This window comes from Microbacterium meiriae (assembly GCF_025143875.1).
Lineage (GTDB): Bacteria > Actinomycetota > Actinomycetes > Actinomycetales > Microbacteriaceae > Microbacterium > Microbacterium meiriae.
Window position 1 is genome coordinate 1 of sequence record NZ_JAMBDU010000016.1, and the last position, 53856, is coordinate 53856.

59 protein-coding genes and 1 tRNA gene (1 of these 60 only partly in view) are annotated in these 53856 nt (G+C 70.8%); 29 read left to right on the forward strand and 31 right to left on the reverse strand.

The features are described 5' to 3' along the window. Positions 1 to 81: 81 nt before the first annotated feature. Positions 82 to 246, reverse strand: a complete 165-nt coding sequence (locus M4D53_RS10860) for a hypothetical protein (protein ID WP_164498167.1) — start codon at positions 244 to 246, stop codon at positions 82 to 84. A gap of 121 nt (positions 247 to 367) precedes the next feature. Here M4D53_RS10860 and M4D53_RS10865 point away from each other — a divergent pair, with 121 nt between their 5' ends. The 6 genes from M4D53_RS10865 to M4D53_RS10890 all read left to right on the forward strand — a co-directional run bounded on the left by M4D53_RS10865 (position 368) and on the right by M4D53_RS10890 (position 5386). Beyond that, positions 368 to 634, forward strand: a complete 267-nt coding sequence (locus tag M4D53_RS10865) for a DUF7218 family protein (RefSeq protein ID WP_187662351.1) — start codon at positions 368 to 370, stop codon at positions 632 to 634. 5 nt (positions 635 to 639) lie between these two features. After that, positions 640 to 1716 carry a carboxylate-amine ligase gene (locus M4D53_RS10870; protein ID WP_259953997.1) on the forward strand — a complete coding sequence of 359 codons (1077 nt, stop codon included), beginning with the start codon at positions 640 to 642 and terminating at the stop codon, positions 1714 to 1716. A 39-nt stretch (positions 1717 to 1755) separates the two neighbouring features. Further along, a complete protein-coding gene (locus tag M4D53_RS10875) occupies positions 1756 to 3162 on the forward strand; it encodes an MFS transporter (protein ID WP_259953998.1) in 1407 nt (468 codons plus the stop codon). Positions 3163 to 3200: 38 nt separating this feature from the next. Further along, the gene (locus M4D53_RS10880) at positions 3201 to 4028 is read left to right on the forward strand and encodes an endo alpha-1,4 polygalactosaminidase (RefSeq protein ID WP_259954000.1); all 828 of its coding nucleotides are present in this window, start codon (positions 3201 to 3203) and stop codon (positions 4026 to 4028) included. 108 nt (positions 4029 to 4136) lie between these two features. Further along, positions 4137 to 5183: an iron-containing redox enzyme family protein gene (locus M4D53_RS10885; RefSeq protein ID WP_259954001.1), complete on the forward strand. Its 1047-nt coding sequence runs from the start codon at positions 4137 to 4139 to the stop codon at positions 5181 to 5183. Beyond that, positions 5180 to 5386, forward strand: coding sequence for a CDGSH iron-sulfur domain-containing protein (locus M4D53_RS10890; protein ID WP_187662356.1), 207 nt, complete (start codon positions 5180 to 5182; stop codon positions 5384 to 5386). Before M4D53_RS10885 ends, M4D53_RS10890 begins: the two co-directional genes overlap by 4 nt. Before the next feature lie 7 nt (positions 5387 to 5393). Here M4D53_RS10890 and M4D53_RS10895 read toward each other — a convergent pair whose 3' ends face one another. Further along, a complete protein-coding gene (locus tag M4D53_RS10895) occupies positions 5394 to 6173 on the reverse strand; it encodes a YggS family pyridoxal phosphate-dependent enzyme (protein WP_259954004.1) in 780 nt (259 codons plus the stop codon). Between the two features lie 73 nt (positions 6174 to 6246). Between M4D53_RS10895 and gabT the strand changes: the two genes are divergently transcribed. Then, entirely contained in the window at positions 6247 to 7590 is a 1344-nt protein-coding gene (gene gabT, locus M4D53_RS10900) for a 4-aminobutyrate--2-oxoglutarate transaminase (protein WP_259954005.1), read from the forward strand. Here the strand turns inward: gabT and M4D53_RS10905 are convergent. Beyond that, entirely contained in the window at positions 7574 to 8254 is a 681-nt protein-coding gene (locus tag M4D53_RS10905; protein WP_259954008.1) for an HAD-IA family hydrolase, read from the reverse strand. The genes gabT and M4D53_RS10905 overlap by 17 nt on opposite strands. Positions 8255 to 8280: 26 nt before the next feature. Between M4D53_RS10905 and M4D53_RS10910 the strand changes: the two genes are divergently transcribed. Continuing rightward, on the forward strand, positions 8281 to 8994 hold the full coding sequence (locus M4D53_RS10910; protein WP_259954010.1) for a glutamine amidotransferase: 714 nt from the start codon (positions 8281 to 8283) through the stop codon (positions 8992 to 8994). A gap of 59 nt (positions 8995 to 9053) precedes the next feature. On the opposite strand, the gene M4D53_RS10915 is transcribed toward M4D53_RS10910, so the two are convergent. Next, positions 9054 to 9599 carry a carboxymuconolactone decarboxylase family protein gene (locus M4D53_RS10915; RefSeq protein ID WP_259954012.1) on the reverse strand — a complete coding sequence of 182 codons (546 nt, stop codon included), beginning with the start codon at positions 9597 to 9599 and terminating at the stop codon, positions 9054 to 9056. 123 nt (positions 9600 to 9722) lie between these two features. On the opposite strand from M4D53_RS10915, the gene M4D53_RS10920 reads away from it, so the two are divergent. Then, positions 9723 to 10574 carry an AraC family transcriptional regulator gene (locus M4D53_RS10920; protein ID WP_187662362.1) on the forward strand — a complete coding sequence of 284 codons (852 nt, stop codon included), beginning with the start codon at positions 9723 to 9725 and terminating at the stop codon, positions 10572 to 10574. Between the two features lie 2 nt (positions 10575 to 10576). Here the strand turns inward: M4D53_RS10920 and M4D53_RS10925 are convergent, their stop codons facing one another. From M4D53_RS10925 to M4D53_RS10945, 5 genes are all read right to left on the reverse strand, one after another. Further along, entirely contained in the window at positions 10577 to 11689 is a 1113-nt protein-coding gene (locus M4D53_RS10925) for a DegT/DnrJ/EryC1/StrS family aminotransferase (RefSeq protein WP_259954014.1), read from the reverse strand. Positions 11690 to 11733: 44 nt separating this feature from the next. Beyond that, positions 11734 to 11804 (reverse strand) — tRNA-Cys (locus M4D53_RS10930). A gap of 13 nt (positions 11805 to 11817) precedes the next feature. Next, positions 11818 to 13056: a pyridoxal phosphate-dependent aminotransferase gene (locus M4D53_RS10935; RefSeq protein ID WP_259954016.1), complete on the reverse strand. Its 1239-nt coding sequence runs from the start codon at positions 13054 to 13056 to the stop codon at positions 11818 to 11820. Further along, positions 13053 to 14408, reverse strand: coding sequence for an aminotransferase class I/II-fold pyridoxal phosphate-dependent enzyme (locus M4D53_RS10940; protein WP_259954017.1), 1356 nt, complete (start codon positions 14406 to 14408; stop codon positions 13053 to 13055). Before M4D53_RS10940 ends, M4D53_RS10935 begins: the two co-directional genes overlap by 4 nt. A 49-nt stretch (positions 14409 to 14457) precedes the next feature. Then, the gene (locus M4D53_RS10945; protein ID WP_187662366.1) at positions 14458 to 14607 is read right to left on the reverse strand and encodes a hypothetical protein; all 150 of its coding nucleotides are present in this window, start codon (positions 14605 to 14607) and stop codon (positions 14458 to 14460) included. Between the two features lie 204 nt (positions 14608 to 14811). Here M4D53_RS10945 and M4D53_RS10950 point away from each other — a divergent pair, with 204 nt between their 5' ends. Then, positions 14812 to 15501, forward strand: a complete 690-nt coding sequence (locus M4D53_RS10950) for a DedA family protein (RefSeq protein ID WP_187662367.1) — start codon at positions 14812 to 14814, stop codon at positions 15499 to 15501. Positions 15502 to 15536: 35 nt separating this feature from the next. Here M4D53_RS10950 and M4D53_RS10955 read toward each other — a convergent pair whose 3' ends face one another. Continuing rightward, a complete protein-coding gene (locus M4D53_RS10955; RefSeq protein ID WP_259954019.1) occupies positions 15537 to 16973 on the reverse strand; it encodes a DUF1254 domain-containing protein in 1437 nt (478 codons plus the stop codon). Between the two features lie 126 nt (positions 16974 to 17099). On the opposite strand from M4D53_RS10955, the gene M4D53_RS10960 reads away from it, so the two are divergent. Further along, positions 17100 to 17885, forward strand: coding sequence for a DNA/RNA non-specific endonuclease (locus M4D53_RS10960; protein WP_187662369.1), 786 nt, complete (start codon positions 17100 to 17102; stop codon positions 17883 to 17885). Between the two features lie 16 nt (positions 17886 to 17901). Here M4D53_RS10960 and M4D53_RS10965 read toward each other — a convergent pair whose 3' ends face one another. From M4D53_RS10965 to M4D53_RS10980, 4 genes are all read right to left on the reverse strand, one after another. After that, positions 17902 to 18990, reverse strand: coding sequence for an alkene reductase (locus tag M4D53_RS10965; RefSeq protein ID WP_259954020.1), 1089 nt, complete (start codon positions 18988 to 18990; stop codon positions 17902 to 17904). A 62-nt stretch (positions 18991 to 19052) separates the two neighbouring features. Further along, positions 19053 to 19520 (reverse strand): MarR family winged helix-turn-helix transcriptional regulator, encoded by a 468-nt coding sequence (locus M4D53_RS10970; RefSeq protein WP_187662371.1) that lies wholly within the window; start codon positions 19518 to 19520, stop codon positions 19053 to 19055. Between the two features lie 52 nt (positions 19521 to 19572). After that, the gene (locus M4D53_RS10975; RefSeq protein WP_187662372.1) at positions 19573 to 20028 is read right to left on the reverse strand and encodes a MarR family winged helix-turn-helix transcriptional regulator; all 456 of its coding nucleotides are present in this window, start codon (positions 20026 to 20028) and stop codon (positions 19573 to 19575) included. Between the two features lies 1 nt (position 20029). Further along, on the reverse strand, positions 20030 to 21757 hold the full coding sequence (locus M4D53_RS10980; RefSeq protein WP_396817480.1) for an MDR family MFS transporter: 1728 nt from the start codon (positions 21755 to 21757) through the stop codon (positions 20030 to 20032). A gap of 124 nt (positions 21758 to 21881) precedes the next feature. Here M4D53_RS10980 and M4D53_RS10985 point away from each other — a divergent pair, with 124 nt between their 5' ends. After that, the gene (locus tag M4D53_RS10985; protein WP_259954022.1) at positions 21882 to 22343 is read left to right on the forward strand and encodes a DUF2243 domain-containing protein; all 462 of its coding nucleotides are present in this window, start codon (positions 21882 to 21884) and stop codon (positions 22341 to 22343) included. After that, on the forward strand, positions 22313 to 23230 hold the full coding sequence (locus tag M4D53_RS10990; protein WP_259954023.1) for a cytochrome c oxidase assembly protein: 918 nt from the start codon (positions 22313 to 22315) through the stop codon (positions 23228 to 23230). Before M4D53_RS10985 ends, M4D53_RS10990 begins: the two co-directional genes overlap by 31 nt. Here M4D53_RS10990 and M4D53_RS10995 read toward each other — a convergent pair. From M4D53_RS10995 to M4D53_RS11010, 4 genes are all read right to left on the reverse strand, one after another. Further along, a complete protein-coding gene (locus M4D53_RS10995; protein WP_259954024.1) occupies positions 23164 to 23532 on the reverse strand; it encodes a hypothetical protein in 369 nt (122 codons plus the stop codon). The two genes, M4D53_RS10990 and M4D53_RS10995, sit on opposite strands and share 67 nt — an antisense overlap. Before the next feature lie 56 nt (positions 23533 to 23588). Next, positions 23589 to 23753: a hypothetical protein gene (locus M4D53_RS11000; protein ID WP_164498166.1), complete on the reverse strand. Its 165-nt coding sequence runs from the start codon at positions 23751 to 23753 to the stop codon at positions 23589 to 23591. 106 nt (positions 23754 to 23859) lie between these two features. Next, entirely contained in the window at positions 23860 to 25185 is a 1326-nt protein-coding gene (locus tag M4D53_RS11005; RefSeq protein WP_259954025.1) for a flavin monoamine oxidase family protein, read from the reverse strand. A gap of 89 nt (positions 25186 to 25274) precedes the next feature. Continuing rightward, the gene (locus M4D53_RS11010) at positions 25275 to 25649 is read right to left on the reverse strand and encodes a VOC family protein (protein ID WP_259954026.1); all 375 of its coding nucleotides are present in this window, start codon (positions 25647 to 25649) and stop codon (positions 25275 to 25277) included. 113 nt (positions 25650 to 25762) lie between these two features. On the opposite strand from M4D53_RS11010, the gene M4D53_RS11015 reads away from it, so the two are divergent. From M4D53_RS11015 to M4D53_RS11025, 3 genes are all read left to right on the forward strand, one after another. After that, positions 25763 to 25969, forward strand: coding sequence for a hypothetical protein (locus M4D53_RS11015; RefSeq protein WP_025102541.1), 207 nt, complete (start codon positions 25763 to 25765; stop codon positions 25967 to 25969). Positions 25970 to 26020: 51 nt separating this feature from the next. Beyond that, positions 26021 to 26455: a redox-sensitive transcriptional activator SoxR gene (soxR, locus tag M4D53_RS11020; protein ID WP_060922707.1), complete on the forward strand. Its 435-nt coding sequence runs from the start codon at positions 26021 to 26023 to the stop codon at positions 26453 to 26455. 150 nt (positions 26456 to 26605) lie between these two features. Further along, a complete protein-coding gene (locus tag M4D53_RS11025; protein WP_187662378.1) occupies positions 26606 to 26944 on the forward strand; it encodes a DUF7882 family protein in 339 nt (112 codons plus the stop codon). 39 nt (positions 26945 to 26983) lie between these two features. Here the strand turns inward: M4D53_RS11025 and M4D53_RS11030 are convergent, their stop codons facing one another. After that, entirely contained in the window at positions 26984 to 28468 is a 1485-nt protein-coding gene (locus tag M4D53_RS11030) for a serine/threonine-protein kinase (RefSeq protein WP_259954027.1), read from the reverse strand. A gap of 96 nt (positions 28469 to 28564) precedes the next feature. On the opposite strand from M4D53_RS11030, the gene M4D53_RS11035 reads away from it, so the two are divergent. Next, a complete protein-coding gene (locus tag M4D53_RS11035; RefSeq protein WP_187662380.1) occupies positions 28565 to 29965 on the forward strand; it encodes a threonine/serine exporter family protein in 1401 nt (466 codons plus the stop codon). A 10-nt stretch (positions 29966 to 29975) separates the two neighbouring features. Here M4D53_RS11035 and M4D53_RS11040 read toward each other — a convergent pair whose 3' ends face one another. Beyond that, positions 29976 to 30491, reverse strand: a complete 516-nt coding sequence (locus M4D53_RS11040; protein ID WP_259954028.1) for a GNAT family N-acetyltransferase — start codon at positions 30489 to 30491, stop codon at positions 29976 to 29978. Positions 30492 to 30577: 86 nt separating this feature from the next. Then, entirely contained in the window at positions 30578 to 31069 is a 492-nt protein-coding gene (locus M4D53_RS11045) for a DUF1269 domain-containing protein (protein ID WP_187662382.1), read from the reverse strand. Between the two features lie 167 nt (positions 31070 to 31236). Here M4D53_RS11045 and M4D53_RS11050 point away from each other — a divergent pair, with 167 nt between their 5' ends. Both M4D53_RS11050 and M4D53_RS11055 read left to right on the forward strand, forming a co-directional pair. Next, complete coding sequence (locus tag M4D53_RS11050; protein ID WP_232089099.1) at positions 31237 to 32067, forward strand: putative endonuclease domain-containing protein; 831 nt, start codon at positions 31237 to 31239, stop codon at positions 32065 to 32067. 72 nt (positions 32068 to 32139) lie between these two features. Then, positions 32140 to 32484, forward strand: coding sequence for a hypothetical protein (locus M4D53_RS11055; protein ID WP_187662384.1), 345 nt, complete (start codon positions 32140 to 32142; stop codon positions 32482 to 32484). On the opposite strand, the gene M4D53_RS11060 is transcribed toward M4D53_RS11055, so the two are convergent. Further along, the gene (locus M4D53_RS11060) at positions 32422 to 33165 is read right to left on the reverse strand and encodes a metal ABC transporter ATP-binding protein (RefSeq protein ID WP_259954030.1); all 744 of its coding nucleotides are present in this window, start codon (positions 33163 to 33165) and stop codon (positions 32422 to 32424) included. The genes M4D53_RS11055 and M4D53_RS11060 overlap by 63 nt on opposite strands. A 55-nt stretch (positions 33166 to 33220) precedes the next feature. Here M4D53_RS11060 and aztB point away from each other — a divergent pair, with 55 nt between their 5' ends. From aztB to aztD, 4 genes are read left to right on the forward strand one after another with little or no spacing between them, the layout of a single operon-like run. Then, positions 33221 to 34099, forward strand: a complete 879-nt coding sequence (gene aztB, locus M4D53_RS11065) for a zinc ABC transporter permease AztB (protein WP_187662386.1) — start codon at positions 33221 to 33223, stop codon at positions 34097 to 34099. A 20-nt stretch (positions 34100 to 34119) separates the two neighbouring features. Next, positions 34120 to 35346, forward strand: coding sequence for an ABC transporter (locus M4D53_RS11070; RefSeq protein ID WP_259954032.1), 1227 nt, complete (start codon positions 34120 to 34122; stop codon positions 35344 to 35346). 1 nt (position 35347) lies between these two features. Next, complete coding sequence (gene aztC / locus M4D53_RS11075; RefSeq protein WP_259954033.1) at positions 35348 to 36265, forward strand: zinc ABC transporter substrate-binding protein AztC; 918 nt, start codon at positions 35348 to 35350, stop codon at positions 36263 to 36265. Positions 36266 to 36293: 28 nt separating this feature from the next. Beyond that, entirely contained in the window at positions 36294 to 37493 is a 1200-nt protein-coding gene (aztD, locus tag M4D53_RS11080; protein WP_259954034.1) for a zinc metallochaperone AztD, read from the forward strand. An 89-nt stretch (positions 37494 to 37582) separates the two neighbouring features. Here the strand turns inward: aztD and M4D53_RS11085 are convergent, their stop codons facing one another. The 3 genes from M4D53_RS11085 to M4D53_RS11095 are packed head-to-tail and all read right to left on the reverse strand — an operon-like array spanning position 37583 to position 40837. Continuing rightward, on the reverse strand, positions 37583 to 38203 hold the full coding sequence (locus M4D53_RS11085; protein WP_187662390.1) for an NADPH-dependent F420 reductase: 621 nt from the start codon (positions 38201 to 38203) through the stop codon (positions 37583 to 37585). Then, positions 38200 to 39420 (reverse strand): FAD-dependent monooxygenase, encoded by a 1221-nt coding sequence (locus M4D53_RS11090; RefSeq protein ID WP_187662391.1) that lies wholly within the window; start codon positions 39418 to 39420, stop codon positions 38200 to 38202. Before M4D53_RS11090 ends, M4D53_RS11085 begins: the two co-directional genes overlap by 4 nt. Positions 39421 to 39460: 40 nt before the next feature. After that, positions 39461 to 40837: an MFS transporter gene (locus M4D53_RS11095; protein ID WP_187662392.1), complete on the reverse strand. Its 1377-nt coding sequence runs from the start codon at positions 40835 to 40837 to the stop codon at positions 39461 to 39463. A gap of 147 nt (positions 40838 to 40984) precedes the next feature. Here M4D53_RS11095 and M4D53_RS11100 point away from each other — a divergent pair, with 147 nt between their 5' ends. After that, the gene (locus M4D53_RS11100; RefSeq protein WP_259954035.1) at positions 40985 to 41917 is read left to right on the forward strand and encodes a LysR family transcriptional regulator; all 933 of its coding nucleotides are present in this window, start codon (positions 40985 to 40987) and stop codon (positions 41915 to 41917) included. Here the strand turns inward: M4D53_RS11100 and M4D53_RS11105 are convergent. After that, a complete protein-coding gene (locus M4D53_RS11105; protein WP_259954036.1) occupies positions 41881 to 44676 on the reverse strand; it encodes a hypothetical protein in 2796 nt (931 codons plus the stop codon). The genes M4D53_RS11100 and M4D53_RS11105 overlap by 37 nt on opposite strands. Positions 44677 to 44792: 116 nt before the next feature. Between M4D53_RS11105 and M4D53_RS11110 the strand changes: the two genes are divergently transcribed. Beyond that, the gene (locus M4D53_RS11110) at positions 44793 to 45188 is read left to right on the forward strand and encodes a DUF488 domain-containing protein (protein WP_311198657.1); all 396 of its coding nucleotides are present in this window, start codon (positions 44793 to 44795) and stop codon (positions 45186 to 45188) included. A 258-nt stretch (positions 45189 to 45446) separates the two neighbouring features. Beyond that, a complete protein-coding gene (locus tag M4D53_RS11115; protein WP_259954037.1) occupies positions 45447 to 46544 on the forward strand; it encodes a YihY/virulence factor BrkB family protein in 1098 nt (365 codons plus the stop codon). A gap of 19 nt (positions 46545 to 46563) precedes the next feature. On the opposite strand, the gene M4D53_RS11120 is transcribed toward M4D53_RS11115, so the two are convergent. The 4 genes from M4D53_RS11120 to M4D53_RS11135 all read right to left on the reverse strand — a co-directional run bounded on the left by M4D53_RS11120 (position 46564) and on the right by M4D53_RS11135 (position 50758). Further along, complete coding sequence (locus M4D53_RS11120; protein ID WP_259954039.1) at positions 46564 to 47430, reverse strand: CPBP family intramembrane glutamic endopeptidase; 867 nt, start codon at positions 47428 to 47430, stop codon at positions 46564 to 46566. 137 nt (positions 47431 to 47567) lie between these two features. Then, the gene (locus tag M4D53_RS11125; RefSeq protein WP_259954041.1) at positions 47568 to 48245 is read right to left on the reverse strand and encodes a response regulator; all 678 of its coding nucleotides are present in this window, start codon (positions 48243 to 48245) and stop codon (positions 47568 to 47570) included. Further along, positions 48242 to 49348 (reverse strand): sensor histidine kinase, encoded by a 1107-nt coding sequence (locus M4D53_RS11130; RefSeq protein ID WP_259954043.1) that lies wholly within the window; start codon positions 49346 to 49348, stop codon positions 48242 to 48244. The genes M4D53_RS11125 and M4D53_RS11130 overlap by 4 nt, the downstream gene beginning before the upstream one ends. Positions 49349 to 49357: 9 nt before the next feature. Next, a complete protein-coding gene (locus tag M4D53_RS11135) occupies positions 49358 to 50758 on the reverse strand; it encodes an MFS transporter (protein WP_259954045.1) in 1401 nt (466 codons plus the stop codon). A 136-nt stretch (positions 50759 to 50894) separates the two neighbouring features. On the opposite strand from M4D53_RS11135, the gene M4D53_RS11140 reads away from it, so the two are divergent. The 3 genes from M4D53_RS11140 to M4D53_RS11150 all read left to right on the forward strand — a co-directional run bounded on the left by M4D53_RS11140 (position 50895) and on the right by M4D53_RS11150 (position 53228). Beyond that, positions 50895 to 51611: a helix-turn-helix transcriptional regulator gene (locus M4D53_RS11140; RefSeq protein ID WP_259954047.1), complete on the forward strand. Its 717-nt coding sequence runs from the start codon at positions 50895 to 50897 to the stop codon at positions 51609 to 51611. A gap of 124 nt (positions 51612 to 51735) precedes the next feature. Then, positions 51736 to 52221 carry a transporter substrate-binding domain-containing protein gene (locus M4D53_RS11145; protein WP_259954049.1) on the forward strand — a complete coding sequence of 162 codons (486 nt, stop codon included), beginning with the start codon at positions 51736 to 51738 and terminating at the stop codon, positions 52219 to 52221. Beyond that, positions 52218 to 53228, forward strand: coding sequence for a cation efflux transmembrane domain-containing protein (locus M4D53_RS11150; RefSeq protein ID WP_259954052.1), 1011 nt, complete (start codon positions 52218 to 52220; stop codon positions 53226 to 53228). Before M4D53_RS11145 ends, M4D53_RS11150 begins: the two co-directional genes overlap by 4 nt. On the opposite strand, the gene M4D53_RS11155 is transcribed toward M4D53_RS11150, so the two are convergent. Continuing rightward, a protein-coding gene (locus tag M4D53_RS11155; RefSeq protein ID WP_259954053.1) for a thioester domain-containing protein crosses the window boundary here: on the reverse strand, positions 53196 to 53856 show its final stretch. Its footprint extends 830 nt past the window's final position; the window shows 661 of its 1491 coding nt (coding positions 831-1491); its start codon lies off the right edge, out of view; its stop codon occupies positions 53196 to 53198. The genes M4D53_RS11150 and M4D53_RS11155 overlap by 33 nt on opposite strands.

Consider the following 53856-nt stretch of genomic DNA (forward strand, 5'->3'; position numbering starts at 1 on the left):
GCGCCCCCCCCCCCGCCGCCCCCCCCCCCCCCGGGGGGGGGGCGGCCGCCCCGCCCCCCCCCCCCCCCCTCCGCACTCGGGTCAGACCTTGCGGCTGCCGGTGATCGCTCGGATCAGCCAGGCGATCACGGCGATGGCCAGGAGCACCAGACCGACCCACAGCAGGAACTGGAGCGACTGCACCAGTCCTCCGGTGATCGCGAGGATCACGGCGATGACGATGACGATGATCAGGAGGATGTTCATCGGTCTTTCCCTTCTCTGGGGGCGCGGGCGCCCGACTGCGGTGACACCACGCTAGACCCGAACCACACCCTCCCTGGAGGGGGTTGACTTCGACCCTCCCGATGCGCGAAGGAGCAGAGCAATGCCAGGACGACGCAACAATTCCCTGAAGGATCCGGAACTGTACGAGGAGCTCCGCGACGACGGCGCCTCGAAGGAGAAGGCCGCCCGCATCTCGAACGCCGCCGCACGAGACGGCCGCAGCTCGGTCGGCCGGCGCGGCGGGGAGCACGGGGACTACGAGGACTGGACCGTCCCCGAGCTGCGGAAGCGCGCGAAGGAACTGGGCCTCACGGGCTACAGCGGCAAGCGCAAGGCCGAGCTCATCTCCGAACTGCGAAACCACTGACCCGGATGACGCGCTTCGGGATCGAGGAGGAGTTCCTCCTGCTCGATGAGGATTCGCTCGTCCCCGTCGCCCTCAGCGGTGACATCCTGGAGCGCATCGGCGGCGAGGTCGCCGCCGGACGCGTGACCACCGAGTACCTGGCCTCGCAGCTCGAGGCCCTCACCGATCCGGTGCGGACCGGAGCCGAGGCCCTGCAGCAACTGACGACGCTGCGGGCTGCCATCGGCGCGGAGGCCCGCGCGCGGCGCGCGATCGCGGCGCCGACCGGCTCGCCGTTCACCACTCTCCGCTCTCCCCGGCTCTCGCCGTCGGCGCACTACGACGACGTCGCCCGGCGCCTGGCGCACCTCACCCGCGAACACGAGGTGAACGGGCTGCACGTGCACGTCGAGGTCCCGGACGAGGAGGAGCGGGTCCGTGCGCTGAATCGACTCCGCGCGTGGCTGCCCCTGCTGCTCGCCCTCAGCACGAACAGTCCGTTCGGCAACGGCATCGACACCGGCTTCGCGAGCTGGCGGAGCATGCTCATCCGCCGGCTCCCCTCGTCGTGGTGCCCGCCCCGGTTCGCCGATGTCGACGACTACCGCACGCGCGTGGACCAGCTCCTCGAACTCGGGACCATAGGGGAGGCGACCTCCCTCTCCTGGGCGGTGCGCCTGTCCGAGCGCTACCCGACGGTCGAGGCGCGCGTCGCGGACACGCAGCTCACCGCGGAGGACGCCGTTCTCTCCGCGCTGCTGACCCGCGGGATCGCCCTGTCGTCCGCGCAGCGGATCGTCGCCGACGAGACGGAGACGATCGACGCGTCGATCTGGATGGCGTCGAGAGCGGGGATGACGGCCCGCATCCTGGATCCGCTCACCGGCGAGGTCGCCCCGGCCTGGACCGTGGCCGAGCACCTGCTCGACGAGATCGGCCCGGTGCTGGACGAGCAGGGCGATGCGGACACCGTGCGAGCGGGACTCGCCCGGATGCGGGCGGACGGCACCGGCGCGGCGCGGCAGCGCGCGGCGCACGGACGGGACGGCCTCCCCGCACTCCGACGGCTGCTGGCGGAAGGTACCGGGACATCGGCTGACTGACCGGCCCCTCGCGTCCGACCCCGGGAGTAGGGTCGGCCTGTGTCATCCTTCGCCCCGCTCCAGCGGCTCGTCATCGCGATCGCCGTGCTGGCCTCGTTCGTCACGTTCCTCGACGGAACGGTGGTGAACGTCGCGCTTCCCGCCATCAGTGAAGAGCTGGGCGGCGGGATCACCACGCAGCAGTGGGTGGTCGACGCGTACCTCATCACCCTCAGCGCGCTGATCCTGCTCGCCGGGTCTCTGTCCGACGCCTACGGCCGGGTCCTGGTGATGCGGATCGGGCTCATCGCCTTCGGCATCGCGTCGGTCGCGGTCGCCGCAGCGATCGATCCGCTCATGCTCATCGTGGCCCGCGGAGCGCAGGGAGCGGCCGGCGCCCTCCTCGTCCCGAGCTCCCTCGCCCTCATCACCGCGACCATGCGCGGCGACCTGCAGGCGAGGGCCATCGGCGTCTGGACCGCCTTCACCACGGCGGCCCAACTGGTCGGCCCCCTCCTCGGCGGGCTCTTCGTCGACTTCCTCTCCTGGCGCTTCGTGTTCCTCATCAACGTCCTCCCCATCGGAGTGACGCTGGTGCTGCTCGCCCGCCTGCACCTGCCGGAGCACCCTCGGGGCGTCCGGGTGGACTGGTGGAGCGGAGCACTGTGCGCGCTGGGCCTGGGCGCCATCGTGTTCGCCCTCATCGAGCAGCCGAACCTCGGGTGGGCCTCCCCCGCGATCTGGATCCCCGCCGTGGTCGGGGCCGCGCTCTTCGCCGTCTTCCTGTGGCGGCAGGGCCGCTCGGCCACGCCGCTCATGCCGCTCTGGCTGTTCCGGGTGCGCGACTTCGGGTGGGGCAACCTCGCCACGCTCTTCGTCTACGCCGCGCTCTCGCTCAACGGCTTCGTCGTCGGCGTCTACCTCCAGCAGGGGGCGGGACTCAGCGCGACGGCGGCGGGACTCGCGAGCCTGCCGATGACGATCCTGATGATCCTGCTGAGCTCCCGCGCCGGCGGGTGGGCGGGACGCTGGGGCCCGCGCATCTTCATGACCGTCGGACCGCTGATCATGGCCGTCGGAGCGCTCATGCTGCTGACCGTGAACACCGCCTTCGACTACTGGGCGCAGGTGCTCCCGGCCATGATCGTGATGGGGCTGGGCCTGTCGCTCACCGTCGCCCCACTGACGGCCGCGATCCTCGGGGCCATCGACGAGAACCACTCCGGCATCGCCTCCGCCGTGAACAACGCCGTCTCCCGCGTCGCGGGGCTGCTGGTCGTCGCGATGCTGTCGACCATCGTCGGCGGCTCCCTGGACCTCGACGGGTTCCACAACGCCGCCTGGGTCACCGCGGCGCTCCTCGTGCTCGGCGGCGTCGTGTCGTGGATCGGCATCCGCCGGAACCCCTCGGAGGCGGCGGCGCCGCCGGTCGACGCCCCCGCGCAGCCGACGCCTCAGCCGCGATGACCGCGCCGCGCTCTCGACGCGGTCGAAGAACGGCACGCGTGTCTCTGACGCCGGCGGCGTGCGTCGCGGTGGGGATCCTCGCTCTCGCCGGCTGCGCCGCCCCGACCGCCCTCCCTACGGAGGGAACGGGGTCATCGGGCGGCGTCGTGCTTCCTCCGGCCGGAGCCCTTCCGGATTACCAGCTCGGCGGCGCGTACGATCCGGCCGAGGGCGTGGGCATCGTCGGGCGAGACCGCAGCGCGGAGCCGGTCGCGGGACTCTACTCCGTCTGCTACGTCAACGGATTCCAGACCCAGCCGGGCGAGCTCGCCGAGTGGCCCGACGACCTCCTCCTGCATGACGGTGACGATGTGGTCTTCGACCCGGACTGGCCCGACGAGGCCCTTCTGGATACCGGCAGCGCAGCGCAGCGGTCCCGCATCGCGGAGATCGTGATCCCCTGGATCGAGGGCTGCGCGGACTCCGGCTTCCAGGCGGTCGAGTTCGACAACCTCGACTCCTTCTCACGCTCGCTCGGCCTCCTGACTCTGGACCACAACCTCGCGCTCGCAGAGCTCCTCGTCGACGCGGCGCACGGCGTCGGGCTCGCCGCCGGACAGAAGAACGCTGCCGAGCATGCGGAGGCCCTGAAGGAACGCGCGGGCTTCGACTTCGCCGTGACGGAGGAGTGCGCCGCGTACGCCGAGTGCGGCGCATACACCGCGGCCTACGGGCCGCACGTGATCGACATCGAGTACACCGACCAGCTCCCGCGGTCGTTCGCGGAGCTGTGCGCCGACCCGGACGCCCCGGCATCCCTCGTGCTCCGCGATCGCGACCTCGTCACGCCGGACGACGAGGACCACGTCTTCGCCGGGTGCCCCTGACGATCGACGGAGGCGCTTGCCTGCCGAGCGCCTCGGCGTCAAGTCCCTGGTGGCCCCCGTTCGCGCGGACGAGGATATCGGTGATCGACTCGATGGGAGCCCCTCCTCATGACCGTTTCCACCCTCGACCCCGATACCGCCGTCGCCTTCTCGCCGCGCGGTCCTCTGTCGGGCGCCGTCCTCGACGTCCTCACCGGTCGCGGCGAGGATGCCGCCGCCCTGCCCGACCTCGCCACCACAGCCGTCGCTGAGAGCAGCGATGTGGTCCGGGACGACGACATCCAGCTCGCCCTCTTCGTCCTCTATGCGTCCTCGTACGGCTCGCTGCCGCAGCTCGATGCGGCGCTGGAGTGGGAGGCCGGGGTGGTCACCGCGCGCCGGATCCTCGAGGACGCCTTCGAGGCCGCACTGCGCGAGACCGTGCCCGTGCCCGAGCTTCCGGAGCCGACAGTCGACGCCGTGGGGCGCGCCCTGTTCGCCCTCGCCGCTGCGGACACGGGCCCCAGCCTGTCGCGGCACATCGCCAGGAAGGCCACCCGCGAGCAGGCCGAGGAGTCGCTGATCCTCCGCTCCGTGTACACGCTGCGGGAGGCCGATCCGCACTCCTGGGCGATCCCACGGCTGACCGGACGCCCCAAGGCAGCGCTGGTGGAGATCCAGTCGGACGAGTACGGCGGCGGCCGACCGCAGCGGGTCCACGCGGAGCTTTACGCCCGCGCCCTTCGCGCCGCCGGACTCGACGACACATACGGCGCCTACGTCGACGACGCCCCCGCGATCACGCTCGCCTCGCACAACATGATGGGCCTGTTCGGCCTCAACCGCCGCCTCGTGGGCGCGATCGTGGGTCACCTCGCCGCCTACGAGATGACCTCGTCGATCCCATGCCGCTTCTACGCCGACGGCCTGCACCGGCTGGGGTTCGCCGACGATGTCGCCGCGTACTTCGAGGAGCACGTGGAGGCCGACGCGGTGCACGAGCAGATCGCCGCCCGCGACCTCGCGGGCAGCCTCGCCGAGGACCGTCCGGAGCTGCTCGCGGACATCCTGTTCGGCGCGGCCGCGTGCCTCACGGTCGACGGCTGGGCGGGTGCGCACACCCTCGACGCGTGGACCGAGGGCCGCTCGGCGCTGCGGGAGAGGACGACGGCATGACCGCCCGGGACGAGCCGGTCACCGTCACGGCGTACCCGGACGGCCCCCTCCTGGTGCGCGGAGAGATCGAGTTGCACGCGAGCGACGGCACGGTGATCGACCCGCGTCGACGCACGGTGGCCCTGTGCCGCTGCGGGCTCTCCGCGCTGAAGCCGTTCTGCGACGGCACACACAAGGCGGCCGGTTTCCGCACCGAGGACTGAGCGGGCGTCAGCCCTCCGGCCAGTAGTGACTATCCGGGACGGCGCGCGCACCGAAGATCGCCTGCCCGACCCGCACGCACGTCGCGCCCTCCTCGACGGCGATCTCGTAGTCCCCGGACATACCCATCGACAGGGCGCCGTCGCCGATGAGTTCGGGGTTCTCCTCACGTGCTCTGTCACGGAGGGTCCGCAGCATCGCGAAGCATTCCCGCACCCGGGCATCGTCCGGTGCGAGCAGCGCCAGCGTCATCAGGCCGCGCACACGGAGAGCACCGTACGAGGGCAACGCCTTCAGGAAGTCGAGAAGCTCCTCCGGCGGCATCCCGAACTTCGAATCCTCGGCCGAGGTGTTCACCTGCACGTACACATCGAGGCTGCGCCCCGCGGCCTGCAGGCGCCGGTCGAGAGCCTCGGCGACCCGCAGCCGGTCGAGCGCCTGGAACTCGGCGGCGAAGGAGGCGACATCCCTGGCCTTGTTCGTCTGCAGGTGGCCGATGACCACCCAGTCCACATCGAGGTCGGCCGTCTCCCGGTGCTTGCGCACGGCTTCCTGCACCTTGTTCTCGCCGAGTCGGCGCAGCCCGGCGTCGATGGCCACCCGCACCCGATCGGTCGGCACCGTCTTGCTCACCGGGAGCAGGTGCACCTCACCGGGGTCGCGTCCTGCGCGCTCCGCGGCGGCGTCGATGCGGGCGCGGACGTCGGCGACGTTGGCGCGGAAGTCCGCGGCGGTGAAGGCCGTCGGGTAGCGCTCGGCGCTCTCCCCCACACGCTCGATCTTTGACATAGGTCAAAATCTAACATAGCTTCGACACCACGTCGCGTACCCGCCGACACCCCCTTCACGAAGGAGCCCGCCCATGTCCGCACCCGGCCTGTTCTCGGACACCGCCCTGTCGACCCCGCGCCTGCGCACCGAGGTGCCAGGGCCGCAGAGCCGGGCGCTGCACGAGCGCCGGCAACGGATCGTCCCGCGCGGCGTCGGCAGCGTGCTCCCCGTCTACATCGAGCACGCCGACGGCCCCTGGGTCACCGACGTCGACGGCAACCGCTTCCTCGACCTCGGCAGCGGGATCGGCGTGACGACCATCGGCCACACCAATCTCGCAGCCGTCACCGCCGCGGCGGAGCAGCTCGACCGGGTCACGCACACGCTCTTCACCGTCACCCCCTACGAGGGCTACGTGCGCCTCGCCGAACTGCTCGCGGAAAAGGTCCCCGGCACCCACGAGACCCGCACAGCCTTCGCGAACTCCGGCGCCGAAGCCGTCGAGAACGCGGTCAAGATCGCCCGGAGGCACACGGGACGGCGCGCCGTCGCCGCCCTGGATCACGCGTTCCACGGGCGCACCAACCTCGCACTCGCGATGAACCACAAGGCGGCGCCGTACGGCACCGGGTTCGGTCCGTTCGCGCCCGATGTCCACCGCGTCCCCAACTCGTACCCCTACCGCGACGGCCTCGACGGCGAGGAAGCCGCCGCGCGCACGATCGCCCATCTCGAACAGCGGATCGGCGTCCACGACCTCGCGGCCGTCATCGCCGAGCCCATCCAGGGCGAGGGCGGCTTCGTCGTCCCGGCCGAGGGCTACCTCCCCGCCCTGCAGGAGTGGTGCACGGAGAACGGCGTGGTGTTCATCGCCGATGAGATCCAGACGGGCCTCGGGCGCACCGGGACGTGGTTCGCGAGCACACACTTCGACCTCGTGCCGGACCTCGTGCTCACGGCGAAGGGCATCGCCGGCGGGCTGCCCCTGGCCGGGGTGACCGGCCGCGCCGAGATCATGGACGCGCCCGACCCTGGCGGCCTCGGCGGCACATTCGGCGGCAACCCGGTCTCGATCGCCGCCGCCCTCGCAGTGTTCGACGAGCTCGAGCACGGGACCTTCTTCGCCGACGCCCGTCGGATAGGCGCCCACCTGTCCGCCCGACTCGAGGGTCTGCGCACTCGCCATGCGGTCATCGGCGACGTCCGCGGGATCGGCGCCATGCAGGCCTTCGAGCTGAGCACCCCCGGGACGACGCGACCGCTGGCCGGGGCCGCCTCCATGATCGCGGAGTTCGCCGCCCAGCGCGGCATCCTGCTGCTCACCGCCGGCAGCGACGGCAATGTGATCCGCTTCCTCCCCACTCTGACCACGACCGACGAGCAGCTCGACGTCGCCGTGGACGTGATCGACGAGGCCCTCAGCGCGCTCCGCTGAGCACGCGGAGGCACAGCGCCTCCCCGCTCCACCGCACGTGGGCGAGGTCGTGCACGACCAGGTCGGGGTCAGCCGCCCCGGAGCCTGCGCCCACCCCGACCACGAGGCCGGCACCGGCCGCTCGCGCCGCGCTGATCCCCGGCGGCGAGTCCTCGAAGACGACGCAGGCCCCCGGGTCCCGCCCGAGGAGCCGTGCGGCACGGACGTACGGGTCGGGCGCGGGCTTGCCTCTGTTCACGTCTTCGGCGGCGACCAGCACCGCCGGCGCCGGGATACCCGCTCCGCCCATCCGTGCGGTCGCGACAGCTCGGTTGCTGCTCGTCGCGACCGCCCACAGCTTCGGGGGCAGCGCAGTGAGCAGGGCAGCGGCCCCGGGGATCCCGGTCGTCGCCGGGGCGACGGCGAGCTCCCGGGCGAGGAGGTCGGCCGTCGCCTCGGCCGCCCGTTCCGGCCCCACGATCGCCGCGACCACCTCACTCGGCCGCATGCCATGAGGCGCGTCTCGCAGGAAGTCGAATCCCGGGGCGTGCCGGAGCGCCCAGGCGTCCCACGCGATCGCCGCCGAGGGGACGGAATCCACCAGCACGCCGTCGCAGTCGAACAGGACCCCCGTGGCGCGCACGATCACCTCGGCACCTCGAACCTCGTGTGCTATTTTTGGCATAGGTCAAATCTATCCGAGGAGAGTGCATGTCCGCGTCCCGCACGCCCCGGACGGCGAGCGCCGTCCGCCACGTCCCCTTCGAAGACCTCGGGATCCTCGCCCCGCTGCTGGCGGCGCGCGGCTACGAGACCACCCTGCTCGACGCCGGCATCGACGCGATCGACCCGGACGCCGTCGCTGGCACGGACCTGCTCCTCGTCCTCGGCGGACCGATCGGCGTGTACGACGAGGATCGGTATCCCTTCCTGCACTCCTCGAAGGCGGCTCTCGCGACCCGGCTCGCCACGGGCGGCGCCACGCTCGGCGTCTGTCTCGGCGCCCAGCTCCTGGCCGAGGCTCTGGGCGCAGAGGTACGCCCGACCGGGGCCGTCGAGATCGGCTACGGCCCGCTCGCACTCACCCCCGAGGGCCGGGAGTCCGTCCTCGCCCCTCTCGACGGCGAGCCCGTGCTGCACTGGCACGGCGACGAGTTCGCGATCCCCGCCGGGGCGCACTCCCTGGCGTACACGCCCGGCTTCCCCCATCAGGCCTTCGCCGTCGCGCGCACGCTCGGACTCCAGTTCCACCTGGAAGCCGACCACCGCGTCATCGAGCGCTGGCTCATCGGTCACGCGCACGAGCTCCATCACCACGGCATCGACCCGCGGACGATCCGGGAGCAGGCGCAGCGGCACGGCCCGCGGCTCGAGGCCCTCGCCATCCGTGTGCTGAGCGACTGGCTCGACGAGGTCGAGGCGTAGCGGGCGGGCAGGGGAAGAGGCCGGACCCCCAGCGAATCCGGCCTCTGCTCCCCTCGACCTCAGGCGGCGCGACGCAGCGGCACCGTCGGGAAGTCGATCGGCACGTCGAGCGCGATGTTCACGTAGTTCGTGAAGAGGTTCAGCGCGACCTGGCCGATGGTCTCGACGATCTGCTCGTCGTTCCAGCCGCGCGCGCGGAGAGCGTCGACGTCGGCCGAGGTCACCTGACCCCGCTCCTCGACGAGCTTGAGCGCGAAGGCCAGCAGAGCGGCCGTACGGGGGTCGTCGGAGTTGCCGGCCTGGGCCTCGGCGAGCGCCTCGGTCGTGAGGCCCGCCTTCTTGCCGAGCGCGGTGTGCGCCGCGAGGCAGTAGCCGCAGGAGTTGCGGTTCGCGACCGCGACCGCGATCTGCTCACCGAGGGCCGCGCCGAGCGTGCCCCCACCGTAGGCGCCGAAAGCGCTCCACATGCTGGTGAGCGCGGCGGGCGAGTTCGCGACCGCGCGGAACATGGCGGGGACGGCGCCGAAGGCGGAGCCGATCTGCTCCAGCTGCTCCTTGACGGGGCCGGTGGCGGTCTCACGGTCGACGAGAGGGACGTTGGGCATGGGGTGCTCCTTTGTGTTTCGGACGGGCCGGATTCGGCTTCCCCTCCAGTCTTGCTCGCCGCGCAGTACGATACGCATCATTTGGTCTTGCGTTCGTGACATATCGTCCAGAAGAATGGAAGCATGCCACCGCTCGACCGCCTCACCCCGCTGCTCGACCGCTTCCGGGTGCGCAGCCGCCTGTTCCACACCGGACCCCTGTGCGGGACCACGGTCTTCGCCGCGAGTGCGGGCCACGGCTTCCTCCACGTGCTGCGTCGCGGCGAGATGGAGGTGACGCACCAGCGCCCGGACGGCGGCATCGAGCGCGAGACGATCACCCGCCCGAGCCTGCTGTTCTTCCCGCGCCCGGTCGACCACACCTTCCTCAACGCCCCGACCGATGAATCCGACTTCGCCTGCGCGACGATCGACTTCGACGGCGGAGCCACGCACCCGCTCGTCCGCACCCTCCCCTCGGTGATCGTCCTGCCGCTCGACGAGGTGTCCACCCTCGCCCCCGCGCTGGACCTCCTGTTCGCCGAGGTCGACAACGTGCGCTGCGGTCGTCCGCTGCTGGCAGACCGGATGTTCGAGGTCGTGCTCATCCAGCTCCTGCGCTGGATGCTCGACCACTCCGGCGATCTCACTCTCCCGCCGGGGCTGCTGCCCGGCCTTGCGGACGAACGCCTCGCACCCGCCCTCGTGGCGATGCATGAGGCCCCCGGCGAGCCGTGGACGCTCGACACTCTCGCGCGGACCGCCGCGATGTCGCGCAGCGCCTTCGCGGCGCGCTTCAAGGAGGTCGTGGGCCGAGCGCCGGGCGACTACCTCACCGAGTGGCGTCTCACGATCGCCCAGGAACAGCTCCGTGCGGGGATGTCCGTGAGCGCTGTGGCCGCCGACCTCGGCTATGCGAGCGCCTCCGCCTTCTCCCGCGCGTTCGCCCAGCGGCTCGGTCGCTCTCCGCGGGCCTGGCTCGGCCTCGCCGCCTGAGCTCAGCCGCCGGCTGACATCACGGCAGCGACCCCGGTCACGATCCGGTCGAGGTCGCCGGCCGTGAGCGAAGGGTGCACGGGGAGGGAGAGCACCTCCTGCGCCGCCCGTTCGGTCTCCGGAAGCTCGTCGGCCGGCGCGAAGCGCGCCAGCGAGGGCAGCCGGTGGTTCGGGATCGGGTAGTAGACGCCGGAGCCCACCCCGTGTTCGTCGCGGAGTGCGTCGCGCACCCGGTCGCGCTCCCCCGCGGCGACCCGCACCGTGTACTGGTGGTAGACGTGCTCGGCGCCCTCCGCGACCGCAGGCACGGTGAGCCCGTCGATGCCGGCGAGCGCGGCGTCGAGGAATGCGGCGTTCTCCTGGCGCTGGCGGGTCCAGGCGGCGACCCGCCCGAGCTGCACCCGACCGACCGCGGCGTGCACCTCGCTCATCCGGTTGTTGTAGCCGACGAGCTCGTTCGCGTACTGGGTCTCCATACCCTGGTTGCGCAGCAGTCGGACCCGGCGCGCGACCTGCTCATCGACGCACGAGACCATGCCGCCCTCGATCGCTGTCATGTTCTTCGTCGGGTAGAGGCTGAACATGCCGAACCTGCCGATGGTCCCGGCCGGCCGGCCTCGCCAGGCGGCACCGTGGGCCTGCGCGGCGTCCTCGTAGATGTCCAGGCCATGGTCCCTGGCGACCTCCTCGATGTCGTCCACGAGGAACGGATGCCCGTACAGGTGCACCGGCATGATGCCTTTCGTGCGGGCGGTGACGGCGCCACGGACCCGCGCCGGATCCAGCGTGAAGTGCCTCGGCTCGATGTCGACGAACACCGGCGTCGCGCCGGCCAGGACCACGGAGTTCGCGACCGCCGCGAAGGTGAAGGACGGCACGATCACCTCGTCGCCCGGGCCGACACCGAAAGCGAGCAGGCCCAGGAGCTGACCGCTCGTCCCCGAGTTCACCGCGACGGTGGTGCGGCCTCCCACGAAGTGCATCGCGAACTCGCGCTCGAACGCCGCCACCTCGGGGCCCTGGGCGAGCATGCCGCTGCGGAGCACGCGTTCGACGGCTGCCACCTCGTCGTCGCCGATGAGCGGCGCGGCGGCCGGGATGAAGTCCTTCTGCATGGGTATGTCCTTCGTCGGGAACGGCTCGGCGCGAGCCGGATCGGAGGTGGAGGCAGGAATCGAACCTGCGTGCACGGTCTTGCGGACCGCGACCTGGCCACTCGGTCACTCCACCGGGTCAGATGTCCTCACGCGCCCGGCGGCGAGTACCCCTGCAGGAAGCGGCCGAAGCGCTGCACCGCATCGATCAGCGTGTCGGTCTCGGGCAGGAAGGCGAGGCGCACGTGATCGGTGTCGGCGCCGTTGAAGGCGCGGCCGTGCACCAGCAGGATGTGCTCCGCGTCGAGGAAGTCGAGCACCAGACGCTCGTCGTCACGGATGCCGAACACCTCAGGGTCGAGGCGCGGGAAGAGGTAGAGCCCGCCACCCGCCTCCTGCACGTCGACGCCGGGGATGGCTCGGAGCGCAGCCGTGGCGGCGTCGCGCTGCATTGTCAGCCGCCCCTCGGCCGAGACGAGCGCGTCGAGCGATGCGTCGCGACCCAGGGCCGCCGTGATCGCGTGCTGTGCCGGCACGGACGCGCACATCCGCATCGAGGCGAGCAGCCGCAGACCGGAGAGGAAGGGATCGTCCGCAGCGAACCCGGTCGTCAACGCCCAGGCCGCCCTGTAGCCGGCGACGCGGTGGGTCTTCGACAGGCCGGCGAAGGTGACGCAGGGCACGTCAGGGGCGACCTGCGCCGTGGAGACGTGCGTGAATCCGGGGTAGACGACGCGGTCGTAGATCTCGTCCGACAGCAGCAGCAGACCATGGCGACGGGCGAGCTCCGCCACGCCCTCCAAGGTCTCCCGCGGGTAGACCGCGCCGGTGGGGTTGTTCGGGTTGATGATGACGATGGCCACGGTCCGTGGGCCGATCGCCGCCGCCATGGCCTCGAGATCCGGGAGCCACCCGGCCTCCTCCGCGCAGCGGTAGTGCACGGGCTCACCCCCGGCGAGGACCGTCGATGCGGTCCACAGCGGATAGTCGGGACTCGGGATGAGGACCTCGTCGCCCGGCTCCAGCAGCGCCTGCAACGTGAGACCCACCAGCTCGGACACGCCGTTGCCGACGGCCACCGCCTCGATCCCGAGGGACGGGAACCCGGCCCGGCGCGAGTAGTGCACGCGGATCGCCTCCCTCGTCTCCGGAAGGCCCGGTGATTCCGAGTACCCATGGGCGTGCGGAAGAGCCTCGCGCAGGGCCTCCACGATGACCGGCGGCGCCTCGAAACCGAACGGGGCCGGGTTGCCGATGTTCAGGCGGAGGATCTGCTCGCCGCGGGCTTCCAACTCGGCCGCACGCTCGGCCACCGGACCCCGCAGGTCGTAGAGCACGCCGTCCAGGCGCGATGATCGGCCGATCCGGAACGGGGCCCTGGCCGTCATTCGTCCCCCTCGGCCTCGGCCGGACCGGAAGCGGCGGCGATGTCGTCGGCCAGTCGTCGCAGGTCGGCGTCGTCGAGGTCGTGCACCGTCAGACGCAGATGGTGGCCGCCGGTCGAGCCGTCCTCCAGCGCGAACTCGGACCCCGGTCGAACGAGCCATCCGCGGTGCGCGAGCCGCTCGGCGACGACCGCGGCCTCCTCGCGGACATCGACCCACGCATTCAGACCGCTCTCCGCGGTGACGGCCGATCCACGGGCGGAGACGAGCGCGGCGAAGGACCTGTTGCGCGCGGCGTATCGGGCCCCCGCCTCCGCGATGAGCCGGTGCACGTCTTCGTCACGGAGCATGGTCGCGGCGAGCTGCTGCATGACGTGGCTCACCCACATCGTGCCGGGGCTGAGCCGGAGGGCGAGGCGCTCGGCGGTGACGGGGTCGGACGCGGTGAGGGCCAGCCGCATGTCGGGTCCGAGGAACTTGGACACCGACCGCACGAGAGCCCACCGTTCGTGGCCCGGTCCGATGACGGTGGCGTACGGAGTCGGGGCGAGCAGCGAGAAGTGGTCGTCCTCGATCACCAGGACGTGGGGGTGCGGAGCGAGCATCTCGCGCAGCGCCGCGGCACGCGCGGGACTGATGCTGACCCCGGTGGGATTGTGCGCGCGGGGCGTGCAGACGATCGCGCGCACACCGCTCTCCAGAGCGTCACGCACGCCCTCCACGGTCATGCCCTCGTCGTCGACGGGTATCGCGACGGGCGTGTACCCCGCCAGACGCGCGGTCTGGATGCTCGAGAGGAAGCACGGATCCTCGAGACCCACCCGGTCGCCGTGAACGAGCGTCTGAGCGAGCAGGCGCTCCACCGCGTCGACCGCCCCGGCGGTGACCGAAAGGCGGAAGGGGCGAGGCTGGTCCTCCGCGATCCATCGGGTCGCCCACTCGGCGAGACCGGCATCGATCACCGACTCGCCGTAGAGGACGGGGCTCGGGTGCACGGCTGCGAGAGCGGCGGCGAGGTCGGGAAGGAGGGCCGCCTGAGGGTTGCCGTTGGCGATGTCGCGGAGCGCGGTTCCGGGCGTGAAGCCCTCATCCGGCGTGGCGGCGGGTCCGAGCACGGTCGTCCCTGTGCGCCCGCCGGTGGTCGCGATACGGGCGGTGACGAGTGCGCGGTAGGCGGCGAGCACAGTGTTGCGATTGACGCCGAGCCGCTCGGCCAGCGTGCGGACCGGCGGCAAGCGGTCCCCGGCGACGAGCGTCCCCCGTTCGACGAGGTCGCGCACGCTCTCCGAGATCTCCGCGGCGGTGACGCCGCTGATCCCGTCGGTCTCGTCGTCTCTGCTCTCCGCCGCTGCCATGACTCGACGGTAGGGGAGATTTTGACCTATGTCAAAATCTCCCCGGGGATCAGGGGCGGTCGTCGACCTCCACGCCGTCCTCGATCTCCTCAGGCTCCAGGTCGGTCACGTCGACCTCGGGCGCGTCGCCCTCCCCGTTGTTCGCGGTCGGGGGCTCGCCGTGGAATCCGGTCGTCTCGTCCTGTCGCGGATCGGTCATGATGCCTCCTCGGTTGATGGGACTCCATGATCGGCCCGCCGCGCTGCCGGAGCGAGCACCTTGACAACGCCGCCTCCGGTGGCCCGGCTCCCGATGCACGCAGGCGGAGCCCAGGTACACCGGTTACCGTTCAGGAGCGGTCGGTCCCCACGGATCTCCTCCCGCATCCCGCACGATCACCGCGATCCCCCGACAGAGGACACGATGACCCCCGGCACTCTCCCCCTCGCCGCTTCCGCCCCCGGCTACGACGGATTCATCGGCTGGGTGCTCAGCCTGATCGAGACCCTGGGCGAGGTCGGCGTCGGCCTCGCCGTGCTCATCGAGACGTTCGTCCCGCCGATCCCCTCGGAGGCGATCCTCCCGGCGGCGGGATTCCTTGCCTACGACGGGCGGATGAACGCCTGGGGCGCCTGGGCCGCGGCCACCATCGGCGGACTCGTCGGTGCATGGATCTGGTATGCACTCGGCGCGGCCGTGGGCCGGGACCGCACACGGCGCATCGTCGGACGCATCCCCCTTCTCGACCACGACGACTTCGACAAGGCCGAGGCGTTCTTCGCGCGCTGGGGCGGCGGTGCCGTGCTGTTCGGTCGCTGCGTGCCCCTCGTGCGCTCGTTCATCTCGATCCCGGCCGGCATCGAGCGCATGGCGCTGTGGAAGTTCACGCTGTACACGCTGGTCGGCTCGGCGGTCTGGAACGGCATCTGGATCGGCCTGGGCTTCGCCTTCGGCCCCGCCATCCGGCCGATCCTCGAGCAGTGGAGCGGCGTGATCTCCGATGTGGTCGTCGGCGTGCTCATCCTGCTGCTTCTGGTGTTCATCGCGCTGCGCATCCGCCGCCGCATGCGCGAAGCCGCGGCACGGCGGGCAGAGGACAACGGTCAGGCCTGAGGCCCCTCCCCCGCGCGGCTTCGTGTCACGAGGTGTCAGCCGGCGGCGTCGGCCGCGACGATGTCGCCGAGCTTCCAGGACCGATCGAAGTACGGCTGCAGCGGCCCGTAGAAACGGAAGTAGCTGAACCAGTGCCGCCCCGGAATCGTCTGCACCCAGTTCGAGCGTCCCTCCGTCGGCGGTTCCGGGCCGAACCACAGATCGACGGAGCCGTCCTCGTTGTATCGGAGGTCCTCATCGCGCGACCCGCGGTCGCCGCGCTGCTGCTCGTTGTCGATGAGGCAGCGGGTGTCGGCGTCGTACACCGTCGCAGACCAGAACAGCTTCGCCGGCACGTCCGCCGGCACGTGCAGGCGATAGGTGCGGGCACCGTCGAGCCACTCTCCGTCGGCATCGGTGTAGGCACCGAGGTAGGCCTGCCCGACACCGGGAGTGGTGCTCTTCATCGCCTCCGAGAAGCTGACAGCCTCGTAGAACCATGAGGCCCTCTCGAGGAGCTCGTCATAGCCGTCGCCCCGCTGCGCGGAGTTGTCCAGGACGATCGCCTGCTCCCACACACGGTCGGGCCAGTAGCTCCCCTGCGCGAAGCGCTTCGCGAACGTGTTCGCCTGCGCCATCAGCTCACCCGCTTCGGCGCCGCGCTCCAGGATGCGGGTGAGACGGTCGTCCGGCGCGAAGGGCTCCCCGACGCGGGTGAGACGGTCGTCCGGCGCGAAGGGCTCCCCGACGCGGATGCCGAGCTGCCGCAGCATCGCGAGATAGAAGCGATCGCGTTCGTCGACGACCTCCGACTGGTAGATGCGGTGCAGAAGACGCCAGTAGTCCATGCCGCGCGGCTGATCGCCGCTCCACGGCCGACCGTCCGGAGAGATGATGCGCGTCGGTGCGGGGTCCTCCCGATCGCGGTACGGGTAGATCCGTACGGCGCGCACGAGGGCATCGGCGCGCTCCGGATCAGGGTCGAGCGTGCGGAAGCCGAACATGATGTTGACCCCGGAGGACTGCAGGATCCGGAACTCGGCCGTGATGTCTGCGGGGACGGTCGCCCCGGGCGCGACGATCACGTACTTGCCGCCGCGCCCCTGGTCCGGCCCCATCTCCCCCATCGCCCCGACCTCCCGCTGCCAGAAGTCGGAGACGCCGCCGGCCGTGTGCCCCGGGGGCAGGTCGATGACCAGCGGTCCGGTCTCGGCGAGGTCGAAGAAGTTCAGGATGTACGGCGTCGTGGCATTCGCCGTGATGAGGCCGAGGCGGTCGCGATACGTCAGGTATCGGACGAGATCACTGCTCGTCGCACCGAAGACCTCCTCGTGCTGAGACTTCCACTGCGCGTAGGAGACGAGCGGAAGAGCCCAGAGGTAGGCCTGGCAGGCGAACTGGAAGTCCAGCTCGTCGAAGATCGCGGGGATCGACTCCCGCGCCGGCAGCTCGCCGTCCTTCCGTACCCCGTCGAGTCCGCTCGCTCCGGTCATATCCGTCCCCCTCTGTCAGCGCGCTCCCGTACTGCGCGAATCGGCTCCGCCTGAACCCCGACAGTAGTGGGGCGGACGAGCACGCGGAAGAGGTGTGATGTCGGCGGGGCGGGGCACGATGGTGGCATGACGGACGGCTACGACCCCGCGTTCCTCGGCATCCCGCTGCCGCTGCCCGTGCCCCCGATGCCGGTGCGCGCGCTCCCTGCGCCCCGGTTCACGGTGCTGCTCGATCCGGAACGGCGCCTCGCCGCGGTGACGGGCGTGACCATCGATGGCGCCCGCCTGCGGGATCTCCCGCGCACGGGTGAGTGGCGCCTCGACCCCCGGGTGCCCGCGGAGGAACAGGCGGGGTCCGCCGTCTACGCCCGGAACGACCTCGACCGCGGACACCTCGTCCGTCGCCGCGACCCGGGCTGGGGGGAGCTCGACGAGGCCCGCGCCGCTGCGGAAGCCACCTTCACCTACCCCAACGCGGCCCCGCAGGCGGCCGCCTTCAACCAGTCGAAGGACCTCTGGCTCGGGTTGGAGGACCACGTGCTGGCGTATGCCGAGGCGACCGCGCAGCGCCTGTCGGTGTTCACGGCCCCGGTGCTCGCGGACGCCGACCCGCCGTACCGCGGCATCCGCGTGCCCCTGCAGTACTGGAAGATCGTGGCGTGGCGCTCCGAGGACCGACTCGCGGCCGCCGCATTCATCCTCGACCAGACCGAGCTCGTGGACACGCGGGAGGGCGTCTTCGCCGTCGCGAGTCTCGGGGCCTTCCGCACGTTCCAAGTACCGGTCGCCGAGGTGACCGCCCTCACCGGAGTCGACCTCGGCCCCCTTCCCGACGCCGATGTGCTCCCCCGGCGCGGACTCCGCGAGACGGCATGGCGCCCGCTGCACACCGCCGACGACATCGTCCTGTGACAGCGGGCACCCCGCGTCACTCGCCGGCGCGCACGCCCTCGAGCGACGGGTAGTCGATGTACCCCTCGGCGGTCGAGCCGTAGAACAGCTCGGGGCGGGGCTCGTTCAGCTCGGCCCCGGTCCGCCACCGCTCCACGAGGTCGGGGTTGGCGATGACGGGACGCCCGGCCGCGACCGCGTCGGCCCAGTCCTCCGCGACCAGTTCCTCGGCCGCGGCTCGGGTGGTCTCGACGCCGAAGCCGGTGTTGACGATGAACGGAGCGCCCGCCGCTCGGCGGATGGCCTGCACGAGTTCTCCGGCCGGCTCGGGGTGCAGCACATCGACGAAGGCCAGCCCCCGAGGTGCGAGTCCTTCGGCCAGCGCGGTGTAGGTCGCGAGCACGTCGGCGGGGTCGTCCTCGATGACGCCCTGGATGCCGTGGGCCGGTGAGAGGCGGATTCCGGTGCGGTCGGCACCCACGGCTGCTGCGACCGCCGTGGTCACCTCGACCGCGAAGCGCGCACGGTTCTCCGGCGAGCCGCCGTACCGGTCGTCGCGGACGTTGGACACCGGGGACAGGAACTCGTGGACGAGGTAGCCGTTGGCACCGTGCACCTCGACGCCGTCGAAGCCGGCCGCGATCGCGTTACGCGCGGCCTGGACGAACTGCTCGACGACCACGGGGATCTCGTCCAGGGTGAGGGCATGCGCGACGGGCAGATCGGCCTTGCCCTTGAGGGTCCGCGTCTGCCCGGGGGCCGCCAGAGCACTCGGCGCGACGACGCGGGGCTCGCCGGAGATGTCCGGGTGGCCTACACGGCCGCCGTGCATGAGCTGCATGACGATGGTGCCGCCCTCGGCGTGCACGGCGTCGGCCACGCGGCGCCATCCCTCGATCTGCGCGGGGGTCACGATGCCCGGCTGCCCGGGGTATGACTTGCCTTCGAGGACCGGCCAGACCCCCTCCGAGATGATGAGTCCCTGCCCGGCCCGCTGGCGGTAGTACTCCTCGATGATCGCGGTCGGCACGCCCTCCGCGTCCGCACGGGTGCGGGTGAGCGGCGCCATGACGACGCGGTTGGACAGGTGCAGCGAGCCGAAGTCGGCGGAGTCGTAGAGAGTCACAGTGGGGCCAAGGCGTCCGACCGCCACTGTATTCCCGTGAATCGATGACGTATTCCGGTGTATCAACCGCCCAGATCGGCGACGAGGTTCGCGAAGTGGTCGAGGTCGGCGGCGGTCCAGCCGCGCAGGCGCTCGCCGATGCGCCCCTCATACCGGGAGCGGGCGAGAGCCACGCGCTCCTCGGCCAGCGGGGTCGCCACCAGCACCCGGGCGCGACCGTCCTCGGGATCGGGGATGCTCTCGACGAGCCCGAGCTGCTCGAGCTGACGCACCTGCCGGCTCACCGCGGACTTGTCCGTCTGCAGGCGCTCGATGAGTGCTCCCGCCGAGGTCGCCCGTCCGGCGAGGATCGAGGTCAGCACCTGGTAGCCCAGCGGCTGGAGATCCGGATGCACGGTGACCGCGGCCTCGCGCCACCCGACGCGGATGCGGGCGAACAGCCGGCCGAGCTCGTGCTCGACGCGGGCGACCGCCTGGTCGAGGTCGTCGATCGGAGCGCCGTCGGCGGGTTCGTCGGACGGGGCGCTCATATCGCCAGTGTACGGCGAAGCCCCGCGACCGGATGCGGTCGCGGGGCTGTGCTCAGACCTCGGCGAGGAGCCGGAACACCTTGGATGCGGCGTCGATCTCCGCGGGCGTGAGCTCATCGATGACAGCGCGGAGTCGGCTGCCGTACTCCCGGCGGACATCGGTGAGCGCGGTGCACGCGGCCGGTGTCGCGGTGAGCACCCGGAGCCGGCCGTCGCGCTCATCCGGCACCGAGGCGATCAGCCCGAGCTCCTCCAGCATCCGCACCTGGCGGCTGACGACGGACTTGTCCATCTCGAAGCGCTCGGCGAGCTCATGCGCGCTGGCCGAGCCCGCCCGGTCGATGAAGGTGAGCAGCTTGTACCCCGCCACCTGCAGCTCCGGGTGGACCCGGGACGCCGATTCCTTCCACAGCGACCGGGTCCGCGCGAAGATGAGGTTGAGATGCGCCTGGAGGTCGCTGAGGGCGGTATCGACGTCGGGCGTGCCGACCGCCTCGGACGCGCTCATGTCAGCGCTCCTGCTTCCGATCGTCGCGCTCGAGCACGCTCACGGACCCCGTGGTGGTCGCCGGTTCGGCCTGCCCGGTGCGGATCGTCCCGGTCGAGAGGCTCGCGCCGACCTCGGCCTCGGAGACCTCGATGACGGACTCCTCGGCCTGCTCGCGCAGCTGCTCCGCGGCGTTCTTGGTGGACAGCGGCTTGTTCTTGATGAACGCGATCGCGATGATCGCGATGACCGCCAGCGGGATGGCGAGGATGAACGCGTCCGCGATGCCGTGCCCGTAGGCGCTCTCGACGATCGTGCGGATCGTGTCGGGCAGCTCGCCCACCTTCGGCACGTCGCCGGAACCCAGGCGCTCCAGGGCGCTGATCTCGTCGGGCGTGGTCGGGACGAAGCCCTTCAGACCGTCCTTCATGAAGTCGGCGACGCTCGTGGAGAGCAGCGACCCCATGACGGTCACACCGATGGTGCCGGCGATCGTACGGAAGAAGTTGACGTTCGACGAGGCCGCGCCCAGCTGCTGCGGAGCCGTGTCGTTCTGCACGATCAGGGTCAGGTTCTGCATGACCATGCCGAGCCCGGCACCGAGGACGAACATGTAGACAGCGACCAGCGGGAACGGGGTGTCGTAGCGCAGCGTCGCCATCAGGCTCACGCCGATCGTGGCGAGGATCGAGCCGGTGACCATCCAGCTCTTCCACTTGCCGAAGCGGCTGACGAGCTGGCCGATGATGATCGACGCGCCCATCTGACCGATGATCATCGGGATGGTCATCAGGCCCGACTCGGTGGGCGTCGCGCCCCGGGCCAGCTGGAAGTACTGCGCGAGGAAGACCGAGGTCGCGAACATCGAGACGCCGATCGCGATCGAGGCGATGACCGACAGCGTGAAGGTGCGGTTGCGGAACAGCGTCATCGGGACGATCGGCTCCTTGACGAAGAACTCGACCACGATGAAGGCGGCGATCGCGACGACCGCGGTCACGATGAGCGCGATGCTCGTCCCGGAGTCCCAGTCGAACTGGTTGCCACCCATGGACACCCAGATGAGGAGCGTCGAGACGCCGACGGCGAGCAGGACGATGCCGAAGTAGTCGATCGAGACCTTCGTGCCGCGCTGCGGCTTGGGCAGGTGCAGCGTGAACTGCAGCAGCACGAGGGCGAGGATGGCGAACGGGACGCCGACGAAGAAGTTCGAGCGCCAGCCCCACACGTCGGTGAGGAGTCCGCCCAGCAGCGGCCCGCCGATCGTGCCGAGGGCCACGATGCCGCCGACGACGCCCATGTACTTGCCGCGCTCACGCGGCGAGATGATGAGGGCCACCGCGATCATGACGAGCGACATGAGACCGCCGACGCCGATGCCCTGCACGACGCGGACAGCGATGAGCATGTTCGTATCGGTCGAGAATCCGGCGATCACGGTGCCGACCGTGAAGAGGATGAGCGAGATCTGGACGAGCACCTTGCGGTCGACCAGGTCGGCGAGCTTGCCCCAGATCGGGGTGGAGACGGCGGTGGCGAGAAGGCTCGCGGTGATGACCCAGGTGTACTGCGACTGCGTGCCGCCGAGGTCGGCGATGATGACCGGCATCGAGGTCGAGACGACCGTGCCGGAGAGCACGGCGACGAACATGCCGACGATGAGGCCGGAGATCGCGGTGAAGACCTCGCGGGCCGAGCGCGTGGTCTCGGAAGAGGATGAGGTGTGTGTCACGGGGGAATGCTCCTGCATAGAAAGTTGATCGAGATCAACCATACGCCGATAGTTGCGGTTTCGCAACTATCGGCGGCTACCGCACTCGGCGGCCGGGGTCAAGGACGTCGCCGGGGTGGGCGGGACGGACGACCCTGACCGCATGACCTCCGGAGCCATGCCCCGCCCCGACCGGCGCCTGCTGCTGTCGGGCTTCCTGTTCGGCTGCGGGATCGCCGCCTCGATGATCGACCTCTTCGTCTTCCACCTGGTGCTGCACTGGCACCACTTCTACGATCTGTCGACCTCTGACGTGGCCCTCGTCTCGGACGGGTTCTTCCATGCGTTCGGCTGGTTCATCACGATCCTCGGCGCCTTCCTCCTCGCCGACGTCCGCCGTCGTGGCCCCGTGCGATGGACGCGCTGGACGGGCGCGGTGATCACCGGGGTCGGGTTCTTCCAGCTCTTCGACGGCGTGGTCGATCACAAGCTCCTCGGGATCCACCAGATCCGCTACGGCGTCGACCTCGTGCTCTACGACACCGTCTGGATCGTGTCGGCCGTCCTGTTGCTCACTGCAGGGATCCTCGTGGTGTGGCGGACCCGCCCGGGCCCGGCGCGGTGACGGCCATGCGCGAGGGTCACGACGGACACCACGGACCGCCCGAGACGCCGGGCATCGACACCGACGCCGTCGGAGGCGGGATCGATCTGCTCGCACCGGTCGCGCTCGTCGCCCTCGTCGCCGCGGCCGTTCTGTATCTCGTCGGGTTGCGGCGGACCCGGAACCGCAGCCCCTGGCCCCGGCCGCGGACGGCGGCCTGGATGGCGGGTCTGCTCTGCGCCGGAGTCGGCATGGTCGGACCGTTCGCCGCCCTGGCCCACAGCAGCTTCCCGGTGCACATGGCCGGGCACGTGCTCGTGGGGATGCTGGCGCCACTCCTCCTCGTGCTCGGGCAGCCGGTCACGCTGGCCCTGCGCGCCCTCCCCGTCCCGCGGGCGCGCACTCTGTCCCGAGTGCTGCGCAGCGGCCCGATCCGGGTGCTCACGCATCCGGTGGTCGCCGGCGCCCTCAATGTCGGCGGTCTCTGGCTCCTCTACGCCACACCGCTGTTCCCCCTGATGCACGCCTCACCGTGGCTGCATGCCGCCGTGCATCTTCACGTGCTGCTGACCGGATACCTGTTCGCGGCGAGCATCGTGGGGCTCGATCCGGATCCGCACCGCGCGTCTGTCACCGTGCGGGCCGGGGTCCTCATCGTCTTCGTCGCCGCACACTCGATCCTCGCCAAGTGGCTGTGGGCCCACCCGCCCGCCGGCGTCGACGTCGGGGACGCTCGGATCGGGGCGGAGCTGATGTTCTACGCCGGTGACGCGGTGGACGTGCTGCTCATCGTGCTGCTGCTCCGACAGTGGTTCGTGGCGACGCGACCGCGGGATTTGGCTCAGCCGCAGAACGAGGAGAGCCCGTCGTGGAGGCGTTCGATCGCCTCGACGGTCTCCGGAGCCTGAAGGTCGGTCATGCCGCCGAGCTGATCGGCGCCGGAGCGGATGAGGTCGCCTAGCTGTCCGTCCATGCCGTCGGCGACGCGGTCGAGCGTGGCGACGAGGTCGTCGCGGGCGGCGTCGGGCTGCTCCGCGGACACGTCGCCCTGCGCGAGCAGCGCCTGGTACTGGGCGTATGCGTCATCGATCGTCGCGCAGGTCTCCGCGACCGGGACTCCGAACGCGTCTCCGGCAGCCTGAGTGACCTGGGCGCACCCGGCCAGAAGACCGGCGGCGAGCAGCAGGGGGACGATGGCGATTCGGCGCATGACCCGAGGGTAGCCGCGCCGCCTGGGGCGCGGCTGACCCTCGGGCGGTGCGGCGGTCAGCCGCCGGACGGGTTCTCGAGGGGCTTGCCCTCGTCGTCCGTCGTCTCGCGCTCGAGCACGTCGTCGGTGCTCTCGCCGCTGTCGTCGGGAGCGCCGCCGGAGGCCGTGTCGGCTTCCTCGTCGGCGCCGGGAGTGCCCTGCGTGTTCTGGGGGTCGCTCATGCTCTCCTCCTCTGTTCGTTCCGACGACCGTATGCGCGCCGGCCCCGGTGACGCAGGGGGTTGACCGGGGACACGGCGACGGCCACACTGCCGATGCGCCGGGGCGTCATCCCTGCGTCCAGAGCCGTTCGATCGGTACCGTCCGTCCGAGAATGCGCTCGGCCGCGCGATGCCCGGAGAACACGGCCGCCGGCACGGTCGCCGGGTCGTCGGTCCAGGTGGCTTCGCCCGCCAGGTGCAGCACGCCGCCGACCGGGGTGGCGAGGTCGTCGTGATCCGCGGTGGTCGACCCGACCGTCATGTACGCGTACGACCCGTGCGCGAACGGATCGTCCTGCCAGGCCGTACGATGCAGGCCGATCGGATCCGGGATCCCGTCCCCGTACAGCCGGCGGAGCTGGACCATGATCGAGGCGTGCACCTGGTCGTCGCTCCAGTCCCTCGTCGCCACGGCCGCGGGCCCGGCGGCGAAGGTGAGCAGGAGCGGCTCGTCGTGCAGCGCCGTGAGGTCGTACCAGGAGTGCCACCACCGTGCCTCGGGCCCCTGCTGCCGGAACGCGTAGACCCCGTCTTGCCAGAACCGGGTGGGGAACCGCAGGAAGACCTTCTCGAAGGCGTTCATGCGCAGCCGTCCCAATGCCTCGGCGTTGACGGGCGGCAGCGGAGGGACGATCTCCATGGTCCCGGACTGCAGCACGCCGACCGGGACCGTGACGACCGTCGTATCGCCGGAGAAGTCCCCGCGCGAGGTCCGCGCCCAGACGCCGTCCTCGCTCCAGTCGACGCGGGTGACGATGTGCTCCAGCCGGACGTCCAGCCCTTCGGCGAGGCGCTCCGGGAGCACCCCGTACCCGTCCGGGAACACGACCTCGTCGCCCTCGATCGCGTCGTCGTCGAGGCCATGCGCGGCGAGGTCCTCGATCCACGCCCCGTACTGCTCCTCGGCGCGATGCTCCAGGTATTCACGCACTCGCTGTGCGCGGTCCGCGCTCCACTGCCGGCGTGAGAGCACCTGGTCCGTGACGTCGCGGTAGGAGGCCTCGGGGCCGGAGGCGGCGATGACAGCCGGCAGCGCCTCGTCCACCGCGTGGACATCCGCGGCGAAGGCGCGCGCCTCCTCCGCCGAGAGCGGGCGACCGTCGGGACCGTGATACGCGATCGGCCGGCTGTCCACCTGGAACCCGCCGACGGTGAACTCCACGGTCCGCATGCCGAAGGCCTCGGCGGCGGCAGCCACCGGACTGCCGTCGACACCGTGGATCCACGAGGCGCCGAGATCGACGATGCCGTCGGTCCGGTCCGTATGCACCCGGCCGCCGACCCGGTCGCGCGCTTCGAGCACCACGACCGTCCGCCCCTCGCCCTGTAGCAGCCGCGCAGCGGTCAAGCCCGCTATGCCCGCGCCCACGATCACCGTGTCGACCTGCTCCATGCGCCCCTCCTCGCAGCCCCGCCGCACGGAGCCGTGCCCCGACGATAGCCCAGGCGGGCGGGCATCGACAGGGTGGCGGGGCCTCTGCGTCAGGCGGCGTGCTGGATGACCCCGAGCAGGGTCCCGTCAGGGTCGAAGAACTTCAGGAAGAGAGCGAAGCCGCCGTCGTCGAAGCTCACGATATCGACGCCCTCTGCCGCGAACCGCTCCGCGAGGGCGTGGATCTCGGTCGTGCGCAGGAAGAAGATCGGCCGCTCCTCCCCCGCCACCGTCAGCTTCATCGGCGCGTGCCCCGGCGCTTCCCAGAGCATGAGGTCCGGGCCCCCCTCGGCCCGGAGCATGGCGCTCGTGCCGTAGTCGGTGAGGACGCGGAAGCCGAGCAGGCGCTGGTACCACGCGATGGACGCGGCCAGATCGGCGACGGGCAGCTGGATGTGGTCGAGTCCGGTGAGGACGGATGCCATGTGGGAAACCCTCCGTGGTCGTGTCCGTTCACCGTAGCGCCACCCACCGACCACACCGCCGACCGGATGACAACCCCCTGGGCGCTGCAGGCGGAACAGCGCACCCTGGGTCCATGAGCCACCACCCCGATGACATCAAGCAGCCCCTGGACCACCTCCCCCCGGCGGATGAGCGGGACAAGGCCGTCGAGATCGACGAGCCGCACTATCCGACGTCCGGCGCACCCGCCGACAGCCCGGACGTGACGCCGGAGACGGCGGCAGAGCCGGACAAGCCGAACCGCCACGGCGTGGACAAGCTCCCGCCCACGTCGCGCTGACCCGTTCCGCCCGTTCCTCAACTATTGTTGAGGTCTACGGAAGGGCGGCGGATGGAACCCGACGATCTCCTCCCGATCGGAGAGGTCACCCGACGCACGGGCGTCGCCCCCTCCGCGCTGCACTTCTACGAGCAGCTCGGTCTCATCGCCTCGACGCGCACGCCCGGCAACCAGCGGCGCTATCGCCGACACATGCTGCGCCGGATCTCCATCATCGTCGTGGCCAAGCGCATCGGCATTCCGCTCAGCGAGGTGCAGGAGCTCTTCCAGACCCTGCCCGTGGACGCGCCGCCCTCGCACGGCGACTGGCGCCGCGTGGCCAAACGCTGGCGCGCCGAGCTCGAGGAGCGACGGACGCAGCTCGAGCATCTGCAGCGGGAGCTCGCGGGCTGCATCGGTTGCGGCTGCCTGTCCCTCAAGGCCTGCCGCCTGCTGAACCCCGAGGACGCCTTGGGCGAGAACGGTCCTGGCCCTCGCCGCATCTGAGATCGGGGACCTCCGCCGCGACCCCTGGACGAAGGTGGGGTGTTGCGGATCCGGGATAGGTGAGACCGTAGAGATATCCCCACCAGCGATCAGCGTGGTTGCGCCTCTTGGCAACGGGTTCCTGTGGTGATGGAACGAAGGATCCATCCAATGGGCAAGTTCATCTACGAGGGCGGTCCGAAGGTCGAGATCGAGGACCGCGCTCTCACTCATATCCAGCTCGTCATGATGACGAAGCTCCGGCGCGGAGAGCCGATGCCGTTCTCGTGGAAGGAAGACGCCTCCGTCGGCGGCGGCCGGACGACAGTCTGGGTGCACGCGAACGCGAACATCGTGTTCAAGTTCTTCGGCAGCAGGCCCCCGGCCATCAACCGGCGGTGGGTGGACGCTCTGGCGTACACCGCGAACACGACGAACGGCCTGTACCTGGTGCCGGAGCCGACCGAGACGAGCAGTGCCTCCCGGCAGCTCGCGGACCTCACCGTCTGACACCGGCTCCGCCGACGCGGAGGTCGCAGGCCCGAGGACTCAGTCCTCGAGGTCGGCGTCCTCCGCTTCCGCTTTCTCCGCCTCCTCCTGGGCCTTCTCCGCCTCCTTCTCGGCGCGCTCCTGAGCCTTCTCGGCCTTCTTCTGCGCGTCCTCCTCGGCCTTCCGCTGCTCCTCGGCGGCCTTCTGCGTGGTCTTCTCCGCGGCCTCCTGAGCCTTCTCCGCCTTCTTGTCGGCCGGCACGCCGGGCGCGGGTTCCGGTGCCGCGGGCGGAGCCTCGGCCGGTGTCGACGGCTCTTCCCCGTCTTCCGGGACGGTCACGGGCACCACGACTGCCGGCGTGGGCGATGAACGAGGGCTCGGCTCGGTGTCGACAGGCGTCACCGCGGGATTCGGGTTGAGTGCCCCCGCCGCCCAGAGCGTTCCGGCGACGGTGAGCGCCACCGCGACCGCGACCGCGCCGGTCAGGAGCCCGCGGCGCCGCCGGACGCGCTGCGTGCGAGGGGCCCGGGCGCGGAGCATCGCCCCCTCGGCAGACGGACGAACGGGAAGCACGCGGGTCTGCGTCGGGGGCGCGGAGGGGCCGGTCGGTGTCCGATCCTCGAATGCTGCGGCGGCGATGGGGGCCGGCACCGGCGGGCGGGGCGGCAGCGAAGGATCCTGTGCGAGCGCGGACACCGCCGCGAAGACGCCGGCGGCACTCGGCCGGTCCTCGGGATCCGTGGCGGTCATCCGCTGCAGCAGCGCGGACCACGCCGGACCCACGGATTCCGGGATCGTGGGCGGCTCGATCAGGCGGGCCAGGGTGGCCCCGATCCCCTCCGCCTCGGCGAACGCGCGCTCTCCGGTGAGCGCTTCGCGCAGGACCAGCCCCAGTGCGTAGATGTCGGCGGCGGGCGCCGGCGCCGCGCCGTTCAACTGCTCCGGCGCCAGGTACGCCGCGGTCCCGATCACCGTCCCCGGAGACGTCAGCCGCGCCGCGTCCACGAGCACCGAGATCCCGAAGTCGGCGAGCTTCGCGCCCGATCGGCTCCCGGCGAGAGAGCGACCCGTGAGCAGGACGTTGGAGGGCTTGATGTCGCGGTGCACGATGCCCGCGCCGTGCACGACGTGCAGAGCCTCCGCCAGGTCGGCAGCCAGCGCCGCCACCTCGTCCGAAGGAAGCGGCCCCTGGGCGATCCGCGCCGCGAGGGTCGGCCCGTCGATGAACTCCATGACCAGGTACTCGGCCCGCCCGGGATGCAGCTGCGCGTCGTACAGCGTGACCAGCGCGGGATGGTTGAGTGAGGCGAGGACGGTCATCTCGCCACGAGCGCGCTCGGACGCGGCCCCCTCCTCCGTCTCCGCACGCAGCATCTTGATGGCCACTGTGCGCCCGAGCAACGAGTCCTCGGCGCGGTACACCCTCGCCATCCCGCCCTGCCCGACGCACTCCCGGAGGTGGTAGCGACCATCGAGCAGCGCCTCCGTGGGAAGCGAGTCATCCGTCATCGTCGAGTCCTCCTGCCACGGCGTCGGGAGCGCCACGGCGAGGCCACTCTAGAAGCGTGGCCGGAGGTCGTCTCGGGCCTTGACAGCGGGGCGGTCGATCGGGAGGTCCTCGCCCGCGGGAGAATGGGACATATGCCCGCGCGTTCCCCTCAGCGACTGCTCCACTCCGTCCGCCGGCTGCTGCACACCGATCCGTCCACCGTCGCCCACACCGAGGCGATGCCCGTGATCGACGAGCACACCGTCCCGCGGGTCCTCGATCTCGCGACGCGCATCGGGGAGTCGATGTTCGCGGTCGGCGCCTCCGCCCACGAGGTCACGCTCGCGATCACCCGCGTGTGCGAGGCCTATGGACTCAAGGGCGTGCAGGTCGACGTGACCTACAACTCGATCACGGTCTCCTTCCACCTCAGCGGGGAGGTGTGGCCGGAGACCCTCGTCCGCGTGGTCCGCGTCGCCGCCCCGGACCACGCCAAGCTGCAGCGCGTGCAGGCGCTCGTGGCCGACATCGACGGCGGCCTGGACCTGGAATCCGCGCGCACCGCCTTCCGCGTCATCCGCCGCGTGCCCTTCCGCTATCAGCAGCCCGTGGTGATCGTCGCACGGGCGCTCCTCGCGGTCGGGGTGAGCATCATGCTCGGGGCCTCTCCGCTCATCGTGGGTCTCACGTTCGTCGCGGCCCTGGGGGCGGCGCTCACCCAGGCGGGTCTCGCCCGGCTGCGGGTGCCGCTGTTCTTCAGCCAGATCGCCGGGGGCCTCGTCACCACGGTCGTCGCGGTGGCGGTCTCGGCGCTCGGCAGCGCGGGGATCGAACCGTTCGTCGGCATCCGTCCGTCGATCATCGTCGCCTCGGGCATCGTGCTCATGCTCGCCGGGCTCACCGTGGTGGGCGCGGCGCAGGACGCCATCGACGGCTTCGCACTCACCGCCGGGGGGCGCATCCTCGACCTGACGATGCAGACGCTCGGCGTGGTGATCGGCATCCTCGTCGGGCTGGAGCTCGGTGGCGTGCTGGGCTTCACGATGGAGCTCCCGGACGACCCGGCGCCGTTCGGACCCCTGCTCAACCAGTTCGCGGGGGCCATCATCATCGCGGTCGCGGTGGCCGTGTTCAACGGCGCCGGGATCCGCATCATCCTCGTCAGCGCCCTGCTCAGCGCCGTCACCCTCGCCGGGTACGCGGGCACCGTCGCGCTCCAGCTGCACCCGGCCGCGGCGAGCGCGGTCGGAGCATTGCTGGCGAGCTTCATCGGCATGCTCATCGCACACAACCTGCACGTGCCCTCGGTCGCGGTGACGACGGCGGCGATCGTCCCGCTCGTCCCCGGCGTCGCGGTCTTCCAGGGCCTGCTCGAGGTCGTGCACGCGGCGGGCACCTCCACCGGGATGCTGACCGTGGGCGGATCGCTCATCGACGCCGCCGTGATCGGCATCGCCCTCGCCTCCGGCGCCTCCCTCGGGCTCTACCTCGGAACGCCGGTGCGGGCGACTCTCGCCGGGGTGGCGAAGACCAGGGCGCGCGTGCGCCGCTGACCCGACGGCGTCATCCCGTCGAGGAGTCGGCGGCGAGGTCGAGCACCCACTCGTTGACCGTGAGCTCGGCCCCGCGGAAGTCCTCCGTGATCGTTCCCCGGCGAGCGAACCCGCCGCGACGACACACGGCGTTCGACGCGGGGTTGTCGACCGCGGGGAACGCGAGCAGGAGCCGCCCGTCCCCCACTCGACCACGGAGCACGTCGACGAGCAGAGCGAGAGCGCGGGCGGCCACCCGCCGGCCCTGCGCGGCAGGCAGCACGAACCAGCCGGTCTCCCACGCGGGCTCGTCCTGCCACGTGATCCGCCACGCGCCGATCGAGCCGAGAGGCTGCCCCTCGTCGTCGATGATCGCGAACATCAGGGCCTCGCCGTCTGCGACGAGACGCAGATACCTCTCGTGACGCGCCTGCACCTCCGCCGCGCTCTCCGGCCCGTTGAGGTGCACCGTCATCTCCGGGGTGTTCGCCGCCCGCAGGAGAGGGAGATCGTCGGCCGACCAGGGCCGGAGGCTCAGTGTGTCCACGCGCGCAGCCTTGCACGCCCCACCGACACCGGAGACGACGATGCGCCCGCCGCGGACGGATCCACGGCGGGCGCATCACTGGGCGGTCAGTGGCCGCCGAGGTCCCTGACCAGCTCGGCCTCGTCCTCCTTGGACAGCGAGGTCTGCACGACGGTGCCGTTGTACGGGGCGAGCGCCTCGGCGAACTTGTCCTCCGTGAGCTTGAGGGCGTAGATGACGACGGCGGACTTGCCGGCCGTCACGGTGGCCTTGACCCGGTCGCGGAACTCGGCGTCGATGCCGGTCTTGTCGAGACCGGAGAACAGGGCCCCGAGCAGGCCGCCGAACACCAGGCCGGCGACCGGGATGAAGAACAGGATGCCGATCAGCGCGCCGAACAGGGCACCAGACGCGACGCCCAGGCCGATCCTGCTCCCGGCGCCCGGGTACTCCACCTTCGTCTTGCCTTCCCCGTCGACCTTCACGAGCGCGAGGCCCGCGAGCTCGACGACGAGGTCGTCCTGCAGGGCCTGGACGCGGTTGTAGGCGCCCTCTGCGTCGCTCTCGGTGTCATAGGAGATGACGATCAGTTCAGCCATGGTTTCCTGCTTTCGGTTGCGGTCGGAGATGCTCTCCACGCGCGCAGAGGCACCGGTCTTCGCCACCGACCCTAGGCGCGCCCCTGGGGACACGACAGAGCGGCGAGCGATGTTCACCCTGGTGACTCCGCTCGGCGATGTCCGTGGCCTGGCCTACGGTCGCTGTCGTGCCCGAGTCCGTGCAGCAGTGGTGGGCGAGACGGCAGTTCTCGCGCGGACTCGACGTGCCCTATGCGGTCGGGACGTACCGGGCGGCGTGGGCGGCTTACCCCGAGCTCATCCGGCAGTACCACCCGGAGCTCAACCACGGCATCGTGCTCTCGCAGATCCCGCTGGCCGCCGATGTCCTGCTCTGCTGGGAGTGCGCCGTCGGGCACCTGTTCGCGGCGACGCCGACCGAGCAGCGCGAGCGTCCGGGGCGGGTCCGACGGCGCTCGTCCTGGTGTCCGGAGTGCGCGGCGCTGGCGCGGCCGCAGCCGGTGATCCTCGGAGAGGCACGTGCGCTCCCCGCCCGTCCGAAGAAGCCGGCACCGGCGCTCTGCACCAAGACTCCTGCGCTGCCGACGGGAACCGCGTTCCTGAGCGCATGCGCTCCGAAGCCGGCCTCGGCGGCGGAGGGGAAGCTCCGGCAGGCACTGGCCGAACGGCTGGTGTTCCCCGACGAGCTCAACGCGATCAAGGTCGGGCGGCCCTTCTTCCGGCATACGGAGGTGTGGCCCGACATCCTGCTCCCCGAGCTGCGCATCGCGGTCGAGTACGACACGGTCGGCCGGCACGGGCTGGAGCACGTCGGCAAGCGGGAGGAGACGGACCGCCGGAAGGACCGCGCGGTCCGCAGCGCCGGATGGGAGGTCGTCCGGCTGCGCATGGGGAAGCTGGAGCCCCTGGGCCCGTTCGACCTTCCCCTCGCCTCCGTGGGCACAGCCGGGATCACCCGGCTCATCGACCGGCTCCGCGACATCCGCGGCGCCCTGATGGTCGACGCCTATCTGCGCTGAACCGCTTATCCCCTGCTCGAGGATCGACGCAACCCCCGTGCCGGAGGGTGCCGACGACGAGAAGATGTCCTCATGAAACTCGTCTCCTACGCCGGCCAGCAGCTCCTCACCTCTGACGACGTCGCCGAGACGCTCCTCACCCTCGCGGCCGCGATCGCCAGCGAGGGCGAGTCCGAAGCGGTGGAGATCCCGATCCTCCTGGACGGGGAGAAGGACTGGGCCGATCTGCTCGTGGGTGTCGGCAACGATGTGCTCGTGAGCCCCCACCACACCGCGGACCCCGAACCCGACTTCGCGACGGAGGTCGACGAGCTGCGCGCGCATCGCCACTTCCCGAAGACCACGGGCGATTCGTCATCGCGCGGAGACATCGACATCCCCGCACTCTCCGACTTCGACATGGGGCACGGTCTCTGACCGCACCGCCGTGCGCGCGTCCCGGCGACGCGGATCTGCCTGCCGCACCCCGTCGAGGAGGGCGATCCCGTGGTCGGCCGCCGCGATCAGCCCGGCGTCGTGCGTGACGCAGATCACGGTCGTTCCGCACTCGGCCTCCTCGCGCAGCACGGCCCGGATCCGCTGGACCGATTCCGCATCCAGAGCGGTCGTCGGCTCGTCCAGCAGGAGGACCGCCCCGCCTGCCGCCAGCCCCTGAGCCAGCAGCACCCGCTGCTGCTGGCCACCGGAGAGCTCCGCGAACGGACGACGCCTGAGAGCCTGCACGGCCGTGCGTTCCATCGCCGCCTCGACCGCGTGGCGCGCACGCTGATCCCGCCGCCGGAAGGCGCCGAGGCGCCCCCACGTACCCACCTCCACGACATCTCGCGCCGTGAGCGGCAGGCCGGGAGGCACCACGGCGCGCTGCGGCACGAAGGCGATCCGGCCCGTCACGCTCCGCTGCCCTCGCGTCGGTGAACGCACGCCGGCGACGACCTCGAGAAGGGTCGACTTCCCGGCGCCGTTCGGGCCGGAGACGGCGACGACCTCTCCGACTCCGATCGACAGGGTGAGGTCGCGCAGCGCATCGCGCTCCCCGAACCGCACGGAGACACCGTCCAGGCACACGGAGGGGTCGGTGGTCGATGAGAGCGTCGTCATATCTCCAGTTTATGAATTTGATAATCATTCTCAACTACGCATAGGCTCGCGTTCCGTGACCTCCTCGTTCTCCGCCCTCCTCACCCCGTTCACGCTCGAGTTCTTCCAGCGCGGGCTCCTCGGCGGCGCGCTCGTCGCGGTCCTCTGCGGGGTCGTCGGCACCTGGGTCGTCGTCCGAGGGATGGCGTTCCTCGGTGAGGCACTGGCCCACGGGATGCTGCCCGGTGTCGCGCTGGCGACAGTGCTCGGGGCTCCCGTCCTCGTGGGCGGAGCGCTCAGCGCCGTCGCGATGAGCATCGGCATCGGCGCCCTGCAACGACGCGCCCGGCTCTCCTACGACACGAGCATCGGTCTGCTGTTCGTCGCGATGCTGGCTCTGGGCGTCATCATCATCTCCCACTCGGGGAGCTTCGCCACGGACGCGACGGCCATCCTGTTCGGCGACATCCTCGCCATCACCCGCGCCGATCTCCTCCTGCTCGCCGCAGCCGCGGCACTGGGAGTGATCGCCGCCACCCTCTGCCACCGACCGTTCGTCGCGCTGGCCCTCGACACCCGGATCGCGACGGTGCTCGGGCTCCGTCCGCGGTGGGCCCAGGCGGCCCTGGTCGGGCTGGTGACCCTCGCGGTCGTGGCGTCGTACCAGGCGGTCGGCTCGCTGCTCGTCGTCGGTCTGCTCCTCGCTCCGGCGGTCGCCGCCGCACAGTGGACGTCGCGGCTGCCCACGCGCATGGTCCTGGCCTCCGCGTTCGGGGTCGCCGCGGTCCTCGTCGGGCTCCTCGCGTCCTGGTACGCGGCCACCGCGGCCGGAGCGTCCGTCGCCGCCGCCGCGATCGGGCTCGCCGGCCTCTCCTGGGCGGTGCGGGCCGCCGTGCGCACACGGCATCCGTTCGCCGACCGGGCCGCCCATCCCGACCCTGCTCCCGCCTCCTGACCCGTCTCCGAAAGGTTCTCGTGCGCTCCCGCCTCCTGCCCCTCATCACTCTCGCCGCCCTCTCCCTCGCCCTCACCTCCTGCGCCGGTCCCGCGACGCAGAGCCCGGCCGCGCCCTCGACTCCCGCGGACGGGCACGGCGCGATCGCCGGAGCGGAAGAGGTCGCCGAACCGCAGCTCGGCCTCACGACCGTCGACGACGCGGGTCGGGTGACCCACCTCGACCTCCTGGATGAGAGCGTCACCGACATCGGTGCGGTCGCCGCCCCCGAGGGCATGGCCACCGATGGCCGGTACCTCTTCGCGGACACCGGCGACGGCGTCGAGGTCGTCGACAGCGGCGTCTGGACGTGGGACCACGTCGACCATTTCCACTACTACCGGGCGGAGCCCGCGCTGCTCGGCACGGTCGAGGGCGACGGCACGGCAACGGTCGCGACGACGAACAGCTCGACCACCGGCGGCACGGGGATCTCCTTCTCCGGATCCGGTGACGCGGTCCTCCTCGATACGGAGGCCCTGTCGAAGGGGGAGATCCGTGAGCTGTTCCGCATCGAGCGCACTCCCCACGAGGGTCTGGTGGTACCGGTCGGGTCGTTCGCCCTCGTGACCGAGGACGATGGTGAGGCGGGCGGATCCGTCGTCGGCCACACGGCACACGGCGAGCGCACCGGGCTCCGGGAGAGCTGCGTCGCGCCGAGCGGCACGATCACGACCAGGGTCGGAGCGGTGATCGGCTGCGCCGACGGCGCCCTGCTGGCTCAGGTCGAGGACGGCGCCGTCGTCGTCGACCGCATCCCGTACCCGGAGGACGCGCCGGCCGGAGCCGTGACGTCCTTCCACAACCGTGAGGGGCGCCCCACGGTCGCCGGCCTCGCCGGGCCCACCGACATCCGCATCCTCGACACCCGGGCCCGGGCCTGGACCCTCCTCACCGCTCCGGCCCCACTCGTGCAGGTGACAGCCGTCGGCGATGAGGACGACACCCTGCTCGCCCTCGCGGAGGACGGCCGTGTGCTCGTGCTCAGCGCGCTCGACGGGGCGGTGCGAGCGGAGACGGCGCCGCTGGTGGCGGAGTCGGTGGCGGGGGGAGCCACCCCGGTCCTCATCGCCGACCAGCACCGTGCCTACCTCAGCGGCCCGGCGGAGCACCGGCTGTTCGAGATCGACTACGCCGACGGCGCCCGCGTCGCGAGGACCTTCGACACGACCGACGCCCCGGCCTTCGTCGCCGAGACGGGGCGCTGACATGCGCTTCCTCCGCGTTCTCACCGCCACGGCGCTCGCCGCGTGCGCCGCTGCCACCCTGACCTCCTGCGCCACCCCTGCCGACACGCGACCGGTGGTCGTCGTCTCGACGAACATCCTGGGCGACGTGGTCGGCGAGCTCGTCGGGGGTCAGGCTCGCGTCGTCACCCTCATGAAGCCGAACGCGGACCCGCACTCGTTCGAGATCTCGGCGCAGGAGGCCGCCACGCTCCGGGACGCCGACCTCCTCGTCTCCAACGGGCTCGGGCTCGAGGAGGGCCTGCAGCAGCATCTCGACGCGGCCGTCGCCGCGGAGGTGCCGTCCTTCGTCGCCGGCGACGCGATCGAGGTGCTGGACTACCGCGACGGCGACGCCGCGGGAATGCCCGATGCGCACTTCTGGACCGACCCCGCGCGCATGATCGACGTCGTCGATGCCCTGGAGCCCGCCCTGGCCGCGCTCGACGGGATCGACGCCGACACCCTCGCCGCGGACGTCGCCGACTACCGCGAGGAGCTCACGACGCTCGACGCCGAGATGACCGCCGCATTCGCCCGGATCCCGGACGAACGCCGGGCGCTCGTGACCAACCATCACGTCTTCGGCTACCTCGCCGACCGCTTCGATTTCGAGGTCGTCGGCGCCGTGATCCCGGGCGGAACCACGCTCGCTGCACCCTCGGCCTCCGACCTCGCCGACCTCGTGGGCGCCGTGGAGGACACGGGCGTGCCCGCCGTCTTCGCGGAGTCCTCCTCCCCCGACCGCCTCGTCCAGGCGCTCGCCGAGGAGGCCGACGTCCACGTCGAGGTGATCGAGCTGTTCACCGAGTCGCTCACCGCGGAAGACGGCGGCGCCCCGGACTACCTGACCATGATGCGCGTCAACACCGAGCGCATCGCCTCCGGTCTCACCCGTTGAGACCACCCTCACAAGAAAGAAGCACCGCATGAAGACACTCCCCCTGCGCCGGGCGCTGGCCGGGGCCGTCGCCCTCGGCGCCGCCGTGACGCTCGCCGCCTGCTCGACCAGCCCCGGGTCCGGCTCTGCCGGGAGCGATGCCCCGGAGTCGGACCCCGGCCCCCGGGTGACCATCTCGTACGAGGGCGGCATCCTCGTCCTCGACGGGGAGACCCTCGACACCGTCGCCGACTTCGATTCGGAGCCGTTCACCCGCCTGAACCCGGCGGGCGACGGTCGCCACGTCATGGTGACGATGAGCGAGGGCTTCCAGGTACTCGACACCGGAGCCGGGTCGACCGATGACGCGGCGCTGACCGACACGGTGTTCGCGGCCGACACCCCCGGCCACGTGGTCCGTCACGGTGGCAAGACCATCCTCTACGCCGACGGCACGAGCGACACCACGATCTTCGACCCCGCCGCCCTCGGCGACGACGGCCTCCCGGAAGTGGAGACCATCGACGGCGTCGAGGCGCACCACGGCGTCTCGGTGCTGCTGGAGGACGGCACGTTCCTCACCACGGTGGGCGATGCGGACGGTCGCAGCGGCATCGTGGTGCGCGATGCGGAGGGCACGGAGATCGCGGCGTCCGATCAGTGCCCCGGCGTCCACGGCGAAGGCACGGCGTCCGACGAGGTCGTCGTCTTCGGCTGCGAGGACGGCGCGCTCGTCTACAAGGACGGCGAGATCACCAAGCTCGCCGCCCCGGACCAGCCGTACGGCCGCATGGGCAACGCCTACGTGAGCGAGACGAGCCCGATCGTGGTGGGCGACTACAAGAACGATCCTGACGCCGAGGGGTACCTGCTCGACGCCGTCACGCTCATCGACACCGCGGCGATGACGTCCGAGGTCGTGTCCCTGCCGGAGGGAGCGGAGTACACCTTCCGCGACGTCGTGCGGGGGCCGGACGACCTGGCCTACATCCTCGGCGCCGACGGTGCCATCCGTGTGCTCGACCCCGAGACCGGGGAGATCACCGACTCCTACCCCGTCATCGAGGCGTGGGAAGGGCCGGCCGAGTGGCAGGACCCGCACCCCGCCATCGTCGTCGCCGGTGACATCGCCTACGTGACCGAGCCCGCCGCGGACAGCGTGCACGCGGTGAACCTCACCACGGGCGAGGTGCTCGCGAGCACCGAGCTGGAGGTCACCCCGAACGAGATCGCGCCGGCGGCCGGCTGAGCCTCGGCGCTGCGGGTCCGTCCCGTTCCGGGGCGGACCCGCAGCATCGTGTCCCGTGCACGTTCCCGGCACGACCAGACGCGGAACCCTCAGGGCAGCAGGGTGAATCCCGACTCGTAGCTCGTGGCGCCGAGCGCGGCGAGGACGATCTGGAGGAACCCCATCGCCTCGAGCTCCCGAGCACGGGACAACGGACCGACGTCGACGGCGCGGAGCCCCGCATCCTCGATCAGCGACGCGACGGCGATCTTCGCCTCCGCGTAGTCACCGGCGAAGAGGACCGTCGTCCGCGTGGTGCCGTTGGTGCCGGTGACCAGGGTGTCGCCGAGGTTGACGTTGAACGCCTTGACGACCGCTGCCCCCTCGGGGAGCATCCGCGCGAGTTCCGCGGCGCTCGACGAATCGGACGGGACGGTCAGTTCGTCGTAGGTCGTGAAGTCGATGGGGTTGCTGATATCGATCACGACCTTGTCGCGCAGGCGCTCGCGATAGTGGTCGAGGATGCTCGGGTACGCCGCAGAGGGGACTGCGAGCACCACCAGGTCGCCCGTGAGGTCGTCGCCGAGCGCGGCATACGTGACGTCGGGGCGGTCGCCGGAGGAACTGGCGGTGCTCCGACGGACGATCTGGATACCCGCGCCGGCGCGCGCGGCGACGTCCGCGATCGCAGCGCTCATCCTCCCGCTGCCGATGATGCTGATCGAGGTCATGCGTACTGCTCCTTCCGGAAGCGGGCCAGCGCCCTCTCGGCGACCTTCCTCGCGTCGTAGTCGAAGACCGCGCTCCGGCGAAAGTCGCGCCCGACGCGCAGGTCGGTGTCGCGCTTCCGCCGGTCCGCGAACTCGTGCTGCGCGTCGAACATCCACCCCGCCCGCCGTGAGCCGTGCTGCAGGATCGCGGTCCGCTGCATGCGGACCGAGGTGTAGCGCCGGAACGCCTCCGGGATGTCGGCGACCGTGTCGGCGGCCTTCAGGAACACGGCGAGCGCCATGCTGTCCTCGATCGCCTGGTTCACGCCCTGGCCCTGGTGCGGCAGCATCGTGTGTGCGGCGTCGCCGAGCAGGGTCACCGCTCCGTGGGACCAGTTGCGGAGCGGCTCGTGGTCGAAGAGCCCCCACCAGAACGTCTTCTCGATCGCTCCCAGGAAGCGCTGGAGCCGGGTGTCCCACATCTCGCCGGCGAACTCGGCGCGGAGCTCGCTCACGTCGGCGGGGCCCGACCAGGGGCCGTGGAGCGGGCGGTCGCTGGGCACCCCGGCGACGAAGTTGAACAGGGTGCGCTGTTGCAGCGGGTAGCACATGAAGTGCCGCTGATCCCCCATCCACACCTGGCTGATCCGCGGCCAGTCCGCGGGCAGGTGGGAGGCGTCGACGACGCCCCGGTAGACGATGTAGCCGGAGTACACGGGCTCCGGATCGGGCACGATGCTGCGGCGCACCACGGAGTGGATGCCGTCCGCCCCGATGACCGCGTCGAAGAGGTCGGTCACCCCGTTCTCGAAGGTGACGCGGACGCCGGACTCCTCCGTGCGCAGGGAGGCCAGGCGGTGCCCGAGGCGGATGCTCTCCCCGTCGACCTCGCGCGCCAGGACCTCGATGAGATCCGGGCGGTACATCCCGATGTTCCGGTACTGCTTCGCGGAGTCCTCCCACGCCGCGTCGGTGACGAGCGCCCCACTCGCATCCAGGTAGACGCCGTGCCCGTCGGGGGTCGCCCCGGCCCGTCGCACCTGGTCGAGCACACCGAGGGCGTCCAGCACGCGCTGCGCGTTCGGGGCGACGGTCACGCCTGCTCCCACCTCGCCGAGCGCCGTCGCCTGCTCGAACACGGTGACCTGGACACCGGCGATCCGGGTGAGGGCGATCGCGGCCGTGAGCCCGCCCATCCCCCCGCCGATCACGGCGATCCTCGTCCTGCTGTCTACCATTGCCTCTCCTTCATCGAATGACGCACGAACAGGCGTCCTCTCACTTCGCGGCCAGCGCGGGCGCAGCCGGGCGCGACCGGAACATCGTGGCTCCCGTGGCCTGCTCGGCCTCGTGGTCCGGTCCCAGCGGAATCCCCGATCGATCCCGCAGACACAGCGTCGCGATGCCGCCGAGGAGCGAGGCCACCAGGAGGTAGGCCGACACGGCCACGGTCGTACCGGTCCTGTCGAGCAGCAACTGGGCGATCATCGGTGCGAACGCACCACCCAGCACCGCGCCGATCGCGTAGGTGATCGAGACGCCCGAGAAGCGGATCGAGGCGGGGAAGATCTCGGAGTACCAGGCGGCCAGCGGTCCGTAGGTGAGGCCCAGTCCGGTCGAGATGAGGACGAGCGCGGTGTACAGCCCCGGGAGACCTCCGTGGTCGACGAGCCAGAACACGGGGAAGACGACGAGAGCCTGCAGGGCGAAACCGATCAGGAAGGTGCTCCGCCGCCCGATCACGTCGGAGAGGTACCCGGCGAGGAGCGTCGAGAAGAACCAGACGACGGCGGCCACCGACGCGGCGACGAGCACCGCCGTGGTGTCGAGGCTCTGCACGTTGATCGCATAGCTGTTGAGGAAGCCACCCGTCGTCATGTACCCGAGCGTGCCGTTGCCCGCGAACACGAGGGCGGCCAGGAGCACCAGATACCAGTGGCGCCGGAACAGGGTCACGATCGGCGCCTGGGACTGCCGTCCGCGGCGTGCGATCTCCGCGAAGACGGGGCTCTCCGACACGGAGCGCCGGATGACGAACCCGACGGCGATGAGCACGACGCTCACCAGGAACGGCACGCGCCAGCCCCACTCCAGGTACGCGGCACCCGGGGTGATGACGCCGGTCATGAGGGCCGTCACTCCGGAGGCGAGGAGGAAGCCGAGGGGCACCCCGAGCTGGGGCCACGACCCCGCGCGCCCTCGACGGTCGGCCGGGGCATGCTCGACGGCCATCAGCACCGCGCCTCCCCACTCACCGCCGGCCGAGAGACCCTGGAGGATCCGGAGCAGCAGGAGGAGGATCGGCGCGGCGATCCCGATCTGGGCGTACGTCGGCAACAGACCGATGAGGGTGGTGGCCGCTCCCATCAGCACGAGGGTGAGGACGAGCATCGTGCGCCGCCCCAGGACGTCGCCGAAGTGCCCGGCCAGGAAGGCGCCGAGCGGACGGAAGAGGAAGGAGATGCCGACCGTGGCGAAGGAGAGCAGCAGGCCGATCTCCTTGCCGGCGGGTTGGAAGAAGAGCTGTGCGAAGACGAGCCCGGCGCTCGTCGCGTAGATGAAGAAGTCGTACCACTCGATGGTCGTGCCGATGATCGTCGCGAAGGCGATGCGGCGCTGCGAGCTGGCGTTGCCTGATGCGGAAGAGGAGGTCATGGTCGTCCCTAACGTCGTTGTCCCCCTCGCGAGCGAGGGGATCGGGATGTGTCCCTCTCATCGTGAGGGCGGGGGACTCTGTACGTAAATCGCACTTCTTCGTGGTTATAGTTCAGGTGAGCGGAAGAAGAATCGAGGGGGGCCGTCATGTCCGACGTGAGCATGAGGCAGCTCGAGCTGTTCGCCGCCCTGCCCAACTTCCCGACCCTCAGCGCCGCGGCAGCTCATCTGCACATCTCGGAATCGGCGCTGTCCCAGGCGGTGACGAGCCTGGAGCGGGCGGTCGGCGCCCAGCTCTGCGTGCGACGGAAGGCACGCGGCCTCACTCTGACGCCGACCGGTCAGCAGTTCGCCAAGCAGGCCCGTCGGATCGTCGCGGATGCTCAGGAGCTCGTCCTCGACGCGCGCCGCGGCACCGAGCTGCGCGGCCCGGTCACGCTCGGGTGCTACGCCAGCTTCGCGACCAGCGTGGTTCCGGAGCTGCTCGAAGGCTTCCCGAAGCGCCATCCGGGCGTGCAGCTCGAGATCATGATCGGCACGAACGAGGAACTCCTCGCGGCACTCGACGCGGGAGACCTCGATGTGGCGCTCGTGTACAACGTGTCCCTGCCCGCCGGATACCGTCGTCGGCGGATCTATGCCACCGAGCTCGAGGTCCACCTGCCGCCCGCGCACCCGCTGGCCGATGCGGCGACCCTGGACCTGCCGGACCTCGCCGACGAGCCCTACATCCAGTACGACGCCAGCCCGGGGACGCGCAACGTCATCGATGCCTTCACCGCGCGCGGACTCGAGCCCCGGATCGAGGCCCGCGTCAGCCAGCTCGCCCTCGTCGAAGCCCTCGTGGGCCGAGGCCTGGGCTACGGCCTCCTCATGTCCCGCCCCAACACCCTACCCGTGAGCAGCGAGGGACGCCCGGTCGTGATCCGCCCCCTGGACCCCCCGGTGACGGTCTCCCACGTCGTGGGGATCTGGCCGGCGGACATGACCCTGACGTCGCGTGCCGATGCCCTCCTCGACTTCGCGGTGGAGAAGCTCGGCGACTACGGACGCGCGGACGTGCGGACACCTGTTCCCTGATCCGTTCCTCGCCGTCGGCGACGGCGGGTCGCGATCAGCACGGCCCCGAGGAGCACGAGCAGACCACCGGCGCCTGCCATCACGACCGTCGCCGGCGCGAGCCCTGTCGTGGCCAGGTCGGAGGCCGCCCCGCCTTCCGACCCGGTCGCCGGGCCGGGGCCTCCGTCCGTTCCGGGATCCGGGTTCTCCGGTTCCGGTTCGGGTTCGGGCTCGGGCTCGGGCCCCGGGTCGTAGACGTTCGTGACCGTGCACACGGTGTCCATCCCGGCCGTGACCTCGACGACGTCGCCCTCCAGCGCTCCCCCGGTGCACGCCCAGCCGTCGCTGCGGTAGTCCGCTGTGGGCGCCCCCGCGACCGCCCGCTCCGAGAGCCGGAACGCACCGGCGCCGAGCGGAGCGAGGGTCACTGCGGTCTCTCCGGACGCCCCCTCGATGCGCGGACGCGGGAACTGCCCGCCGCCGATGGCGCGCAGGGTCCAGTCCGTGGCGTCGGCGGGCCCGGTCGGCGCCCCGGGGCCGACCCCGACGATGGCCTTCCGAAGCGTCAGGGTTCCGCCGACGAACGTGTTGGTCGCGGTGCAGATCGCGTCCTCCCCGAACCCCAGCGTCGCCGTGGTCCCGTCCCAGGCGGTGCCCGTGCAGGACCACTCGCCCTCGTAGCCGCTCGGGCCGTCCTCGGAGAAGATGTAGTCGCCCGGCGGAAGCTGCATGTCGGTGACGAACTCCGAGCCGCTGGGACCGGAGAGAGCCGCATTGCCCGGACCGCGGGCCTTCAGCTCGAAGTCCGCAGGCACGGCTCGGCCGCGCTCGCCGTTCACCACCTGCTTGACCAGCGTGAGGCTGGGCGTGATCGATGCGTTGGTGAGGATGCACACCACGTCCTTGGACGGAGGAACCTGGACGACATCCCCGGACACGGACCCGCCCGAGCAGTTCCACCCGAGAGGGTCGTAGCCGGAAGGGCCTCCCGTCTCGCCGAGGGTCCACGCGCCGGGGGCGACCGCCGCCTGCGTGACAGCCGGGGAGTTGGCGGGCCCCGACACCGTGGCGGCGCCGTCGGTCGCGGTCAGCGTCCAGGCCGAGGGCAGGGCCGGCGTGCCGAAGGCGGAGGCGACCTGCTTGCGCAGCGTCAGGGTCGACTCGGTCCATCGATTCGTGACGGTGCAGATCACACTCTCCAACGGCACGACCTCCACGGTGTCGCCCGTGCCGACCGGAGTGCCCTCGTCATCGACGCACGACCAGCCCTCGCTCGTATAGGAGCCCGCCTCCGGAGCGGTACTGGCCTCCGACAGGGTGAAGGTCCCCGGTGCCACCGCCGCGAAGCTGACCTTGCCCGAGCCGGAGGCGCCGCTGATGACGGTGTCGGCCGATCTCGCGGTGAGCTCCCAGTCCTGCGCGGTGAGCGGGCCGCCGCCCGCGTTCACGACGTTCTTCACCAGGGTGAGCTGGCCGACCTCGAGGGTGTTCGTGACCGTGCATGTCACGTCCGCTCCGGCGCCGACCGTCACGGTGTCGGTCGCCAGGGCGCCGCCCGTGCACGACCACGGGCCGGCCGCATACCCGGCGGGGCCATCCGCCTCGGCGAGCGCGTAGTCGCCGACCGGCACCGGGACGCGGGAGACGGCAGCGGATCCGGAGGCACCGGTGACCGTTTCCGGTCCTGCAGCCGTCAGGGTCCAGTCGGACGGCGGTTGGTCGCTGCCCACCACGTTCTTGACGAGGGTGAGCCAGCCGCCCGCGAAGGTGTTGGTGATGCGGCAGGTGATGTCGGAGCTTTCGCGCACGAAGAGGAGGCCGCCGTCGATGCCGCCGTCGCTCGTGGCGTCGACGCAGGTCCACGCGCCTCCGCTGTATCCGGCAGGGCCGCTCTCGGCGAGCGTGTAGGCGCCGGGGTCGATGGAAGCGTGGTCGACGGCGTCCGAGCCGGAGGGACCGGAGATCCGCTCGGGTCCGCTCGCGCTCAGCACGAAGTCCGACGGGGCGGCCAACGGGTATCCGGTGGCTGCCGGGTCGACGACCTCCTTGACGAGCGTCAGGTGGGGCAGATCCCCGGTGTTCGTGATCTGACAGGTCACCGCACCGCCGAGCGTCATCTCGAACTGGTCGCCGCTCACGGGGACCTCGGCGACCTCTCCGGTCGTCAGATCCCGCCGCTCGCACGTCCACGGCCCCGGCACGTAGCTCCCCGGTCCGCCGAACTCGCTCAACGTGTAGACGCCGATCCGGGCGGGCTGGTTCTGCACTTCGGCCGAGCCTCCCACCCCCTCGATGGTCGACGGTCCCTGGGCCCGCAGCGTCCACTCCGACGGGGCCGCGCCGCCGCCCTGCACGTTCTTGACGAGCGTGAGTCTGCCCTGGATGGCGTTGTTCTGCACCGTGCACGTCATCGACTGGTTCGCGGTGATCGTGATCGTGCGTTCCGGCTCCGTCGTCATGTCGCCGTCGCAGTTCCAGGCGAAGAAGGCGTAACCGGCCACACCGCCGGTCTCGAAGATGCGGTAGGTGCCCGGCGGGACGAGGCGCGACTGCATGCCATTGAGGCCGTCGCCGGTGAAGGTCTCCCCCGTGGCCACGTTGACGGCGTGCATCGTCCACAGGGTCCGATCCCCCAGACTGGCCCCCGTGTCGAGGTTCTCGATCGCCTTGAAGAGCGAGAGCCGGGCAGTGGGCTCGGCCGCGACGGCGGGGAGTGCGCCGCCGAAACCGACCACGGCGGCCAGCAGCACGCCCAGAACGCCGAATCGGACTCTTCTCATGATCGAACGGCCCCCGCCTCGGGTGCGGATCCCACCCGTCACCTCACCGTAGGCGCGAGGACCTCGGCAGGGCAAGGGTTGCCGACGGATGGGGAGGGGTGGGCTACGGTCGCCTCATGGCCGAGCCGTTCTTCACCATCGGGCACTCCACCCGCACGATCGATGAGTTCCTCGCGTTGGTGCAGGAGAGCCGTGTGGAGAGCGTCGTGGACGTGCGCCGCCTCCCCGGTTCGAAGCGGCATCCGCAGTTCGACCAGGACGCACTCGCGTCCTCCCTCCGCACCGCCGGGATCGCCTACCACCGTGCAGAGGGGCTGACGGGTCGCCGCCCCGTGAGCAGGGACGTGCCCTTCGAGACCAACGCGTGGTGGCAGAACCGCAGCTTCCACAACTACGCCGATCACGCCCTCTCCGCCGATTTCGGGCAGGCCCTGGACGAGCTCCGCGCCGAGGGCCGCGAGCGGCGCGTCTCGGTGATGTGCTCGGAGAGCGTGTGGTGGCGGTGCCATTGACGGATCATCGCCGACCACCTCCTCGCGCGGGACGAAGTCGTCCGCCACATCCTCGGTCCCGGGCACGTCGATCCGGCCGAGCTCAGCGCCGGCGCTGTCGTCCGCGCGGACGGGACGGTCACCTACCCGGCCGCATGACCGCACGCCGGCACAGCATCCCCCTCGTCTCGTCTTCGCGCAACCCCCGTGCCGGAACACCTCTTCTCCTCATAGGACTGGATCGCGGGAGCAGTGCTCGCGCCGACGCGAGGAGGAGCCATGTCGAAGGCAGCCACAGGACGAAGCGGATCCGCGTCCGCTCCATCGCCAGAGCACGACGAGAAGCCGGACAGCCCGACCGATCTGCAGAAGCGGTCGTGGAAGTACGTCCTGGTCAAGAGCGTCCGGGAGTTCTCCGCCGATCAGTGCATGGACGGGGCCGCGGCCCTCACGTACTACGCGGTGCTCTCGATCTTCCCCGCCATGATCGCCGTCTTCTCGCTGCTCGGCGTGTTCGGCCAGGGCGGGGCCGCCGCCGACGCCGTGCTCGGCATCATCGGCGACGTGGCACCGCCGGAGACCGCAGACGCTCTCCGCGGTCCCATCGAGCAGATCTCCCAGGCTCCCGGCGCCGGCATCGCGCTCGTGACCGGAATCCTCCTCGCGCTGTGGTCGGCCTCGGGCTATGTCGGGGCGTTCAGCCGGGTGATGAACCGCATCTACGAGATCGAGGAGGGGCGGCCGTTCTGGAAGCTGCGCCCCATGCAGCTGCTCGTCACGCTCATCACCGTCGTCTCGCTGACCATCGTCGCCATCGTGCTCGTGCTCTCCGGAGATGTGGTGTCGGCGCTGGGCGACGCGATCGGCGCCGGCGAGGGCGTGCAGCTCGCGTGGAGCATCGCCAAGTGGCCGCTGCTGCTGTTCGTCGTCGTCTTCCTCGTCGCGATGCTCTACTACGCGACCCCGAACGCCAAGCAGCCCAAGTTCCGGTGGATCAGCATGGGTGCCCTCGTGGCGATCGTCGTGCTGGCCGTCGCCACCCTCGGCTTCGTGCTCTACGTCACCACCTTCTCCAACTACGAGCGCACCTACGGATCGATGGCGGGCGTCATCGTGTTCCTGCTGTGGCTGTGGATCGCGAACCTCGCCCTGCTGTTCGGCGCGGAATTCGACGCGGAGCTGGAACGCGGCCGCCAGCTTCAGGCCGGGATCGCCGCCGAGCGCGACATCCAGCTCCCCGCACGCGACACCCGCCAGAGCGATAAGCGGGCGGAGAAGGAGCGGAAGGACATCGAGGAGGGGCGGCGCATCCGCGTCGAGAACGACGACGACGGCGAAGGCGACGACCCTCCGCGGGAGGAGTCGCGGCGGCCGTGACCTGCGGCCACCCCCGACGTCATCGCATCCGCCCGAGCACACGACCGCGGCGATGAGCGACCCACAGGAGGACCCCGGTCGCCGCCAGGCAGACGACGATGGAGACGACGCTTCCCTCCGGCCCGAAAGCGCCTCCCGTCAACCACTCGGGACCGGAGGTCGCCCCTGTGAGCAGGGCGTCGCGAGCCGCCGATCCGGACACCACCGTTCCGAAGATCCCACCGATGGCGACATTCCAGCCGAGGTGGAGACCGATCGCCAGCCAGAGGGAGCCGGTGAGCAGGTAGGCCGCGCCGAGAATCAGCCCGGCTTCGACCGCGACGGCGACCGCGCCCCACAGCGACGCACCGGGGTTGACGAGGTGGAGGAGGCCGAAGATCGCCGCCGATGCGAGCAGGGCCACGGTCGCGCCCCATCGTCCCCGGAGCAGGCGGAACACGACCCCGCGGAAGAACACCTCCTCCGAGACGGCGACGGCGCACATCGTCCCCACGAGTGCCAGTGCTCCGGCGAGCGACCCCCATCCGGTGACCCGGTAGCCGCCGAAGAGGGCGATGATCCCGATCGACAGTGTCGCGAGCCCGAGCCCCCCGAGGGTGCCGAGGACCACGTGCCTCCGCGCGGACTCCCGGGGGAACTCGGTCACGGTTCGCCGTTCGAGGTGGCGTCCTGCCCAGACGTACAGGGCGATCATGCCCGCGGCGAGCGCCGGCCCGACGACGAGGCTGAGCGCCGCGTTCTGCACTCCGGCGGCGACGGCGTTGGCGCCCAGCATCGCCGCACCGAGCCCGACGACGAGGACGGTCGTCCGTACCCATCTCCGACCCGGCCTTCCTGGTCGCTCGGGCTTCTCCGCCTGGTCCGGATCCCACGTCGTGTCGTTCATCGTTCCTCCTCGTGACTGCTGCAGGAACGACGCTACGGACGCCGGGAGCGGGGCGAATCGCCCGACCGTGGACATCTCAGGTCCCTCGCTCGGGGGATGCGAAAGCGCCGGACCGCCGCGGGGCGAGGGCGAGGTCGTCAGGTGGCCAGGCCGAGACGGTGCGCGAGCACGACCGCCTGCACCCGGTCCCGCACGCCGAGCTTCACCAGCAGCCGCGACACGTAGGTCTTCACCGTCTCCTGGCTGATCACGAGCTGTCCGGCGATCTCGGCGTTCGAGCGACCGTCGGCGAGGAGGAGCAGGACCTCCCGCTCGCGCGCGGTGAGCGCATCGAACCGCTCACTCTCCTGCCCCGATGGCCGGAGACGCTCACCGTAGCGGCCGATGAGCGCCCGCGTCACCGCCGGGGCGATCAACGACTCCCCTGCGGCGACGGTCCGGATCGCCGCCGTCAGCTCGTCTGGTCGCGCATCCTTCAGGAGGAAGCCGCTCGCGCCGGCCCGCAGAGCGTCGTAGACGAGGGCGTCCATCGTGAAAGTGGTGACCACGAGCACGCGTGCTGGCCTGTCGACATCGGGCCCGGCGATCCTCCTGGTCGCCTCGATGCCGTCGAGGATCGGCATCCGGATGTCCATCACCACGACGTCGGGCTCCTCCCGGGCGGCGACCCGGAGAGCCTCCTCGCCGTTCGCGGCCTGCCCGACCACCGTCATGTCCGGCTGGGCGTCGATGATCGTGACGAAGCCCGTGCGGACGAGCTCCTGGTCGTCGCACACCACGATGCGCAGGGATGCCGGTGCGGCCGACGGACTCATGCCGGGATCCTCGCGCGCACGACGAACAGATCGCCCTCCCCGGCGGCATGCAACTCCCCGCCCAGGCTCTCCACCCGCTCGCGCATCCCGATCACTCCTCGCCCTCCGACCGTGGTGTCCGAGGCGGCCGTGCGGCCGCGCGGACTCGTCACCTCGACCAGGATCGCATCCGGAGCGTACTCCACGCGGACATCGGCCGCGCCGTCTCGGGCGTGCTTCCTCGCGTTGGTGATGCTCTCCTGCACGACGCGCACCACCGCGAGTCCTGCGGCTCCGCGCAGCACCCGATGCTCCCCCCGCTCCTCGAGCCGGACCGTCTGCCCGGTCGACCGGGCACGGGCGACGAGCTCCGCGATCGTCTGCAGCGCCGGTTCACGGGAGCCGTCGGCGGTCGCCTCAAGCGCGCCCAGAAGACTCCGCAGGTCCACCAGCGTCGCGCGACCTCCCTCGGCGATGGAGGCGAGCACGCGGTTCGTGTCCTCGTCGAGGCCGGGGCGCAGCCGCCCCGCCTCGGCCTGGATCATCATCGCCGTCACGTGATGCGTGACCACATCGTGCAGCTCTCGGGCGATCCGCGCGCGCTCCGCGGCGATCGCGTCCTTCTCCGCCTGTCGCGCGCGCTCCCGTCGGGCCGCCGTCTGGGTTCGCAGCCACGAGCCCCAGAGCCACAGCGCCGCGAGCATCACGCCGAAGACCACCGCGTCCGTGATCGCGAGGCTCTGGTCGATCTGCAGGAGCACCACCGCGAAGACGAGATAGCAGGAGAGCATCCCCGCGGCGATGACGCCGCGGTGTCGGGACGCGAGGGCACCCGCGCCGACCAGGCAGATCAGGAGTCCGAGAGCGGCGACGGTGGTCGGATACCCGAGAAGCTGGAAGGCGGCGAACGCCGAGAAGCACAGGGCGAGCGCCGTCCCGGGCCACCTCCGCAGCAGCGCCACGCTGCCGCCCTGCGCCGCGATCAGGATGAGACCTCCCGGATCGAGGTGTCGATCCGGGAGGCCGGCGAGTTCCAGTCCCTGCTGCGCCACCCCTGGCACGAAGGACAGCACGATCAGGGCGCGGGCGACGACGACGTCCCACCGGGTGCGCACGATCTGCACGATGAAGCTCTACCCTCTCGACGCCCGCTCGACTGCTCCCGGTGCACCGCCGTCCAGCGGCGCCTCCTCCGCGGACGGCGTCCCGGCCAGCGCATGCAGGCGTCCGGCCCCTTCGACGTCGGGGATGATCGATGCCGAGAGCGTCGCGATCACCCCGACCACGGCGATGACGGCCGAGTAGATCACGACGGGCCAGAAGGCTCCCCCCGCCGCCGCGACCAGCGCCGTGCAGATGAGCGGAGCGAGTCCGCCGCCGAGGGTATTGGAGATCTGGTACCCGATGTTCACACCGGTGGTCCGCGCCTCAGGGTCGAACATCTCGGCGAGCATGGTCGCCAGCGTCGCCTGCATCGCGACGCCGAACACGACGAAGCCCAGGATCTGCCCCAGCCAGATCAACCACATGTTGCCCGTGCTGAACATGAGGAACGCCGGGTACACCATGGCGGCGAATCCCAGACAGCCGATGATGTACACGGTACGGCGCCCGATGCGATCGGAGATCGCGCCCCAGAGCGGAGCCACGAAGATCTGCAGGAGGCCGACCATCATGGTCCCGGCGAAGCCCATCCAGGCAGGGAGCTCCTCGTTGGAGACCATGAAGGCCAGACCGTAGGTGAGCACCACGTAGCCGGCGATCGACTGCGGAAGGCCGATGAGGACGCCCATGATCGCGTTCTTCGGATGCCGGAACGCCTCGACCAGCGGGTTGACCTTCTTGCCGACCATCGTGAGTTGCAGCGTCTGCGTCTCGGTGAAGGCATCCGACTCCTCGAGCTGACGACGCAGCACCACGGCGGCGATCGCGAGGACGATCGAGAGCACGAACGGGATGCGCCAGCCCCACTGCAGGAACCACGAGTCATCGGTGGCTCCGAGCGCTGCCATGAGCCCACCGGAGAAGACGTTGGCGATTCCCGCCCCGCTGATGAGGAAGGCCCCGTAGAGCCCGCGCTTGCCGGTGGGAGCCGCCTCGACCACCATCGTCGCCGCTCCCCCCATCTCCCCGCCGACGAAGAAGCCCTGCAGGAGCCGACACAGGAGCAGCAGGAGCGGGGCGGCGATGCCGATCGCCTGGTCGGAGGGGATGAGTCCGATGCCCGTGGTGGCGACCCCCATGCCGACCACGGTGCTCATCAGGACGACCTTGCGTCCGACTCTGTCACCGACGATCCCCCAGATGATGCCGCCCAGCGGACGGAGGAAGAATCCGACGGCGAACGTCGCGAACGACGACAGCTGCGCGACGACCGGGTCGTTCGAGGAGAAGAACACCGCAGGGAAGACCGCAGCCGCGGCCAGACCGTACAGGTAGTAGTCGTAGTACTCGATGATCGTGCCGATCGCACCGCCGGCGATCGTCTTGCGCTGCTTCGCCGTGAGTCGGCCCCGAGCCGCGGTCGTGGTCATCCCAGCCTCCTTGCCAGATGAGTCGCTGCCGGGCCGCGGTCGCCCCTCGACCACCCTCCCCGGCGTCGATAAACTAACAGGGGCAGAGACATTCTGTCTATGACTCGTACTTTTTGTTCAGCTTGAGGTGTTCACCGTGTTCCCAGTCCCCGCCGGCGAAGGAGCCGCCGCGTCGCTCCCGCTGCCGTCCCGCCAGGAGACCTACGAGAGCGCCGAGGAGGTTCTGCAGAAGTACCGGCCTCTGCTACCGGCGCTCGCTGCGGCGGCAGGACCCTCCGTCGAGGTCGTGCTCCACAACCTCAACGGGAACGACGTGGACCTCGGCCACACGATCGTCGCGATCGAGAACGGCCATGTCACGGGACGGGCCGTCGGCGGGCCCTCCACCTCGCTCGGACTCGACGTGCTGCGGGATCGGCAGAAGAACCACGATGCGTTCGGATACACCGCCCACACGAGCGACGGCCGGGAGCTCCGCTGCTCGTCCATCTACTTTCACAACCGGGAGGGCGACATCATCGCGTCGCTGTGCATCAACGTCGACGTCAGTCCGCTCCGCGAGGCCCGCAATCTGCTGGACGCGCTCCTGCCCGCCACCGCATCGGAGTCCGCGCCGAAGGAGCACTTCGGCACCGACCTCGTATCCGTGATGGATGCGATGATCACCGAGGCGATACGGGACATCGGCAGGCCTGTCGAGGCGATGTCCCGCGACGACAGGATCAGCGTCCTGGAGCGCCTGGATCAGCGCGGAGCCACCCAGATGCGCAAGTCCGTCGAGGCGATCGCGAAGCGGCTCGGGATCTCACGGGTGACCGCTTACAACTACCTCGAGGAAGCCCGCGCCCGCTGAAATCGGCGACGCGCTGCCCGGGAATTGCTTTCCACCGACGCGGCGCTATGGTGAGGTCCATGACCCGGCGCGCCGCCTGTGCGGCGCGTCTTCCTATGCGAGGGGCAGAGGCGAAGCCATGTGGATGCGTCATCACCGAAGGGCGATCGCGAGCGTCACCGGTGCCGCGGCGATCGCGGCAGCGCTCGCCGGCTGCACGGCGATCCCCGCCGATGTCGACGGCACCCTCGACAAGGCCCGCGACGGCCAGATCCGGGTCGGGATCACGCACAACCCGCCGTGGACGGACACGACCGATACGTCGGACCCGGCCGGGGTCGAAGTGCGCCTCGTGGAGGAGTTCGCCGAGACGCTGGACGCGACCGTCGTCTGGACCGTCGACAGCGAGGCGAACCTGGCCGAGCGGTTGCACGACCATGCCCTCGACCTGGCCGTCGGCGGGTTCACCGACGACACCCCCTGGGTCGAGAAGGCGGCGATGACCGTCCCGTTCGACGACGCGACGACCGCGGGCGAGACGAAGAAGCACGTGATGCTCACCGTTCTGGGGGAGAACCGGTTCCTCACCACCCTGGAGACCTTCCTGCTCGAACGAGGAGACGCGCGATGAGGGCTCATCCCGACCTTCCGCCCGCGCAGCAGGACACCCTGCGTCGAGCGATCCGCTACGAGTGGTTCACGCTCGCGTTCCTCGCGGTGGCGATCACCGGCGTCTACCTCGTCATGGGCAGCTCGCAGGCGATGAAGGCCGCGTGGATCGAGGACCTGCTCTCCCTCGCCCCGCCGATCGCCTTCCTCGTCGCCGTCCGCATCATCGCGAAGCCGCCGACCGTCAAATACCCGTACGGGTTCTTCCGCTCCGTCGGTGTGGCCCACCTCGTCGCCGGCGTCGCCCTGTTCGCGATGGGCGCGTTCCTCCTGGTCGATTCCGTCATCGGGCTGGTGAGCGGCGACCGGCCTCCGATCGGGTCGGTCCAGGTGTTCGGCCATGTGATCTGGTCGGGCTGGCTGATGATGGGCATGATGGCGCTGACCATTCCGCTGCCGATCTACTTCGGTCGTGTGAAGATGCGCCTGGCCAAAGATCTGCACAACAAGGTCCTCTATGCCGATGCGGACATGAACAAGGCCGACTGGATGACCGCGGCCGGCTCGATCGTCGGGGTCGGCGGGATCGGGCTCGGGCTGTGGTGGGCGGACGCCGCCGCGGCGACCTTCATCGCGGGGAGCATCCTCTGGGACGGGTGGCGCAACACCCGCGCGGCGATCACCGACCTCATGGACACCAGGGCGACGACCTTCGACGACGAGAAGCCGCACCCCGACTCCCACGCCGTGCTGGATCACCTCCGCACCCTGCCCTGGGTCCGCGACGTCGCGGTGCGGACGAGGGATCAAGGCCAGTTCTTCCACGTCGAAGCGTTCATCGTGCCCGTCGACGATGCCCTGCCCTCCCTGGCCGACCTCGACCGCGCGCGCCAGGAGTGCCACGAGCTGGACTGGAAGCTCGTCGACGTCGTCCTCGTGCTCGTGCCCGAACTCGCCGACCATCTGACGCGGCGGGAGGACGAGGACGAGGCATCGTCAGCGCAGGTTCGCCCGTCGCCGCACCCGTAGCAGGGCACCCGCGAGCAGGAGACCGAGCCCGGCCACCGTCAGCGCGCCCGTCATCGGCGTCGGCCCGGAGGCGGCGAGCCCTTCGCCCTCACCGCCGCCCTCGCCGCCTTCCTCGCCGCCGCCGTTGCTCGGCAACTCGACGGGGTCGTAGGTGTTCGTCACGGTCACCGCCACCGGGGTGGTCGCAGCGGCGTCCACCGTCACGGTCGCCGGTTCGATGGTCTGCGCGGCGAGCGTGACCGCGTCGTTGGCGCCGTCCGCGGACTCGCTGACCGTGCAGGTCGCCCCATCCGGCAGCCCGGAGAAGACGACGGGGTCGGCGGCCGTCGCTCCGGCGGGGATCGTGGCGGAGACGACGACGCCGGGTGCCGGGGCGGGCGTGCAGGCCAGGTCGATCGTGATGGCGCCCTGAAGTCCCGCGCCGTCACCTGTGATGATCTTCTGCACGGTGATCTCGCCGGAGGCGTAGGGCGTCGCCCGGACCCCGGCGCGGACCGGGAGCGTCGTCGTCTGCGCGAGGACCAGCTTCTGCGCTGCGGGTCTGTCCGAGGACTCCGGGTCGTAGAGATAGACCGTGCCCTGCGTCAGGGGCACCTGCGCCGTGATCCGGAAGCCGTTCACGGGTGCC

Excerpts from the sequence above, each read along its gene's own strand:
- M4D53_RS11115 (WP_259954037.1), top strand. The coding sequence starts at position 45,447 with ATGTCGAAGGCAGCCACAGGACGAAGCGGATCCGCGTCCGCTCCATCG.
- M4D53_RS11060 (WP_259954030.1), bottom strand. The coding sequence starts at position 33,165 with ATGACGACGCTCTCATCGACCACCGACCCCTCCGTGTGCCTGGACGGT.
- M4D53_RS10940 (WP_259954017.1), bottom strand. The coding sequence starts at position 14,408 with ATGGCAGCGGCGGAGAGCAGAGACGACGAGACCGACGGGATCAGCGGC.
- M4D53_RS11105 (WP_259954036.1), bottom strand. The coding sequence starts at position 44,676 with ATGAGAAGAGTCCGATTCGGCGTTCTGGGCGTGCTGCTGGCCGCCGTG.
- M4D53_RS11055 (WP_187662384.1), top strand. The coding sequence starts at position 32,140 with ATGAAACTCGTCTCCTACGCCGGCCAGCAGCTCCTCACCTCTGACGAC.
- M4D53_RS10925 (WP_259954014.1), bottom strand. The coding sequence starts at position 11,689 with ATGCAGAAGGACTTCATCCCGGCCGCCGCGCCGCTCATCGGCGACGAC.
- gabT (WP_259954005.1), top strand. The coding sequence starts at position 6,247 with ATGTCCGCACCCGGCCTGTTCTCGGACACCGCCCTGTCGACCCCGCGC.
- M4D53_RS10960 (WP_187662369.1), top strand. The coding sequence starts at position 17,100 with ATGACGGACGGCTACGACCCCGCGTTCCTCGGCATCCCGCTGCCGCTG.
- aztD (WP_259954034.1), top strand. The coding sequence starts at position 36,294 with ATGAAGACACTCCCCCTGCGCCGGGCGCTGGCCGGGGCCGTCGCCCTC.
- M4D53_RS11090 (WP_187662391.1), bottom strand. The coding sequence starts at position 39,420 with ATGGTAGACAGCAGGACGAGGATCGCCGTGATCGGCGGGGGGATGGGC.
- M4D53_RS10955 (WP_259954019.1), bottom strand. The coding sequence starts at position 16,973 with ATGACCGGAGCGAGCGGACTCGACGGGGTACGGAAGGACGGCGAGCTG.
- M4D53_RS11045 (WP_187662382.1), bottom strand. The coding sequence starts at position 31,069 with ATGGCTGAACTGATCGTCATCTCCTATGACACCGAGAGCGACGCAGAG.
- M4D53_RS11150 (WP_259954052.1), top strand. The coding sequence starts at position 52,218 with ATGAGGGCTCATCCCGACCTTCCGCCCGCGCAGCAGGACACCCTGCGT.
- M4D53_RS10970 (WP_187662371.1), bottom strand. The coding sequence starts at position 19,520 with ATGAGCGCCCCGTCCGACGAACCCGCCGACGGCGCTCCGATCGACGAC.
- M4D53_RS10995 (WP_259954024.1), bottom strand. The coding sequence starts at position 23,532 with ATGCGCCGAATCGCCATCGTCCCCCTGCTGCTCGCCGCCGGTCTTCTG.
- M4D53_RS10950 (WP_187662367.1), top strand. The coding sequence starts at position 14,812 with ATGACCCCCGGCACTCTCCCCCTCGCCGCTTCCGCCCCCGGCTACGAC.
- M4D53_RS10935 (WP_259954016.1), bottom strand. The coding sequence starts at position 13,056 with ATGACGGCCAGGGCCCCGTTCCGGATCGGCCGATCATCGCGCCTGGAC.
- M4D53_RS11095 (WP_187662392.1), bottom strand. The coding sequence starts at position 40,837 with ATGACCTCCTCTTCCGCATCAGGCAACGCCAGCTCGCAGCGCCGCATC.
- M4D53_RS11145 (WP_259954049.1), top strand. The coding sequence starts at position 51,736 with ATGCGTCATCACCGAAGGGCGATCGCGAGCGTCACCGGTGCCGCGGCG.
- M4D53_RS10980 (WP_396817480.1), bottom strand. The coding sequence starts at position 21,757 with ATGCAGGAGCATTCCCCCGTGACACACACCTCATCCTCTTCCGAGACC.
- M4D53_RS11010 (WP_259954026.1), bottom strand. The coding sequence starts at position 25,649 with ATGGCATCCGTCCTCACCGGACTCGACCACATCCAGCTGCCCGTCGCC.
- M4D53_RS10870 (WP_259953997.1), top strand. The coding sequence starts at position 640 with ATGACGCGCTTCGGGATCGAGGAGGAGTTCCTCCTGCTCGATGAGGAT.
- aztC (WP_259954033.1), top strand. The coding sequence starts at position 35,348 with ATGCGCTTCCTCCGCGTTCTCACCGCCACGGCGCTCGCCGCGTGCGCC.
- M4D53_RS10865 (WP_187662351.1), top strand. The coding sequence starts at position 368 with ATGCCAGGACGACGCAACAATTCCCTGAAGGATCCGGAACTGTACGAG.
- M4D53_RS10885 (WP_259954001.1), top strand. The coding sequence starts at position 4,137 with ATGACCGTTTCCACCCTCGACCCCGATACCGCCGTCGCCTTCTCGCCG.
- M4D53_RS11100 (WP_259954035.1), top strand. The coding sequence starts at position 40,985 with ATGTCCGACGTGAGCATGAGGCAGCTCGAGCTGTTCGCCGCCCTGCCC.
- M4D53_RS11135 (WP_259954045.1), bottom strand. The coding sequence starts at position 50,758 with ATGACCACGACCGCGGCTCGGGGCCGACTCACGGCGAAGCAGCGCAAG.
- M4D53_RS10915 (WP_259954012.1), bottom strand. The coding sequence starts at position 9,599 with ATGCCCAACGTCCCTCTCGTCGACCGTGAGACCGCCACCGGCCCCGTC.
- M4D53_RS11025 (WP_187662378.1), top strand. The coding sequence starts at position 26,606 with ATGGGCAAGTTCATCTACGAGGGCGGTCCGAAGGTCGAGATCGAGGAC.
- M4D53_RS10985 (WP_259954022.1), top strand. The coding sequence starts at position 21,882 with ATGACCTCCGGAGCCATGCCCCGCCCCGACCGGCGCCTGCTGCTGTCG.
- M4D53_RS10945 (WP_187662366.1), bottom strand. The coding sequence starts at position 14,607 with ATGACCGATCCGCGACAGGACGAGACGACCGGATTCCACGGCGAGCCC.
- M4D53_RS11000 (WP_164498166.1), bottom strand. The coding sequence starts at position 23,753 with ATGAGCGACCCCCAGAACACGCAGGGCACTCCCGGCGCCGACGAGGAA.
- M4D53_RS10905 (WP_259954008.1), bottom strand. The coding sequence starts at position 8,254 with ATGCCAAAAATAGCACACGAGGTTCGAGGTGCCGAGGTGATCGTGCGC.
- M4D53_RS11110 (WP_311198657.1), top strand. The coding sequence starts at position 44,793 with ATGGCCGAGCCGTTCTTCACCATCGGGCACTCCACCCGCACGATCGAT.
- M4D53_RS10975 (WP_187662372.1), bottom strand. The coding sequence starts at position 20,028 with ATGAGCGCGTCCGAGGCGGTCGGCACGCCCGACGTCGATACCGCCCTC.
- M4D53_RS10910 (WP_259954010.1), top strand. The coding sequence starts at position 8,281 with ATGTCCGCGTCCCGCACGCCCCGGACGGCGAGCGCCGTCCGCCACGTC.
- M4D53_RS11015 (WP_025102541.1), top strand. The coding sequence starts at position 25,763 with ATGAGCCACCACCCCGATGACATCAAGCAGCCCCTGGACCACCTCCCC.
- M4D53_RS11035 (WP_187662380.1), top strand. The coding sequence starts at position 28,565 with ATGCCCGCGCGTTCCCCTCAGCGACTGCTCCACTCCGTCCGCCGGCTG.
- M4D53_RS11125 (WP_259954041.1), bottom strand. The coding sequence starts at position 48,245 with ATGAGTCCGTCGGCCGCACCGGCATCCCTGCGCATCGTGGTGTGCGAC.
- M4D53_RS10860 (WP_164498167.1), bottom strand. The coding sequence starts at position 246 with ATGAACATCCTCCTGATCATCGTCATCGTCATCGCCGTGATCCTCGCG.
- soxR (WP_060922707.1), top strand. The coding sequence starts at position 26,021 with ATGGAACCCGACGATCTCCTCCCGATCGGAGAGGTCACCCGACGCACG.
- M4D53_RS10890 (WP_187662356.1), top strand. The coding sequence starts at position 5,180 with ATGACCGCCCGGGACGAGCCGGTCACCGTCACGGCGTACCCGGACGGC.
- M4D53_RS11120 (WP_259954039.1), bottom strand. The coding sequence starts at position 47,430 with ATGAACGACACGACGTGGGATCCGGACCAGGCGGAGAAGCCCGAGCGA.
- M4D53_RS10895 (WP_259954004.1), bottom strand. The coding sequence starts at position 6,173 with ATGTCAAAGATCGAGCGTGTGGGGGAGAGCGCCGAGCGCTACCCGACG.
- M4D53_RS11005 (WP_259954025.1), bottom strand. The coding sequence starts at position 25,185 with ATGGAGCAGGTCGACACGGTGATCGTGGGCGCGGGCATAGCGGGCTTG.
- M4D53_RS10920 (WP_187662362.1), top strand. The coding sequence starts at position 9,723 with ATGCCACCGCTCGACCGCCTCACCCCGCTGCTCGACCGCTTCCGGGTG.
- M4D53_RS11085 (WP_187662390.1), bottom strand. The coding sequence starts at position 38,203 with ATGACCTCGATCAGCATCATCGGCAGCGGGAGGATGAGCGCTGCGATC.